The following is a 56,982-nucleotide window of genomic DNA, read 5'->3' on the forward strand; positions in this document are numbered from 1 at the left end:
AAACGTTGTATTTAAATAAGCTTCTTTTCCACTCCAGTTTTGTGGGAAAAGAGAGGGGGGGGCATTTTATGGGTATCGAAAAGCTCCAGAAAGCTTATAGGAAGGGGGAACTAAACAAATACGTCCTTCTTTATCCGTTGACCAATGAGCAGCAGTGCAAGCAGCGATACTTTTGCCAGCTCTTCGGTCACCGGCGCATAGAACAGTTTAAGCAATAGTTGTCTCTCGTTCTCCTTCGCTTTCCAGAAAAGAGCGCCGCCGATAATCCCCTCTGACAGGAGCGTTGCAATGATCTGCTATGAAAATGCCCTGCATTGGCTCGACCTTTGTCTTGCGCTATCCGATCGACGTGTTACTCTCTTTCAGGATCTCTAACCGCTCAGGCGCCCTCTACTGTGCGGCCTATGGTCTGCTCCCACTTCTTCAGGAAGTCCTTCGCTTTCGTGCGCGTCTTTGGACTGGTGCTCGCTACTTGCCCGCGAACGAACTCCAGGATCAGCTTCTTATCCTCGTCCTCTGCCGCCTCGACGTACTCGTCGAACGCCTCGATCACGTAGCTCTTTATCAATTCCCGACGCTCCGGTTCATGATGCGTATCGTCGATCCGTAAGAGCCGATCGGTGATCCGCGTTCGCAGTTCCGGCTTTGCGCGGGCGATCTTGCCGGAGTTCAGTGCGGCGTGTGCTGCGGGAATGACGCTCTTATCGTCGAGCAACTCGTAATAGGTATCGAATATCCGCTCGAACTTCTTGCTGGTATCAGCGATAGTGAGGCTCGCGATGAGGTAAATCGCCTGATATTTCAAGTAGGTGTTCTTACTGACGAGTAGCCCGGCGAAGTAGTCCCAATGCGGAAAGAGCACCTCGGGACGCGTCTCGCTGATGCGGAGCAGCGCTTTGAAACTGGGCTCCCGGATTTCTCCCTTCTTCGCGAGAAGGCCTGCCAGGAGCTCAGCAAGTGCCGCTTTATCAGTTACTGCCTTTTCTGCTCGCGGTACCGTTTCTTTCGCCTTCAATTCAGTTGACATTATCGTTAACTTACTCCTGACGAGTACTTATGATAATTTGCATTTGAGGTTTTCCCTCTTCACTTCACCCTTTTGTGTCCGCTCATTCAGATCGGCGGGTCATTGAGCACTGAGCGAGCAAATGTCGGTCAATAACGTACGGACCTACCAGTAGTGCCACGAGCACAAGAATCCAGAGATGTCCTGCGAGGAGGTTGTAATCGTGGAGCAGCCGTGACCATGGATACCTCATGACATAGTGTCCGAAGCAGAACTCGAAGGTGACGCGTGCGTCCGCGAGAAGAACACATACATCGTTGTGAGGAACAGCACAATGGCAGTCACGGTAGTTCGTAGACGGTATTCCGGACCTCGGCATTCAGGATGGCCAGAATGGGGAAGAGCGCCCATACGCCCAGGGCCTGTAGATAGATGCGTTCCATGTTCCATATATCTCTCCTTCTCAGTGCTTAAGGAGTTTTCTGACCGATTCAGGCGTACAGGGCCCGCCATGCCCGAGATAGATCCGCGTCGGCGAGCGGCTCAGCAGCGCGGAGACGCTTGCGCGCACCTGCTTCATGTCCTCGGCGAAGATGGGCCAGCCGGGCTTTTTACGATTGAAGATGGCCGTGAGCAGATCGCCAGCGATGACCTCACCGGTTGATAACAGGACCGATAGGGAGCCTGCCGTGTGACCCGGGGTAGGAATGATCGCGCCATCAATGCCAAAGTCCGTTAAGGACCGTTCACCATCGATGAGGATCTCCGGACCTTTGGTGACGAACTCAGGCACCATCGCGCCTTCCTGTCCGAAGAGGATGAACACTCTCCCCAGGATCGTTCGCGGTAGCAGCTTCATCGTACCGTTCTGAAGCGCTTCGACATCGCGTCGGTGTATCGCAACAGGCGCACCGGTGAGCGCTTTCAGGCGATCCACGCTGCCGAAATGATCGGTATGGCCGTGTGTGAGAACGATGAGTGCAATCTCTTCCGGCGTAATGCCGAGCGCATTGATGGTCCTGAGTATCTTCTGCCCGGTGCCCGGGGTGCCTGTGTCTACCAGGATCGGACGTTCACCGATAACGAGATAGGCATTGATGAACCCGTATGCTATCTGTATGACGCCCTGCTCAGGAATCTTTTCCATCTCTTCGTCTATCCTCTGTCGAGGATCTTGTGATACTCCAGTTCTGATTTTGGTATCGGCGGCTTCGTCTCTGCCGGGTAGCCAAAGGCGATGATCGATTCCACCCTGAAGTTCACCGGTAGTTCAAGCACGTCTTTGACGTACTCTTCCGCAGTTAGGGAGTCATCATGCATCCGGTTTCGTATCTGGATCCAGCATGAGCCCAGTCCCAGACTCTGCCCGGTGAGCTGTAAGATGATCGAAGCGATCGAGCAGTCCTCGATCCAGACGTCCGACTCGGTCTCGTCGGCGCAGATCACGACGCCGAGTGCGGCACCCGTCAGAAAGCTCGAGCCGCTCGGCTTGGCCCGTGAGAGTGCTTTCAGTCTGGCTTTGTCAGTCACAAAGAGAAAGCGCCAGGGCTTGAAGTTACGGGACGTGGGCGAACGCAGGGCAGCCTCCTTCAACAGCTCGATCAGCTCAGGCTCGATTTCCTTGTCCCTGTACTGCCGGACACTGCGCCGCGTTCGCACGAGTTCAAGCATGTTCGATCTTTCCCGGGTCTTCACGTACGTGTAAGAAAGGGCCTGCTACAACATAAAAGGGTGTTACGGGGTCACGCTTAACAAACCCGAGTGGGGGCGAGCTCAAAACGCAGCTTGCGGGTGTTCGATCATGCAGAAGGACCGTGAGTAGGCGAGCATTTGCTCATGACCACGGTAGCAGTCGCGAAGCGGTACGGTAGGAGATAGGTTTTTATGTGCGGCGTGTCATTTAATCGAGCGAGGAGAGGGATACTTATGGGCATCGGGTGGCTTATCGGTTTATTTATTCTTTTTATCGTGCTTTCAGTGCTACTGTTCCTCGTGAAAATATCGATTCAGATACTCAAAATTGTGATTGTTCTCGGGCTTATTGTCTTTATTGTTATCGTCATAGCCCGGCTGCTGGGGCTATAGCACGAGCGGTACTTTTTCCTTCTTTATTGTACCTTATCGGTTCAAGAGACACCTGCGCCGTGCTTCGGCTTCGGTATTGACGGCGTCTGCTCATTTCGCCACCATACGGTACAGGAGACGGTGATGGAGCGTGATCGCGCTTTCAGGACACAACTCGTGACAGCAGTAGCAGCGAATGCACGTATCATCGTCGATACGCGCATGATCGCTGGTGATCGTGATCGCACCTGCGGGACAGGAATCGCGACACGCACCGCAGGCAGTACAGTTTTCTTTGATCACACGCGGCTTCAGCGTCGCCCCGCTCCTCAGCAGTGGCCTGAACACATCCCACCGACCGAGACCCATGCCTTCCGCAACGGTGGCCGGTAGTTTATAACCCGGCACACGCAAGTCTGTCTTTTGGGCACCGATGAGCTCCACCTCGGCAAGCCGGGTGGGAACGAGCCCGCGGCGTTCTGCTTCCATCACCACCGGGTTATGCGTTCGTTCGAGCCCGATGATCTCACTCGCGACGACATCAAGAGCTAACGGATTTCGCGCGCCGATCAGTAAGCCAACGTGCCGGGGTCTTCCCCGTGTCCCGGGCCCGTCGCCTTCCAGACCCACTACGGCGTCCATAATCGAGAGCCTGGGCGCGATGTACTCAGCAAGATCGAGCAGCATCGCGGCAAAACGGGTCTTATCGTTCAGTTTCGCGTGATAGCCCGGCTTGGTCAGGCCAGGAACGACGCCGAAGAGGTTCTTCACCGCGCCCGTCATATGCATAAAGGCGTGCGTCTTCAACTTGCAGAGATTCACCAGCCCAGCTGCGTCGAGCACCGGCGTGATCACCTCAAACCGCTTGATCAACGTCCCCTGGAGATACGAAACCGCGCGATACTGCGTATCGTAATTGAGCTCGAATCCAGTGGTATTCGCGATCCGTTCCAGCCCACAGGCGCGATAAAACCATCCCAAAACTCGCGCGGTATACGGGTAGCCGGGGCCTGAACTGTCCGCAATCACCGGATATGCGCCTTCACGGTTAACCCGTTGGGCCACCGCAGCCACCACTGCAGGGTGCGTGGTCACGGCCTTCTGCGGCTCCGCCGGCAGGAGCAGATTCGGCTTGAGCACGATCTTCTCGCCCGCGGCCACAAACTCGCGCATGCCACCCATCATCGCCAGCAGGTCCGCCATCCGGTCCTCAACCTGCTCGTAATCCGGACAGCGAACGACGAAGACCTGGTTATTCATCGCGCGAATCCGCAAGAAACGGGTTTGTTCGACAGCACCGTAAGTGGCTCATCATGATCTGGTACCTCTTGGCGCACCACAGCAGCATGTTACGCCCATTTTCCTTTGTCAGTACTACGTAATACGGTTCGACGCTAGCGGTGCTCTTTTGTCGCCCAGGTTGCTATGAGATCAGCGAGAATACCGTAGACGATCCCGAATCCAATGAGTGTCAATCCACCGATTGCAGCCCCGTCGACGATCGGACTAATGCTCAAGGCCATCGTTATCACCGCTCCAAAGAGCGCACCGCGCAGCACAGGATGGAGCTTGAGGCCATCCCCGATACCCACCACGAATCCGATGAGCACGCGATTGTACACAATCGCTGCCAGAACGCCTGTGGTCACCATAAACGTCGGATCGTCCATCATAACAGTACCGTAAGCGCAGAATAGCCCGCAGAGCAGGCCGATTACCGTGGCTATGAGTACTCGTCTGCCGTTCATGCTCAGTACATCACTCTATCAACGGTTGTACGGCAGCATAGTAAAGCTATGGGATGCTTACAGTTTGTGAGTGACGCGTCAGCTTCACGGCTACGGCTCAGCGGCCAGCCGACCTCATCTATCCGGCTCTTGCGGAGAGATGCATTTTATCCGGGCGATTCGGTAATCGAATTCCGAACGCCGTGCTTCTGGCACAGCCAGGTCGCGCATTTCGCGAGCTGAGTCGCGGTGCCCGTTGCCGAAGAGTGTCAAGCAGCCAACGAGGACGAAGTCGGCACCGTATTCCTTTGCCGCGCCCGTCGCTTATGGTATCCAGCGCCTCTTCGGTGTCCGAGATAAACGGGAGAACCGATATGAAGTTAGCGCCTGATAAGAAGCCGGCTCGTCCTCAAGGGTTGCGATCGAGGTTGCGATGATAGCGCCGCTTTTTAACGGCTCCCGCAGATCTTCCGGCAGTATCGCGTCGCAACGAAATGAGTTGAACGAATACCTGAGTATTACGGTTATTTTAAGGTTATTGGCCGTTTTCTCGGGTTACCGCTGCGTGATTGTGTAGACCTCATTATTTTCACGGGCGATCTGAATGGTAGACTCAATGATGTGGTACCGCTCGGCGAGATAAGCATTGATACGCGCGAGGAGGTTTGGTAGCTCCGCGGGGTCCGTGGCAGGCTTCACCCTCAGATGCGCGGAAAAGACAAGCATTTCGGGCGTAATCGCCCAGAGATGCAGGTTAAAGAGCTCCGCAATCTCCGGGAACTGGGTCGTCAGGTCGTTCGCAATATGATCCACATTGAGTCCCGCCGGTGCGATTTCCAGTAAGATCCTGCCCGATTCGGTCAGAATCCCCCACGCCCAGTACAGGATGAGTGCGGAGATCCCGATGCTGACCAGCGGATCAAGGATGTTCCAGGTGGTGAAATAGATGATGGCCGCGGCAATGACGATCCCCACGGATGAGGCCGCATCGCCCAGCAGGTGATAAAAGACACTCCGCACGTTGAGATCGCCCGTGGCGCCGCGGAGGATCCCGATGCTGATGAGGTTGACCGCGAGGCCGAGGAGTGCGATCATGAGCATCTGGAGCCCGAGCACGTCCCGGGGATTGAGCATGCGAATTGTTGCCTTGTAGAGGATAACCGAGACCACAAGGATGAGGAAGAGCCCGTTGATAAAGGCTGCTAAGATCTCCGCGCGATAGAGGCCAAAGGTTCGGTGATGGCAGGGCGGTTTGCAGGCGATCTTAATGGCGATGAGACTTATCCCCATCGCAAATGCGTGCGTGAACATATGCCCGGCATCGCTGATCAAGGCTATGCTGTTGGTGAGAATGCCGCCAATCACTTCTATCACCATCACGGCCACCGTAATGGAGAGCGAGAGCAGGAGTTTCTTCCGTTCTACCGTCCGGTACTCAAACAGATGCTCTGAGAAGGCGTTCTTGAGCACGTGGTCTACCATTGTCCTCCCGCCCGTCGGCGTTTAGCACTCCTCCGATACTTACCCATAAGCGCGAACTCGTATATAATCGCCACCCCGGGCAGACTGACGGACTCACAGCGTCAGCGGCTTTTAAAACCTCTGTTGCCGACCATGGCGGGCACTCCAATCGGAGATGCAGCCCGATGAAGTTAAAAAGAATACAAAGGCGCATGACATTCTACTATACATACAGGCATATGGTGATGGAGCCGAACTCGCGGATATTTGAGAATAGCAGCTTCGAGATACACGAGGAGCCGTTCTATTTACCGCAGGGTAACGAGATCGCGCTTTTCGAGGCCGCTTATAAGAACAAGCTCCCCGTAATGCTCAAAGGGCCGACGGGGAGTGGGAAGACGCGGTTGGTGGAGTACATGGCCTGGAAATTGGGCCGGCCACTCTTTACAGTCGCCTGCCATGACGGCTTGAGTGGTAATGACCTTACCGGTCGCTACCTCATCAAAGGCGACGAGGTAGAGTGGATCGATGGGCCACTGCTTATGGCAATAAAAAGCGGTGGCATCGTCTATCTGGACGAGGTGGTGGAAGCGCGAAAGGATACTATGGTCGTTATTCACCCGTTGAGCGATTATCGCCGCTACTTGCTGGTCGAGAAGCTGGGGAAGATCTTCTATGCGCCTGAGGAGTTCATGCTCGTGATCAGTTACAATCCGAATTATCAGAGTGTGCTCAAGGAATTGAAGCCCAGCACACGACAGCGCTTTATCAGTATCGATCTCGGCTGGCCGCGAGAGGATCTGGAGACGGAGATCGTGCATCGCGAGACCGACCTGGACGACGAGACCACACGGCGGTTGGTGAAAGCGGCGAATAAGATCCGGAATCTCATCCATCAGGGGCTCGAAGAGGGCGTGTCCACGCGCGAGCTGGTCTATGCCGGTACGTTGCTTAAGAACGGCGTACCGATGCGTGACGCACTGTCCTCGACGTTGACCGAGCCGTTGACGCACGACGCGGATCTCAAGCGCAGCATTGAAGAGATCTTGAAAAATTACTTCACGCTGTAACTGACGAACGAACGTGAGGTGCGGATTGGACGAATGGTCCTGGATACGCTCAAGCGTGCTCGTGACGAGCGGCACGTGAAGCACCTGCTCAAGGGGCAGTACGAGGGCGAGGAGCTCGATACACTCGCGAGTACGCTCTATCCACTCCGTGACCGCATCGGCGATGAGGGCCTGGAGCAGGTTATCGGACTGAGCAGTCAGCTGACGCGTTATAGTAAGAAGAAGGCGGTTCGGTTACTCGAGCTGGCGCCGGAGATCATCGAACGGTTACTCACGTGTGGCGATGTGGAGCTTGTGCTGCTCGTATACGAGCTTGCCCGGAAGGTTGCAGGTGATACGACCTTTGTGGCTGCTCGGCTGCTCGAGGAGACTCCGGATACGCTTGAGCACGTGCTGCGGTATGGCGATCTGGAGCTGGCGAAACGAGTCGTGAAGCTCTGTCTTCAGGTCGCGGAGGCCCATGGCGGGACTGCCGTTCGGCTGCTTGAACTCAGCCCCGAGCTCATCGAGACGGTCGGGTATGCGGATCTGGAGAAGGTTGCGGATCTCTCTGCCCGTGTTGCGCGTGATAATAGCTTCGTAGCGGCTCGAATGCTCGGCATGAGCGCTGAACTGATCGATCGGCTGGGATACGGCGGCTTACAGGATGTCGTCGCGCTCAGTATGGAGAGCGCGCGTGTTAATCGCTCGATTGCGGTACGGTTGCTCGAGCAGAGTCCTGCGCTTATTGATCGGATCGGTTATGACGGTTTGCAGGCGATCGCGGAACTCAGTCGTCAAGTAGCTCGGTACAGCTGGCGCACCGCGGTAACCTTGCTGGGTATGGGTCCGGAGCTCATTGATCGTGCTGGTTATGCGGGTTTGGAGGAGCTTGCGCTGCTCTGCAGTGAGATTGCGCGTGCTGATAGTTTTGTTGCGGCACGGCTGCTGGAGATGAGTCCAGAGCTCATTGACCGGGTCGGCAGCGACTGCTTGAAGAAGCTTGCGTATCTCACCACCGAGGTGAACAAGGACGACGGCTTTATCGCTGCGAAGCTGCTCGATGAGAGCCCGGAGCTCATCGCGAAGGTGCTCGCTTACGGTGATGATGTGGTACTGACGAGCGTGTATGCGCTGTGCTGTCAGGTATCTGACACTGTCAACTGGCGTACCGCTGTTCGTGTACTCGCGGAAACGCCTGAGCTCGTCAGGCGCTTGCACTCGTACGGCAATGCAGGACTCGTGAAGGACGTTTACGCGCTCTGTAACCGGGTTGCTGCGTACAGCGGAAGTACCGCGGTCAGTTTGCTGGAACAGAGCCCGGCACTTGTGGATCGCGTGGGTTACGAAGGCTTTGCAGAAGTAGCGACCAGAGCGGCTGAACTGACGGGTATCGATGAGGGCCGGGCGACCTCGTTCGTCCGGGGCGAATCCACCGAAAGTGCGCAGTTCATGGAGACGATCGCGCGCGGCCTGGAGCTGAGGAAGATCAAGCATATCCTCGCGACGTATCTGAATGCGCTTCTGGGCTACCGAATCGAGCTCGTGGAAGCGCAGGGGGCATCGACCGACGGTAAGCGGATCTTTCTGCCCGAGTATCTGCAGGAATTCAGCGACGAAGCGCGTAATTTTACGCTCTATAAGGTCCTGGCGACGCATGAAGAGGCGCATCTGGAATACGGCAGCTTTGATTTCGAGTTCAGGGCCGTGGGTCACCTCGCGACGAGATTAAAGGCGAAGTACGGTGAGCGCGTATGGATCGTACGGAGCGACCTGGAGCGGTTCTTTGCACTTTTCCCCGATCAGGCGTTAGCGCGCGATCTCACCACGATTCTCGAGGATTACCGGATTACTGCACGTCTGCAGGCCGAATATCCGGTGCTCGGTGAGCAGATCATGGCAATGAACGGGTACCTGGTGACGAAACGACCGTTGCTTGCAGCGTTGAGCACGGACAAGCAGCGCGCTGTCGAGCTCCTGGGTCAATCCTTGACGGCCGGGTGGACAAAAGAGCCGGTGCCCGTTACAATCGCGGCGATCCTCGATCAGGCGGTATCGCGCAGTCAATTGTTAACCTCGCCAGAGGCCGATGTTCATGAAACGGCACGGGTTGCTGCAGACCTGTATGGCCTGATCGATGAGGCGATTCCAGGGCCGTATAAATCCGTGCTACCATTTTCAGCACCGCTCGATCAATCGAAGGTCGAGGAGACGATCGGCAATTTCAACCGCGCAGCGCGAAAAATAAGCGAGAAACTTGAGCGGCAGGAGCGCACCGGTGAGCAGCAGAGCAGCGTGCAAAAGCCACCCAGACAACTGCACGACGCGCCCGCAGAGCGGTCAGAGCCGCGTGCATCAGAAGAGAGTATCAAACACCTCTTACGCTCGCTCTTCAAGGAGACGGGCATCACCCCCGGGGCGGTCGAATCAGAGATTGACGCGCTTGAGCTGAACCGTCTGAGCGCGTATTTGAGCGAACTCGAGACGATCATTCGCGAGGGTACTGCGCTCCAGAAAGAGCACGGGACGTTCCTGTACCACGAATGGGGTATGGACATCGGCGATTACCGGCCAAACTGGACTCGGGTGCGGGAACGGCAGTTGACCGGAGGCTCAACCGATTTTTACCGCGCGACCGTGCAGAAGTATGGGGGTCTGATCAAGTGCATTCGGCGCGAGTTCCAGATGCTCCGGCCGGAAGGTTTAATTAAGGTGCGGGAGCAATTCGATGGCGACGATATCGACCTCGATGCCGCGGTGCAGTACTTCATTGATAAGCGGCTGCGGCTCTCGCCGTCCGAGCGGAACTACGTGCGCACAGAGGAGCGAACGCGCGATATCGCCGTTGCGTTTCTTGTGGATGTAAGCGGGAGCACCAGCGGGGCGACCCTGACGTGTGAGAAGGAGGCGCTGATCGTGATGTCAGAGGCGCTGGAGGAATTGGGCGATGCGTTCGCGATCTACTGCTTCTCCGGCTACGGGCGCGACAATTCGATCTTTTACACCGTTAAGGAGTTCAAAGACGCATATGATGAGCGAGTCCAGAGCAAGATCTCGCAGCTGCGAAGCCTGCGCTCGACCAGGATCGCACCGGCGATCAGGCATACCACGCTGAAGTTGCGGGGCCGGGAGGAGAAGACGCGGTTGCTAATACTGTTGAGTGACGGCAAGCCGCTCGACCTCGAATATCACGGCGATTATGCGATCGAGGATACGCGGATGGCGCTCCGTGAGGCCGGGCGGTACGGTATCAAATCGTTCTGCATCACGGTTGATCGCGAGGCTGCGGAGTATCTGCCGCGAATGTACGCGAGCAGCCGCTGGGTCGTGATTGATGAAGTGGCCAAGCTGCCGAACAAGATCACGCGAATCTACCGGCTGTTCACAACGTGAGTAGTACGTTGAGTACCTGCTCGCTTCTGCTTTACCCTCGGTTCAAGCGCCTTTTGTAAAGTTACCCGTAAAAGTACGGCCTAAGTTCTTCTTCAGGAATGTATCGCACGACCTGCCTGAAAATGGCTTTCAGCGTCCCTTTATCCAATTCATCATGCAACGGAATGGTTAAGGTTTGCTTCGTTCCATCCGATAGAATTCGCTCCAACTTTACGTGGCTCCCGCGTTGTGACACCGTCTCAAACCCGCGTTGAGCAAGTATCTTCACAACCTCCCTACCGCGGAGCGTCTTAAGCTTCGGCATATGCAGCAGTTGGGAGTTCAAAGTTGACCAAAATCGAATAGTTAGGGAGAATATCCCACTCTGCGATATCTTCCCCTTCGAGGTGGAGGCTGATAGCTTCCTTTACATTCTCTGCTACTTCATCCAGGGTTTTCCCCTGCGTTACGACGGGTAAATCAAGACATTCAGCAACGTAATACTTTTCACCTTTGTAAATTTTTACCTGGATAATCCGTCTCATACTTACCCGTAGGTCACGACGATATTTAAACTTGCCTTGGCTCTCCAAACCCCGACTGCTCCCTCAAATGGAGCGTAAAGTCACTTCTCTTCTCGCATTTCCAATTTTCTTGTGTATACGCTCGCTACTCAGTGACAACGTATTGGAGCGGTATCGACCTTAGCGGGAGTACCACGCACAATTCAGGTCACGCAATCGTGGGGGAAAAAAGGAGAAAGGCGGGCTTCATTAAAGCCCTCTTTTTATGATATACGCAACGGCGAGTAAGCCTGCGATTGCTAATGCCACTCCGAACCCCGGTTGCGTCGGTGTCGGCGTTGCTGTTCCGGATGGCGATGCAATTGGTGTTGGTGACGGTGCTGGTGTAGGCACGGGCGTTGGCGTCGCTTCAGGCGTTACTGCAGGGGTGACTTCAGGTGCACCGCCAGTCTCAATGGTAATAACTTGCTCTGAGAATCTCGGGATGTTACAGAGCATCTGGAATGCATTATCCTGTGCGAGCCACCAGCACTGCGGACTCTCAGTCTCGTTGTATAACCGGTCGAGGTTCATCGTTCGATTCATGAGCCGGTCATTGAGCCGAACCTGCAACCGGTCAGGGTCACCTACGTTAAATGACCTGTTATCGAAGTTAATGCCAACCAGCGTGCCGGTGGGTTCAGTGGATTGTACCCGGATCCGCAGTCTGTTCCGGTCAAAGTGATCAGCCCAGCAGGTGATGCCGGTACGGTAGTTCACGGGACTATACGTGGACTGATTGCCGATGGCGATCTCGCAGCCGAATCGACCTGTTGCGACACCGCGGGCCATTATTCTGTTTGCGGACCGCCACATCTCACGGTACGGGCCAGAGCCAATCGGGAGATTGACCGCTCCTGTTCTAACGACGACCATGCCGCCTGCGGGCATATCTGCTCGTACCGTGTCTTGCTCAATGGTGAAGGTTACAGCGGTGCCTTGATAGTAAGAACTGAGGATATACGCGGTTAGCTCCTCTGATTCGATCATGATACCGCCTTCGATTTCACCTGCCGTCACCCCGTCGGATAACTCGAATACTGCTTCTGCTGCTGTGCTGGCCATCAGGTTTATGTTACCGCTTGGATTGTCGTGGATCAGGATAGTCTTTGATGCATCGTCTCCAATGACCCGTGTTACCGTTCCGGTTGTTATGTTCTCTTCGTACTGGAAGTTTTCGAAGTAGATCCGATCAAAAACCGGGAAGCCGCTCACACTGTAGTCGATCACCGCGCCGTCAGAATCTATCTCGAAGTTCACATATTCGCCCAGCAAAAAACCGGCGCTGTGCATAAAGCCAAGACCGTGCATGCCACTGCCCTGCCGCATTTCCCGAGCGTACTGATACCGTTCCATAGGATCGATAGGCCCCATTGGGCCCCCGGGACCCATGGTACCGCCCATCTGCGCCTCTGCGGCTATCGTACACAGGACTACCAACCATAACAGAACTGCTACGGTTTTCCTCAACAACGTTTTTTCACTCCCCTTCCTTCTATCCCTCTCCGTCCTCACAAACCCACTGCCGTAAGGTGGATGGGTATACATAAGGCATTTTAAGCTAATCAAACTTCCGGCTCATCAAAATCCTGCATGCGATCGTTTTTTTAACCCACACGCGGAATGACGCGCCCGATGCGGTCTGGTATACGCTTTTCTGATGATGACACGGCCAATCAGCTCGATGGCACAGGAACCGGTGAAGATGGTAAGGTCACGTACGTTAAGATCCCCGTTCGAGATTCTTGAATATATCGAGTAGTGCAAGAAGGACGCCGGCGCCTATTAAGCGCTATCCGAGTAACCGGTTATCACCCAGAACAATTCCGGAAATGACGAGTAAAAGGTCAACCATAGCATATTTAGAAGGGTGCGGTGGTCTCTTGCTTTTTCCTGTTACCCGTGCTGCCCGGGGCAATGAGGGCTAAGACGACAAGGGTTTAGGCACTGTACAGCGGACGCAGCCATCGTGCTTCATTTCCCCCTCTCGGTTCCCAGCGTCTGATCCGTCTTCTTTCGCGGTTCGCTTTCCTTTTGTATCGGCTCATACGCCATGGCACGGTGTGCTTCGATCGTCCTCGCAACGAGTGGGTTTGCGCTCGTTGCGGGGAGCCCTAACGCGTCAAGAACCCGCGCGCATAATTCCTGGGCATTCAGGTCTGGGTTGTCTGCGGAGACCGAACTAACCGCCTTGTGGATGCGGTGCAGGTAATTTAACCCATCATCCAGTGCCTGATATGCCTGATCGCCGATTCGAGGTTCATCCCATGCGGAGAGCAAAACCTGTATTCCATCACGGGCTCGTAACCGTTGTATGGATCGCGCGGACGCGGCGGCATCATCATAGATAGGTACGTCGCCCGGGCGCGGCACCGCGTCGCCGGAGATAAGCGCGTGATCCTCGTCAAGCCAGAGCGAAATCGAGCCCTTCGAATGGCCCGGCGTGTGGAGCACTGCCAAAGTAAGTTCTTTGTCCAGATTTAGCACCTCGTTATCCTCAAGCACGTGGTCGACCGCAACGGAACCACCGACGAGAACATGAAAGTTGGGGATCGGGCGGTCCTGGAATTGCTGTTCCACATTCTCGATCCACGGCCGATCAGCGCGATGCGCCGCAACGGTACAACCGGTTACCTGTTGTATGGCTCGTGCAGCGCCGATGTGATCTGGATGGGCATGCGTGAGCACGAGCGTGGCGATCTCGTCAGGCATTCGACCCGTTTGTTTCAGGTAATCGAAAATCACCTGCTCGGAACCGGCAACGCCGCTGTCAATGAGGCAGATCGTGTCGCCATAAATAAGATAGACGTACACGAATCGTTCGATCCTTGTGCCTGCGGGAGCGGTCAACTGAAAGGGAATCTTTAGTGCATGAATATGCTCGGTGACGTGCATTTGTTACTCCATCACACGGGAGATATACTCTCTCGAATTGAAAACTTTTTGCCAAAATTAACACTCTGAGCTGTTCTATCAGTCAACTCGAACATAATTTTTCCGTATAACCTTTATTTTGTTCTGCCCACTTTGTGTGTACTCTAGCTGCTATGGCTCCAGCAGCTCGAAGCCCGTCTCCTTATCCATCAATCGTTGAGCAGTGGTATCTATCAGTTCGAAGAGGATAACCTCCAGCACGTGCCAGACCTTCACGCCGCAGCGCACGCAGCCCGTTACCGCTCGGTCGTTCCGCCCGCCAGCGATATGCATGTGCAGTACGGGCTTACCGTCTTTATCCGGGAAGATCGTGCCGACGCCCGCGATCTCGTGGACGTCCTCTAAAACATGCTCCATCGGGATGACCGGCTTGCTTCTTCCTTCTTCAGGACCGACGACTAATTTACTGCCTTCGTCGGCGCCGCCAACCGCGATAACGGCTGCTGCGGTGATTGCATGGTCAGCAGCGAAAGCTTCTATGGTCTCGTGGACGATCTCGCCGTCTTCGAGCCGGATAACGAAAACGCGGCCAAAACGGGCCTGGGAGTATTTCATGGGTGGTCAACTTTATACTGTTTACGCCAACACTTCTTTCTTCACAGGAGCATCACCTGTTCACGCAAAATCCGGTCTTTGAGGTACGTAAGCACATCCACCTGCCGCTTTACTGCGTTCGGAGATCCAGTTGCAATCCTGCGAGAATCCGCCGTAGCTTCGCCGCGTGCGAACGAGCCGAAAAGGGCAGCTTGCTTCACCTCATGCTGCTTCACTACGGCAATAAGTGTCTTCTTTAGTTCTTTGAGTTGCTCCTCGCGCATGGTTCACCATAGCACGCCGCAGGTTAAATCCTTTGCCGTTCGTTCGAGTAGCCGCTGTGGCATCGCGAGTATTTGGTACTGTTCACCACGTTGCCGTCTCTAATATGACCCGTTCAAAGACCAGTATCCGCCCCTTCGTGTGTGTATGGCTGAACCCAGAAGCTTCAACTTCCGCGATCATCTTCCCCGCAGACCCGCGGGTCTTCTCGAACGCGAGGTTACCGCCCAGCTTCAGGACGCGGTAGAGTTCTGTGAGCAGCACGTCCAGCCCACCGGCGATGTACCGCAGCCCGAAGAGGAACGCGAGATCGATGCTGCTGTCCGGCAGCCCGGTCTCAGCGGCATTTGCAAGCAGCGGCGTCACGTTCTTCACACCGTCCGCCGCGATCTTCTCCTTCACCCGCGCGATCGCGCGTGGATGCACGTCAATCGCATAGACGACGCCATCCGGCCCCAGGAGTTTGGCGGCAGGGATGGTGAAATATCCCGGGCCACAGCCGACCTCCAGCACGTGTTGACCTCGCGTCAGTCCCGCGGCCGCCAGGAGCTTGTACGGATCCCGGAAATAGTGCAGCAGCCGGTTCTCGTGCATGAGCTCGATCATCCTGTAGGAGAAATCCGACCGGTGTCCCGGGGTATGCCCCTGCTGTCTGCTGCGTCTGTTGCTCATGGGTCTGTACGGTCAGTCGTTAATCCGACCTGAAATAGTCTTTCAGCGCAAGCGCCAGCTCCTCCGGCCGTTCCAGAACAATCGCCTGCCGCAGCAATAGCGGCATGTACCACGAGTCGATATTGAGGTAGTTTGGCCGCGGATTGGGCCGTGCGAGGATCTGCAACCCGGAGAGAAAGCATGTATTTCCGCTCACCATGCGGCCGGAATAGAGGATGAAATTGAATGCGGCAAAGCCATGATCTCCGTAGTACTGCAATACCGCCGCGAGCCCGTTTGCCAGGCTCAGTACGTCCTCTGACGTGAAGGTCATGAAGCTCGGTTTCCTGACGATCGCGCGCACCTCACAGAAGCCAGCAGGCGCGAACGGCACATACCAGTACACATCGCCCGACCGCTCTATTTCCCGATCCTTATTCGCAGCCATCAAGTCCAGCCAGTAATTACCCGCTTCCTCCTTCTCGTACTGCTCTGACGCCTGAATGAGCCCTCTGACCGCTTCGAACGGATGCTGCTGCATCGAGAGCTGCATGTGGTAGTGTATCAAACTCGCGCCGGCGGGTGGCAGGTAATTGCCGCCGATCACGGGGTACACGAGCTGCTCATTCTTGCGATAGGCTTTCGTGATACAGTCGAGCGCGGCCTGGAGGAACCGGGTAAGGAGCGCAGGCTCGCACGCGTTGAGCGGGAGATGGTGCAGCTCAGGCGAGGTAATCACGGCCTCGAAATCAGTCCGCGGGTACAGGTTCGGGAAGACGCGGACGTCGTCAAGCGTGATGGTCGGTTCGTCGAGCTGCGCGGGCGAGAACGTCGCAGCTACCTGATCGATGAGCGGGCGGCAGAAGGGGCAGTTCGCCCGTGAGGCCGCAATCAGCTCCGCTAACCACGCATCATCACGAACACTGTATATTTCCGTCCATTTTTCCCGTAAATGCGGGCACAGAACAGAGAGACGCGCGGTCAGCGGATCCCAGCGATACTCGAGCTCGTGGTGCGTGATGGTGCCATCCGCGGCCTGGACCTCCACCGTTTTGCGCTCACTTCTGAACGTTATCGGCATTTTCCCTCCCCATTGTCATGAGGGCGTCTTTTTATTTATACCTCCTCATTCAGTCAGAACCATAACCTCTCGATATGCTCTCTATCCATACTTACCAGATACCACGGTGATATTCTGCCGTCATTCGCCGGTAGTAACGCGCAGCTATCCGGTCGTTTCTGAAGTCTTCCGGGATTTTGCTCTCTCTCTGCTTCATGATCACAATTCCCCTCCTGTGTATCCTTATGTGCCGTACTGATCATGGTCGTACATTCTCTGGAAGACTCGGCAGATCACCAACCCCAGCCACAACCTGAGATCCTTATCGCTTTTCGCCTTCAGTAAGTACAGGTGCCACAGGCCGCCCTCTCACTGGTTCGTCACAAACCATTCCAGTGCTTCCTGTAGCTTCGGCTCGTCCGGCCTGAACCCCAGGAGCTCACCGGCGGCCCGTGCCGCGGCTGTCGCCCGGTAGGTTTCTTGCGCGGCGAAGGATCATATGTGACGACGGTCGCGTAAGATCAGGCGCCAGGTTGCGGAAATCATCGCGGTCACGTCCAGCCGGGCACCCGCGGTTCTCAGGGGAAGCGCCCAGCTGCCGTCATCATAGTGCAGACGATCCAACCATTCTGTCATGTTCACTGCTACGTAGGAGAATGCGGGTCGGTTAGTTATAGATAGCAGAAATCGTGCATCGTCACGGGCTCCGCAGCTTCCTCTGGTTTTGTATCCGTGGTCGTGCGCGCAATTAACGCCTTTTATTTATACCCGGTTCACCCTATCCCTACGTATGAATCTCATCTCGATCTTTGACTTAACGCCTGCCGCGCTCGAAAAGATCCTCGAACGCGCGCACGTGCTGAAACGAGCGAGGAGAGCGGGCATGAAGGTAAGCACCGAGCTTACCGGGAAGACCCTGGCACTGATCTTCGAGAAGCCCTCCACGCGCACCCGCGTCTCGTTCGAGGTGGCGATGCGCGAGCTGGGTGGGCATGTGCTCTCGCTCTCGGCGAGCGAGCTCCAGTTGGGGCGAGGCGAACGGGTGCAGGAGACCGCGAAGGTGTTCTCATCATACGTGGACGCGGTGATGATCCGCGCGTACCAGCACGCTACGGTAGAAGCGTTCGCGCAGTATGCTGCTATTCCCGTGATCAATGGTCTGACCGATCTCGAGCATCCCTGTCAGATTCTCGCGGATCTCATGACGATTCAGGAGTACAAGCAGCGATTACAGGGCGTGACCGTGGCGTGGTTCGGCGACGGGAACAACGTCTGCAACTCGCTCATTGGCGGTGCGGCACTGACGGGCATGGCGGTTCGTGTTGCGTGCCCGGCGGGCTACGAACCCGCGGCGGCGCTCGTGGAACGAGCACGGAGCATAGGCTGCGATGTACAGATAACCCAGAGCCCGGAAGAAGCTGCTACGGACGCTGATGTGTTATATACCGATGTCTGGGTCTCTATGGGCGACGAGGCCGAGCGCGAGCAGCGATTACGGGATATGAAGCGCTACCAGGTGAACGAGCGGATAGTGGCGCATGCAAAGGCCGATGTGCTCGTGATGCACTGTATGCCGGTCCATATAGGCGAGGAGATGACCGAGGACGTCCTGTATTCTGCGAACTCGGTGATCTTCGAAGAGGCTGAGAACCGGCTCCACGCGCAGAAAGCGCTCTTATCACTTCTCCTTTCACCGGAGGTTTGAACGAACCGCGTGCGTGTGCTTTGTTTTGCTTTATCGACCCCCAGAATCCTCGCGCTCCCGGTGATGGTGGCTATGAATGATGTGGTCCCGTCAGTACACGCCGTGAAGAACTTGAAAGATTTTTAAAACGCTCGCGCCCTTTACAGTTACACAGCGGGAGAGAGGAATAGAAGATGGCCGAGCCAGTGATGGATGAGGGATTCCCGTTCGACATCAATCCGATGTATGAGGGCGAGCGGGTACGGAAAGCGGGCATGTTCGTTGAGCTGGGCGGACCAAGCAAGCCGAGCTTTGAGCTCGTGCTCTTCGAGCCCGAGCCCGATAAGATCACCGACGGTGAGGTGACGCTCATTGGCCCGGATCTGCGGGATATGGAAGAAGGTGGGCAGTACCCGTACGCCATGATTTACCGGGTCTACGGGGAGCAGATCGAGAAGGATCTTGAACCGGTGATCGAGCGTCGGAACCACGAGTTCCAGGGCTATTTGCAGGGTTATATGCACCTCAACCAGCGCTCGGAGGTATGGGTCAGGATCAGCAAGGATGCGGTCAAGAAGGGGTTGCAATCACTTAAGCAGATAGCAAGGGCGAGTGTGATGCTCTTCAAGGCGGAACTGCCGTTCATCGAGAAGATGGAAGCCACGTATATCACCGATGAGGGCGAGGTACTCAAGCGGCTGGAGGAGGCGAACAGGATCTACGAAGCGCGCGATCTCCGGGTACGGGACCTCCACGACGAGGATGTGGACGAATTTTATCAGTGCACGCTCTGCCAGTCGTTTGCGCCAACGAACGTCTGCGTGGTCGCTCCTGATCGAACCGCGCTCTGCGGTGCGATGAACTGGTTTGACTCGCGTGCTGCCGCGCGCGTGGATCCTGAAGGCCCGAATGCGCCCATACCCAAGGGCGACTGCATCGATCCGATAGGGGGGGAGTATACGGGCGTCAACGAAGCGGCCGTGAAGTTGTCAGGCGGCGAGTTCAATGCGATCAAGCTCCATTCGTTCCTCGAGCAGCCGCACACCAGTTGCGGGTGCTTTGAGGTCGCGGGTTTTTATATTCCCGAGGTTGATGGTATCGGCTGGGTGCATCGCGGCTCCCAGGTTGCAGATACGCCGATCGGGCTGCCGTTCTCTTCGATTGCGAGCTCAGTTGGCGGCGGCAAGCAGGTCGAAGGGTTCCTCGGCATCGGCATCCAATATTTCTACAGCCCCAAATTTATCCAGTACGACGGCGGCTGGCAGCGGGTGGTCTGGATGGCGTCCGATCTCAAGGAGCGCGTGCGGGATGCTATACCCCCGGAGCTGTGGGACAAGATCGCGACCGAGAAAGAGGTAAAGAACATCGAAGAGCTGCGTGAGTTCTTACGGACTGCTGAGCACCCGGTGATGACGGGTGTGGTGCGCGCGGCCGACGGCGTGCAAATTACGGACGGTTGGGCTGCTCCTGCAGCGGTTGCGGCCGTGGCGGATGCGGGAGTTGCGCGTGCTCCAGAAGCAGAACTATCGGCTGGGGCGCTATCGGAAGCAGGAGCGATCTCATCGGTTTCGCTCGCGCAGGTGCTGCAAGCAGGTGGCGCATCGCCGGTGACCATAGTCCTCAAAGATGCGGATATCCGGATCGGAAAGATCATCATCAAGAAGCGCGAGGCGAAGTAGCCAGGGAAGTTATTTATAGCAAACGTTATTATACAACAGGCTCGTGAATAGCAGAGGTGGGGTGAGGACAATTACAGCTGATATAACCGATCTCCTAGAACAGTACCAAGAGCAGATAAACGCACGACTCGCGTGGTTCTTCGATGCTAAGATCGAGGAAGCGTCCGGTATTTCGAGGCACACGCGCGACGTGGTTGCCAGCGCGAAAGAGTACACGCTGCGCGGTGGTAAACGGCTCAGACCAATCTTCTGTATCTACGGCTACAAATGCCTGCGTGCGGATAACGAAGAGGCCATACTCGATGCGGCCATCTCGCTCGAGCTGATGCAGAGCTATCTTCTGATTCACGATGATATTATGGATGAGGATGAGCTGCGCCGCGGCAACAGGACTTTCCATATCCTCTGCAAGGAGCTTTGTGAGCGCGAATTTGGGGTAACGAAGGCGCATAAGTTCGGTGAGAATGTCGCAATAGTAGGTGGTGATTTATTGGAATCGTACGGCGCGGAGGTCTTAGCCACCTCGTCATTTAAGAGCGAGTATGTTCAGAAGGCACTGGCAGCGTACGCGAAAATCGTGAAGAACGTCGGTTACGGCCAGATCCTGGATCTCACGGCAGAACGTAAGGGTAGCTTCAGCGAGGATGAGATCCTCACGATCCACCATTTGAAGACCGCGAGCTACACCATCGAAGGGCCGCTCCACATTGGCGCGCTCCTCGCTGGCGCGACTGAGGCGGATTTGACTGTGCTCAGCACCTATGGCATCCCGCTGGGCCTGGCGTTCCAGATTCAGGACGATATTCTCGGTCTGTTCGGTTCGGCGGGTAAAACGGGCAAGCCGGTGGGCTCTGATATCCGCGAGGGCAAGAAGACGCTTCTGATCCTGCACGCGCTGGAGCGGTGCAGCGAGGCTGATAAAGCGGTCATCTTGAACGCGTTGGGCAACGATGCGGTGACGGATGGTAAGATCGAAGCGGTTCGCGCGATCGTCAGATCGACCGGCTCGCTCGAGTATTCGAAGGCGCTGGTACGAGAGCTGATCGAAAAGGCCGTTGCGACCATCTCAGGCTCCCGGTTCAGGGCCGAGGCGCAGGCGTTCCTGGTGGCGATTGCGGATTTCATTGGAAGACGGGATTACTAACAGAGCATTCAGGAATGTCGTGGTGGGTGGTCTTATTTGAAGGTCATGCATATGTTTTTTTCCCGGGTGCCGGTAAATAGAACCCAAAGTAACTTTTGCCGTGAGGACTTATTAACACTACTATCTCTGCAGGTGGGGTGCTTCACAGATGCGGTTAGTGGTGGGGGTTACGGGCGCGAGCGGCGTCATTTACGCCAAAAGACTGCTCGAGGTATTGAACGATACGGGCGTGGAAGTCGATTTGATCGTTACCGAGCCGGCGGCCTACCTGATCGACTATGAGCTTGGGCTCTCGTGTGCGGACTTTGCGGCACTCGCAACGACGCGGTGGGATATCGCGGACTTTGCGGCGGACATTGCCAGCGGCACGCAATCTCGCGACGGGCTGATCATCATTCCCTGCACGATGAACACCGTGGCGAAGATGGCGCACGGTATCGCGGATAATCTGCTCCTGCGTTGCAGCGAGGTGATGCTGAAGGAGAACCGGAAGCTTGTTATCGTGCCCCGGGAGACGCCGCTGCACGAGACGCATCTCGAGAATCTGCTCAGGCTGAGGCGGAGGGGCGTCACGATTATTCCACCCATAACCGCGTTTTATCATCACCCGGCGACGATCCTCGAGATGGTAGATTATATCATCGCCAAGATCCTTGACCAATTCGCCATTCCCCACGAACTGATCGAGCGGTGGCAGAAGCCAGAAGGAGGTAGCGCAGATGATGACTCACGCTGACCAGCATGAGTTACTCTTTGTCAAGTGGGGCGGTTCGCTCATTACGGAAAAGAGCGCACCCTTCACCCTCAACTACGGGGCGGTCACGCGGCTCGTGAAGGAGCTTAAGGACGCGCTTGAGGCAGATGCTCAGTTGCAGGTACTGATCGGGCACGGCGGTGGCTCGTTCCCGCATCCCGTTGCGCAGAGCTACAGGACCGGGGAGGGTTTCATCCAGGATACCAGCGTACGCGGGTTCGCGTTATGCCAGAATGCCGCGTCAACCTTAAATCGGCTCATTGTGGACCTCATGACGGATTACGCGATTAATGCGGTCTCCATCCAACCGTCGGCCTGCTGCATCACCACGAATGGTACAATCGTTGAATTCTTCACCCAGCCCCTGGAGGCTGCGCTCGAGCATGGTCTTGTCCCGGTCATCTTTGGTGATTGCGTCTTTGATACCGCGCGGGGTTGTGCAATTGTAAGCACGGAGCAGCTCTTCCTGCACTTAAGTGCTCTGCTCCAACCGGCGCGCGTGCTGATCCTTAGCCTGGTGAATGGTGTTTATACTGCTGATCCGCACAAAGATACGAGCGCGCGAATCATACCGGAAATCGAGCTTGAGCAGCTCGCGGATATCGAGGGCTATCTGAGCGGCTCGTATGCTGTGGATGTAACCGGCGGCATGGCGAGCAAAGTAAAGGAGCTTGTCAGGATCGCGAAGTGCGGTATTGAATGTGAGATCATGAGCGGAGCGCCCGGCAATCTGAAGCGAGCGTTAGCAGGCCAGCGCGGTATTGGCACCTGTATTAACCCGGTACAGAGACGTGGGCGTATAGAAAAGCTATAAACGAGGAGTACCAAGAGACTTACGTGCGGAAATGGAGAAGAAGCTAACGCTGGCGGATTTTGTGCGGTTGCTGAGCGAGTACGATATTGTTGAGTTAGAGGACGTCAAGATCCGTGGCGATATCGAACTGGAATTCGAAAGTACACGGGGCGTCACCTTACCACCGGTGCTTGATCAGGCGATACGGGCGGCACTCGGCCTACCCGGTGCGGCGGTTACGGCGGAGGCGGCCAAACCGGTAGAATACCGGCCGGTGGCCTTCGAAGCACGGCGAGTCGAATGGCCGGGAAAGATAGAGGAAGTCACGCTCGGAGCTACTGCGGCAGATGGTGGTACGCGCGCCAGCACGATAACGATCGGCGGCGAGCAAGCCTTACCGTTCTATATTTTCGACATGTCCATGCCGCATGCACCCGTTATCTCTCTCGATTGTTTTGATATGCCTGTCTCGCTTGCGAAAGCAGTGCGCTCTTTTTATGCGGACGTCATGGAAGATCCTGCGGAATGGGCGCGGAAGAATGTCCAGGAGTTCGGGGCGGAGATGGTAACTATCCATCTGATCAGCACGGATCCGATGCTTCGCGATACTCCGGCACGAGCGGCGGCGAAGACCGTAGAGGAGGTTTTACAGGCGGTGAAGGTGCCGTTGATCATCGGTGGCTCGGGCAATCCTGAAAAGGACCCGGAGGTGCTCGAGGCGGCGGCTGCGGCGGCGGCGGGTGAGCGCTGTCTCATCGCCTCGGCGAACCTGAATATGGACTACGAGCGTATAGCAAAGGCGGCCGTTACGTACGGGCACGCGGTGCTCTCGTGGACGCAGCTCGATATTAACGCGCAGAAGACCTTGAACCGGTACCTCTTCAAGCTCGGGGTGCCACGGGAGGACATCGTCATTGATCCCACGACGGCAGCGCTCGGCTATGGCCTGGATTACGCGTTCACCAATATCGAGCGGATCAGAATTGCGGCGTTAAAGGGCGATACCGATCTGGCCTTTCCCATTTCCTGCGGCATCACGAACGCCTGGGGTGCGCGCGAGGCGTGGATGAAAGAATCGCCGATCAAGGCGGATTCAGACTGGGGCCCGGCAGGGTACCGTGGTCTGGCATATGAGTTCATAACGGGCTTGACGCTGGGGCTTGCTGGTGGCGAGTTGTTCATGATGATGCATCCCCAAGCTGTAGCGGGAGTCAAGAGCATGACGCAGCTGCTGTTCGGAGCGCAGGAAGCGCCAGAAGCTGCACCGGCGATCTCGCTTGAGGATTGGGTCACGTGGTCAGGAGGTGCGGGTAATCGATGAAGCTGAAGAGCCCGATGGAGATCTGGAAGTATCTCCCGGGGACAAACTGTGGTGATTGTGGCGAGAAGACCTGCTTGGCGTTCGCGTCGCTGTTGAAGGAGCGCAGCAGGGTTTTAGCGGATTGTAAACCACTCTTTGCAGATGCGCAGTACGCAGAGAAGGCAGAGCAGCTGACAGACCTGTTAGCACCGGAGATTCGCGCAGTCACGATCGGCACAGGCACGAAAGCGCTGCAGATAGGCGGTGAGGACGTGCTGCATCGGCATGAACTCACCTTCTTCAATCGAACCGCGCTGGTGTTTGACGTCTGGGATACGCTGGACGAGGCTGCCGTGAGGGAGCGCGTACGCCGTATAGCGGCCTGGCAGAAGTTTTACGTTGGCGATTTCCTCATGGTTGATGCGATCGCGATTCGCGCCGTTTCGGGTGATGCGCAAGCGTTTGCAACCTGCGTGAAGCGGGTAGCAGCGGAGACGGACTTACCGCTCGTGCTCTGCTCGCTCGACCCGGTCGTTCTGGAATCGGGTCTGAGACTGGTAGCTGATCGTGCTCCACTGCTCTATGCAGCGACGAAATCCAACTGGCAGGCTGTTCTGAACCTGGCGAAGAGCTATAGCGTTCCTGTGACGGTTTTTTCAACGAATCTCGACGAGCTCGCCAGTCTCGCAGCGACGTTCGCGTCGGCGGGTCTCGAGGATCTCGTTCTGGATCCCGGCATGTTCCCGACGGGCGAAGGGCTCGCAGCAAGCTTTTCGAGCTTCGTGCAACTTCGACGTGCGGGGATCGTGGATGGTACTGACAGCGTTGCTTATCCGTTACTGGCCGTGCCAATGACGGCCTGGCTGATCTACGAGCACGAAGACGCGCTAGCAGCATCCTACTGGGAGGCTATGCTCGCGACCATTGGCATCATCAAATACGCGGATATCATGATATTGCACTCGATCGAGCCACATTCGTTGATCGCCGTGCGCACGCTCGCGGCAAACATCTATACGGACCCACGCCGCCCGGTAAGTGTCGAGCCAGGTCTGCGCGTGATCGGTGTACCGACGCCAGATTCGCCGCTTTTCATCACGACGAATTTCGCGCTGACCTACTACACGGTCGAGAGCGATCTCTCGTCCAACAAGATCGATGCATTTTTGATGGTTGCGGATACGGATGGTATCGGCGTGGAGGCGTCAGTAGCAGGCGGGCAGCTCACAGCGGAAAAGATACGGGAGACGCTGGAGCTCTGCGAAGCGGAATCGAAGGTAACGCATCGGACCCTGGTGGTTCCCGGGCTTGCGGCGCGACTCTCGGGCGAGACCGAAGATGTTACTGGCTGGCGCGTGCTGGTCGGGCCACGGGACAGTGGTCGTATACCCGGGTGGATGGACGAGTACTGGCCGCCGGAATCGTAGTGGACAGAACATGACCTGGGCTGTGTGGTTAACGGGCCTTCCTGGTAGCGGCAAGACGGCCGTTGCGCAGCGAACACGAAGCTTGTTGGAGGCGCGCGGCATCAGCAGGGTACAGGTGCTCGAGCTCGACGAGATCAGGAAGTTCATCACGCCGAAACCGACGTATTCGGAGGACGAGCGCGAGATCGTTTATGCAGCACTGGTCTATATGGCGAAGCTCCTTGTGGACTCGGGCACGCCGGTGATCATTGATGCGACGGCGAATCGCAGACGATATCGCGACCGTGCACGGGCGGTCATCCCGAAGTTCGCGGAGGTGTACCTTACCTGCCCGCTGGAGCTCTGCAAGGCACGAGAACGGGCGAGGAAAGCGGAACATGCGCCTCCGGGTATTTACCAGAAGGCTGAGTCGGAAGCAGCGACGGTGCCTGGCGTGAACGTGCCGTATGAGGCGCCGCTGCAGCCCGCGGTGGTCGTGGACTGCGAGCGCATGAGCGTTGGTGAGAGCGCGGAGAAGGTAGCGGCGTTTATCATCGGGCGATTTATCTCGAAATGATTAACGGCTGTTCGTGTGGAGTCGCTACTTACGCCGGCCGCTCGAGTCGTGATTCGCCGCAGCCGGTTCGCGGTGCTCGATCGCGTAGCACACGTCAGCTTCTTCCGGTCAGGTACGCGTGATCCTTTGCAGGCTTCACCACGGCCGAGCGCGTTATGTATGAATCCGGATAGCGGTTCGCGACCGGCGAAGAAGATTCAGAGAGAGAGAGAGAGCGTAAATAAAGAAAGGATAAAAAGTAAAAGGATCGGTAATGGATCAATCCACTCTGCGCTCAGCGTTGAGCGCCGTGCGGAGAGACCAGATTCAGAGCGTCTTCTTAATCTCGTCGATAACCGCCTTGACCTTGTCAGTCGTCTTGTAGATCCGAATCGCTTTTCCCTTCGACTTCGGCTGCTCAGAGATCTCGTACTTGCTCGTCAGGAATTCGTGCTCCTCGAGCGTATCGAGGTGGTAGGAGACGAGCCGTCGCTCTGCGCCCATCGCTTTGCTTATCGCGTTGATGTGCAACGGGTTCTCGGAGAGTAGCTCTACAATCCTGTACCGTATGGGATGTAAGAGCACATGCGCTTCTTTCACTAATGTGTCGTCCATTTTCATCATGAGTAGGTTTTAGTGCGGCGAGTATATAAATATTCAAACAAACTACTATATAAACATAAAAAATATTATCTAGTGCGTAAATATCTCCGGGCACAGACGTCGAGGGCTACGGCACCCGGCACTCATGAAACCCGTTAAAGGAATGGGCGTGCAGTATAAAGAACTTAAGGCAGACTATGGTTTACGTTTACAGCATTCAACACGGACGCGAACGCGACAGCGGCAAGAAGCGCGAAGAACCGTATGGAAGCGTTACCATGAGCCTCACGGAATTCAAAGCGCGGCGAGATTTTCGTAAAACGAAGGAGCCGTCGGGAGCGGAAGAAGGCGGGAGAGCGGAGCTCTTTGTCATCCAGAAACACGACGCTCGCAACCTGCACTATGACTTCAGAATCAGCGTGGACGGCGTACTGGTGTCCTGGGCGGTACCCAAGGGCCCGTCAACGGATCCGCGCGAGAAACGGCTTGCGATAAGGACTGAGGACCATCCCCTGAGCTACGCCGAGTTCGAGGGCGTCATTCCTGAAGGCGAGTACGGGGCTGGCACCGTCATGGTCTGGGACCGGGGAACGTACGAGAACCTTAATGAAGACGAGCGTGTTGCCGAAGGACTCGAGAACGGTCACATCAAAATCAACCTGAAGGGTGAGAAACTGAAGGGTGGCTACGCGCTTACGGAAACGAACAGTGAAAAGAACTGGTGGATCCTGGTCAAGACCAGGGACGATGCGGCCGACGCCCGTAGCAACCCGACCAGTACGCGGCCCCGGTCCGTGTTAACCGGAAGGACGCTGAAGGAGATACAGGAGGAGGAGGGTACATAGTGTAATGTCCCTCGTCCGTTTCGCACGTCAGCGGGATGATATTCTCAAGCCATATGGTCAGATCGACGTCCTCCTGCTGTACGCCATAGTAGCGGAAAAAATCGGCCCTTACCTCGCAGGGCGGGAGATCGCGAGCAGGATCTGGCTTCCGGGTAAAGGCGGAGGCCGGCCGTACATCATAAAACGCGGCTCCAAGGACGAGCCGCTCTATGTTAATGAACTGGCGGATGCGGTAACCCCTGAGTTCCTGAAGCTCCGAGAGGAAGAGAAAAAGCTTTCCCGGGCCGAAGAGGAGTTAACACCGGTTCAGCGTAAGGTGTGGCATTATTTCGTTCCCCGCAAGCTGGTCAATTTCTTCTACGCGACCAATACGGAAGACCCTTCAGGTGATATAGACCGGGTCTTTCTTGATCTCGACCGCGGACAGGGCGTTACCGCAGCGCAAGCTCAAGCGGCCACCGTCATGTTACTGGAGCTGATTCGAAGTGACGATGAACTCATGGATTTAACGGGTGGGAAATGGCCGTTCACCTATTGGACGGGTAACTCGTTCCATGTCATACTGCGCCTCAAAGACGCACAGCCCCACAGCTTCTATGATAAGAAATTCAAATACAGTACCAGCGACCCTGAGGGCTCGTTCACCGGCCGCTGGGCGAAGCAGCTCACTAAGAACGTGGACTGTGAGGTTGCAGGCGGCCACGAGAAGAAGGAGAACCGACTGAACATCGATCCCTCACAGACACCACCCGGGAAGCTCTGCCGGGTGCCACTTGGATCTATTCACGTCAGTGACCCGGAAACCATTGACGGGTTCTCGATCCCGGTGACCAACCGCATGCTCAAGCGGAAAAATCTCACGGAGACGCTCGTCCACCTGCAAGCGAAAGATATCCTGTCGGAAATAAACAAACTGGCTGCGAGGGTCCCTGAACCGGGGTAATCTAGGTAGAGCTTGGACCGTGAAATTCCGCACTTAGCCTGATGAGCGTAGCGTGATAAAAATAGAAAAAGAGAAGAGGGAAAAAATTACCTCTTCTTTCTTACCACTGTATACGTAGCGACAATGCTCAGCAGTCCCACGAGTGCCGCGAGTCCGAATGGCGTTATTACGGGCGCCTGGACCGCACAGAGCGGGCACTGTCTCAACGGAGCGTTGTCTCTTTGCCCTGCTGTTCCCGGTATCAGGTACGGATCCTCCGGTAGTCCGGGTGCAGGCTCCCAGTAATTCCCATCCCAGTTGTTGCTCTTACCGCAGTGGTCATCAATGGCCTGAGGCGGCCCGTTGTAGAAGAAGCAGTTGCCGTGGATCTCGTTCTCATCGGAACTCGAATTGATGTACACCCCGCATCTAGCTCCGCCCGTGTTGTTCCTGATCATGTTCCGCTCGATCACGTTGTTCCAGGAGCCGAGCAATACGATACCCGCCAGGTTATCCTCGATGTAGTTATCCACGATCTCGTTGTCCCACTCGTCAAGCAGCAAAATCGCGAGCAAGTTATCGTGAATCATGTTGCCAGCGATGGTGTTATAGCACTGCGGCGGCGCAAAATCATAGGGTGATACGCCAATAGCGGTGAGAAGGAAACCGATCATGCAGTCCGTAATGTCACTGTTCTGGAACGTATTGTCCCAGGACCAGACCAGGAGCACGCCGAGATCGATCGGTGGCCCGTTGCCCGCAGAGATCATCAGCCCGTCAAAGAGGTTATCGCCACTCAGGAGCAGGAGCACACCAAATGTGGTCTCAGGACTACCGGAGTAGAGGTCTGAGATCGTACACCGGTAGAACTCATTGTAGTCCGCGAGGATAAACAGCACCACGCCGCAGGCGGCATCTGAGCCGTTAATATGCGCGACGTTGACCCTATCGTTGAAGGTGTTGTTCATGGCAATAGCGAGCTTGATACCGACCGCGATGCTCCCGTCCAGAGCTTGCTCGAATTCCTCCAGGGTCGCAGTTTCTGCGTCGAAGAAGTTTTGAGCTGTCAGAGGAGTTTCACAAAGCCCGTTGGCGAGGATATAGGAAACGTCAGTGTCATCGTTGAAGGTATTGAAGAACGATAGTAGCAGAAGTATTCCTGCAGCTTCGCCGCACTCGGCCATCACGTACGAGACCTTCGTGTGGTCATTGAACAAGTTGAAGTTTGAATCTGCCAGGAAGATACCGCAGGCCATCGCGCCATCCAGTGATACGTCATCCAACTCTAACTCGGTCGTTAACTCGGACGTAATACCATCGCCAAAAAACGCGCCGCTTGCCACACCAACCAATCCGGAGGAGTAAATGTAGGAGACCTCAGTCTTTGTATCAAAGGTATTGTTGTCCGATACTGCCAGCACGATGCCGAACGCCATGCCCTCTGCAGAAACGTTCATCACGGACGTGGCGCTGAATGAGTTGTTCATTGATGCACCCGTCACGATACCCGCGGCACCTTCGTATCCCGAGATATTGGTAACCAAATTGGTAATGAACGAGTTATTATGTGAGTTGTTCACCGCAATACCATAGGCGTCAATTCGGTCTGTGATATTCATTACCACGTTGTTCGCAATGGTGGACGTGCTAACATTATCCATAAAGATCCCGGCCACATCTGCAGTACCACCCCATGCGTCCCGTATTGTGAACCCCTCGAGCGTAACCTCCGTTGCGTCTTTTATGGTGACGACGTCCAGATTCACGCTGGCGGACTTTATGATGGTCTGAGCAGGGCCTGCATCTGATTGGATGGTCAATCGGGACTTGTTTATCAGGATGTTCTCGTTGTAGGTGCCCGGGCAGACGATAAGGGTATCGCCTGCAGACGCATTGTCTATCGCATCTTGAATGGTCAAATAGTAAGCTTCGCCGGTGGTGCAGGGCGGAGCTGATTGGTTCACCACGAGCGTCGCGGCGGACGCGACCCCGGAGAAGAGGAGCAGGGTAAAAATCAGCAGAATCGCAGGTAAGGCTACTGTGCGCACTACTGTCGTTTTTCTTCCAGTTTCACTCATCAATCTTTCACCTCCTAGTTTAATAATGAATGAGAAAACGGGGACGTACTATAAAAGCCTTTCGCTTCCCCCTCAACACGTCCCCCTCAATACCGCAATGGCGAAATTGTTTTACGATTCCTGACCTTACGCACCCGAAAAACAAGATAGAAGCGGCAGAAACAACACTTCTTCTCCTTTGTCCGCTTTCTGACGAGTGGATGAGAAGAGGATTGTTTATGCGGTCGGTTGTGCAGTGCACACCGGGTAGCGAGAACAAGAGCCTGTGCACTGCTGCCAGAATGTGCAAAAGCGGAACAAAAAAAAAAGAGAGAGGGAGCTAAAATTTTATTCCCTTTTTCTCCAAATTGCTACCGCGAGGACAACGCTTAACAGCCCGATCAAGGAGAACACACCGAGTGTACTGAACGCTGGCACCTGTATGCCACCGCACTCCGGGCATTGCTCAAAGGGGAAGAGCAACCATGGTTCAAAGTCTACATTGGCACTTACTTTGTCACCCGATCCCGGGGAATGGGATGGTCCGCTGGGATCGCCCCACCAGTTATTCTCTGCTTTGAGTACATAACATGTGTCGCTGTTTAGTATGCCATATTCGCTGTTGCCTTCAATGTTATTGCACGTGACCAGAACGCTCTCATCCACTACGGTTCCCTGGAGGACACCTTCCGCTCGAACACAGTTCTGCACCCATATACCGTATGTATGCCCTGTTATTTCGTTGTGCGAAATGAGCAGATTTGTGGGTACTCCAGCGCAGAAACCAATGGCGTGGCTAGGAGCTCCACACCACGTGCTGCCCGCGAAGTTATTCCAGACTATCCGGACATCATCGCCCGCTATACCACCACAGGCTGCTTCGCAGTCACGGAAGATATTCTCTCGTACCAGGATATGGCTGGCGCTTTCAAAATAAATACCACTCTTACAATCAGTTATTTCGTTATTTTTGATCTCCCAATGTTCGTACCCGTCGACGAAGCCAATGCCAACACCTAAATAATCTATTTTGTTATTCTGGATTATTCCCGGATCGTTCTCAGTGCCATTGGCACGGATCTGAATGCCGGTCGTACCAGCAGTTGTTGTGATGTGGAATCCTTGGATGATGACCGGTGATTTTGCTTGTATGACTTGTTGTGAACCCCACTGGACAATGGTATCAGAACTGCCGTGCCCTACCAATTTCAAATAATCTTTGCCTACAGGGATTTTAACCCGCTCCGTATAGGTACCGGCGGCCACGTAGATGGTTTCGCCTGCGCTCGCGTTATCGACCGCCGCCTGAATGGTGGTATAGCAGGGGGTATTACCATCGCAGATGCCGTCTGGGTTGACATACCGGTCTATCGCTAAACATCCCGGTACTGCCCCGAGCAGGAATATCGCTGATAGGACGACGATTATGAGAATATTCGCCTTCATATCTTCTTCTTTTCACCTCCTAAGTTCTTCCGAACCAAGAAATGTTGCTTCGGTGTACATCTTTGTGGGGTAAGGATATATAAAACTTTCGAAAATATTTTATCCATAACCTTTTCAACGTACGCTCTTTGAGCATCTGGAACGACGCTGGGACCGCGTAGCTGATCCAAAACGTACTCTACGACCGCTTCAGTGGCAGTCTCACTCGCGCTTCGCCCGTTTTTGATCGCGCAGCGGCACGAAGTACCGCTCGCCGGTTTGTAGCTCCACGCCCTCGAGCCCCTCGCCCGGCACGATCTTATCCACCGCTATTCGTTTGCCCGCAAGCTCGATAACGTCGCCCACGGTGTACCCCGGCAGACGGACGAGAAAGGTCACCCGGTAGACTTCCCGGCCACCTCTGCGGCCGTAGAGCTTCCGGCTCTCAAAGTAGTTCCCGCCCCGGTGCTTCACGATCGCCTTCGCCATCCTGCGGCCGCATTCAGCGCTGCTCACGTAGAGGTCAAGCCCCTCCTTCAAGAGCTGCTGCTTCGTGACGAACTCCTCCGTGCTCAATACTGCATATGCGAGCTCTACTGCCGCTTCCAGTTCCTCTTCGGTCGGTGTTCGCCAATCTGCGCGTATCTGCACGATCGCGGCGTAATAGCCGCCCGCGATCCGGCTACACTGCGCGCAGATCGCGCGCCGCACCGGCACGGTGAATTCGGCGCGCTCCACCACGTCCAGATCCTTTATTCGTGCCTGCACCCGCAGACACACGTGTGCGCTTCGCGCGGCTTCGTCATACGCTATTTCTGCTTCCCGGAATTCGACCGGGCATTCGGGACCATGGGTCTTGCTGATCGCTCTCCGTACAGCATCCTCGACCACAGCTTCGAGGTCGGTGCGCTCATTGCCCTTGAAGAAGCCGCCACAGTGCGGGCACACGATCACGCTCGCACGCACCTCTTCCGCGATACGATCTGGCGCCAGAAGCGTGAGTCCGGCGCGGAAGCAGGCCTCACAGAGATTCTCGAAGAAGGTATCGGTCTCGATACCGCATTTGGGGCAAAAAGACCGCCAGCGCGATCTCACGGGATTCCTCTCATACTCGGTCATTGATCTTTCGTTCAGATGCGATGAAACCCAGACGTGGCTGTAGCTGTTCGTGCACCTACCTACTAAAAGTATAAGGGCGTCACCTTTATTGTTATCACCGTGCAGGATGGGCCATGGACGAAGAGATCGAGTACGCGAACGTGGGCCTTAAAGCGGGCTTGGAGATCCACCAGCAGCTGGATACGGGGACAAAGCTCTTCTGCAACTGCCCCACGCAGCTGCGGGAGAAGAAGGACGCGACGCTCACCTTTCTGCGGTACCTCCGTGCCTCGAAGAGCGAGATGGGCGAGGTGGACGCAGCGGCACGTGAAGAGGCGAGCATCAGCCGTGCGTTCATTTACAAAGGGTATGACAGCACCTGCCTGGTGGAGAACGACGAGGAGCCGCCGCGTGAATTGAATCAGGAGGCGGTTGATATCTCGTTAGAGGTCGCGCTGCTCCTGAACATGGCGCTGGTAGATGAGATCCACACGATGCGGAAGATCGTGATCGATGGCTCGAACACCTGTGGCTTCCAGCGCACCGCGTTAATCGCGACCGATGGCTGGCTTGAGACCGCGGAAGGGACGGTGCGGGTGGATTCGCTCTGTCTGGAGGAGGATGCGGCTCAGAAGATCGAGACCGAGGGCACCGCGGTAAGCTATTCTCTCGACCGCCTGGGCATTCCGCTCGTCGAGATCGGCACCGCGCCGGACATCAAGACGCCGGAGCAGGCGGTGCACGTTGCTGAGCAACTGGGCATGATCCTCCGGTCCACGGGCAAGGTGAAACGCGGTTTGGGGACGATCCGTCAGGATATCAATATCTCCATCGCAGCGGGCGCGCGCGTGGAGATCAAGGGCGTGCAGGAGTTGCGCTTGATCGGCGAGATCGTGCGTCATGAAATACAACGGCAGCAGAAGCTGCTCGAGCTACGCGAGGAGTTGAAACGGCGTGGTGCCCGGATCGAGCACCGTGTTCTTGATCTATCCGGCATATTCACGGACACGGAGTCGCGGGTGATCAGGACCGCAGGCGGACAGGTCTTTGGCGTCTGTCTGCGCGGCTTTGCGGGCGTGCTGGGCACGGAGCTCCAACCGGGTCGGCGGTTTGGCACGGAACTGGCGGATTTCGCGCGGAAGTATGGCGCGGGCCTGATGCATACCGATGAGCTGCCCGCGTATGGTATTACTGACGCGGAAGTAGCGGCACTGCGGCAGGTGTTCGACGCGGCCGATGCGGACTGTGTTGTGCTCGTTGCGGCGCCTGAGACGCGTGCGGAACAGGCGTTGCAGGCGGTGTTGCAGCGGGCCGAGGTCGCGCTGCGGGCGATACCGCTGGAGACGAGGCGGGCACTGCCGAACGGTACCAGCGCGTATATGCGACCGCTTCCGGGCGCGGCGCGTATGTACCCGGAGACGGACGTGCCGCCGGTTCTGCTCGCTCCTGAGCGGCTGCGCTTCATCGCCGCGCATCTGCCTGAGACCTTTGAGCATCGCACGGCCCGCTATATGGCGACCTTTGGCTTGAACGATGAGCTCGCCGATAAGATCGCCCGGAGCATGCAGTTCCAGCTCTTCGAGCAGATCATGAACGCATACCCGCAGGTGCCCGTGACCCTCGTGGTGAGAACGCTTACGGATACCCTTATCGAGCTGACGCAGGCGGGTGTGGACGTGTCGTCGCTGGCTGATCAGCAGTTCATGGCTATCTTCAAATCGCTGTCTGAGGACGCATTTGCAAAGGAGGCGGTGCCCGAGCTGGTGAAATTCATCGCGGGCGAGCCGGGTGTGGGTATTGAGCAGGCGATCGAAGCGCTTGGACTGAGCACCAGCACCGCGGAGGTCGAACAGGTGATCGGGGTGATCGTGACCGAGAAGCGGGCGTTCATCTTGGAGAAGGGCGAGCGAGCGGTCGGGCCGCTGATGGGTGTGGTGATGCAGGAGCTCAGGGGCAAGGTGGACGGCCGGACGCTGAACAGGCTGTTGACGGCGAAGGTGAAAGAGGTCCTGGAGCGTGGTTGACCGTGCGGTCTGCGCTTCTCGTATTCCGCATGCAGGTGGTTTGCGCTCGCGCGCTGCAGCCTGACGGATACGGAAGGATACTTACTTAAGAGCGCACCGATATTGAGAATGGTGCTTTGATCCCTGGTATTCAGGGACTTCGAGCTAAAAGGTGTGCGTGTGATGAGCGAAGAGGTACCAGTCGAACGTAGAGAGTTGTACCGGGGCAAGGTGGTACACTTGCAGCTGACGACCGTCCTGTTACCGGACGGACGCCGGAGGACGCGCGAGATACTCGTGCATCCCGGTGCCGCAGCAGTGGTCCCCCTGATGGATGACCGGATCATGCTGATAGAGCAGTACCGGGCGGCTGTCGGCCGGAAGACGCTGGAGATACCCGCGGGCACGCTTGAGCCGGGCGAATCGCCGGAGGATTGCGCTCAGCGTGAGCTTCTTGAGGAGACCGGCTTTCAGGCTGAGTCCTGGTCGCACGTGACTGCGTACTACCCCTCGGTGGGCTACACGACCGAGGTCATTCACCTCTTCCGGGCGAGCGGCTTGCGGAACGTGCGTGAGCTCGCGCCCGAATTCCCGGTACGGTTCCTGACAGTGAACGAGGTGCGGGAGCGGATCCGAACGGGCGCGATCATGGATAGCAAGACGATAATAGGTGTACTGTTGGCGACATGACCCCGAAGATCTGCGTTTTGCGCATAGAAGGCACGAACTGTGAGTATGAGACGTATCTCGCGTTTACTCGACTCGGCGCGGCCGCGGAGATCGTGCATCTGAAGCAGCTGATCGGCGCGGTGCAGCCGGGTGACCAGCGTCAGTTATCTGATTATGGTGCGTTGGTAATTCCCGGTGGGTTCTCGTCCGGCGATTACATCCGTGCGGGTGCGATCCTAGCGGCGCGCATACAGGGCGCGTTAGGCGCGGAGATCCAGGAGTTCATCGGAGCGGGAAAGCCGATTCTGGGCATCTGTAACGGTTTCCAGGTGCTGGTGGAGCTGGGGCTGCTGCCGGGGTTCGGCGCGCCCGGAGGAGTGGCGGTGCAGCAGGCCGCACTGACGACCAACGATTCCGGACGGTTCGAGTGCCGGCCGACCCTGATCAAGCATGAGAACCGTGGTAGCTGCGTCTTCACGCAGGGCATAGAACGGGGCAGTATCCTGAAGATCCCGAGCGCGCATGCGGAGGGCAAATTCTTCATTGATGAGCACCGGCGTGCGGACTATCTGCAACGTCTGGAAGAGAACGACCAGATAGTCTTCCGTTATGTGGATCCAGCGGGAGACTACGCGGGCTATCCCTGGAACCCGAACGGCTCGCTCGCGAATATCGCGGGAATCTGTAACCCGTCAGGCACGATCATGGGCTTGATGCCACATCCTGAACGGGTCTTTCATCCCTTTATGGATTCGGAATGGCCGCGCGCCGCCGCGCAGGCACGAACTACCCTCGGGATCGCGGAAGGCGCGGCGCAGGCCTACGGCGACGGTCAGCAGCTCTTTGCTTCGGTCTTGCAATACCTCCGGAGCAGATAGTGGTTAGTTAGCGTGATGATAAGGGGGAGGTTTTTATTTTTGTAACTACTACTATAAGCGACGATACAGGTAAGGAGCGTGAGCAGAACTGGCGAAGAAAAGAGTTAAAGATAAGTGGAAAGCGAAGGAGTGGTACTCGGTGCTCGCACCGAAGATGTTCGGCGACGTTAAGGCAGGGGATACGATCGCGGACGAGCCGACGAAGCTGATCGGCCGCCGGATCGAGATGACGGTCGACGAGCTCACGGGGCGGCTGATAAAGAACTCTAACTTGAAATTACAGCTCGAGGTCGATGAGGTAGATCATTCTAACGCGTATACGCGGTTCATCGGTCATCAAATCGATAATGATTATCTCCGCAGTTTAGCGCGTAAGCGCAGCTCAAAGATCGATTCGAACATCGAGGTGGTGACCAAGGATGGTGAGAACCTGCGGGTCAAGTCCTCCTGCTTCACCTTGAAGAAGGCGAGTGAAGCGCAGACGAAGGAGATCCGGAAGATCATGGAGGACGTGATCAAGAACAGAGCGGCGAGTTTGGAGCTCAACAAGTATCTGCAGGAGATCATTCTGGGGAAACTCTCCTCGGACATCTATAAAGTGGCCAAGAAGATCTATCCCGTGCGACGGGTAGAGATAACAAAGACCGAGAGGGAACTAGCTCCGCTTCGCGCCACAGAGTCGTAGGCGTACAATGAAGCTGAAATTCCTCGGCGGGTGTAACGAGATCGGACGATCTGCCATCCTGGTGGATGACAAGATCCTGATAGATTACGGGTTGCGGCCCTCAGACCCGCCGGAGATACCGCTCTTGAGCAGCGCTATCACACCCCGTACGGTCCTTCTCTCTCATGCGCATCTCGACCATTCGGGTATGGTGGCCAGCTTGATGAACCGCGGGCGGCGCCCTGAGGTCTACATGACGCCCGTAACCCGTGATCTGACCCAGCTCATGGCTCGGGATACCATAAAGGTGGGAAAGGAGCAGGGCTTTGTCTTCTTCGGTGAAGCGGATATCCAGCAGCTGGACGAGCACACGCATATCGTGGCCTATGGCGCGCGTCGTCCGTTAAACGGCTCTGATTATGCGTTTGAGCTGTACAATGCCGGGCACATACCCGGGAGCTCGGCCGTGTACCTGCAGAAAGAGAGCGAGGACATCAGCCTCTTTTACACGGGTGATATAAAAACGGGGCCCAGCCGGTTGATGGAGTGCGCGTATCCCGCGACCTTCCCGCGTGCTGATATCCTGCTGATCGAGAGCACCTATTACGACCGTGATCATCGTGACCGTCAGGAACTCGAGCGTGCATTCATCGATTCGATCCGTGATACGTTGAACGCAGGTGGTAACGCGATAGTGCCCTGCTTCGCGGTCGGCCGTACCCAGGAGATCGTGATGATCCTGCATTCCTACGGCCTGACGCCCTATATTGATGGGATGGGTCTGAGCGTCTTCAAGCTCTTCAAGAACCATCCGTCGTTCGTGAAGGACCCGGACGCGCTGAATAACGCGTTTGCCGATGCGGAGTTCGTGAACACGCGCAGGCGTAAGAAAGTGCTCGCCGAGCCCTCGATCATCGTGACGACGGCGGGCATGCTCAACGGCGGACCCGTGCTCTACTATCTGAAGAAGATCCACGATGATCCCCGGAGCAAGGTGCTGCTCACCGGCTATCAGATCGAGGGCACCAACGGGCGGCGCTTGCTGGATGAAGGCTGCGTCGAGGCTGATGGCGAGCTGGTCAAGGTGACCGCGGGGGTCGAGCAGTACGATTTCTCCGCACATGCCGGCGATACTGATCTGAAGAAGTTGGTCTCACGCTTCTGCAGGAACGGCACGGAAGTGGTCTTCACGGTACACGGTGAGCAGACCAATGAGTTCGCGGCGTGGGCACGCGAGAACTACAACTGCGAGGCGATCTCACCGCAGAACGGAGAAGAATTTATCATTGAGTGAGGTACAGAATAGTAACGTGAAAAGGAACGAGCGCCGGTAGTGTAGCTTGGTATCACATAGGCTTGCCAAGCCTATAACCCGGGTCCAAATCCCGGTCGGCGCATTCAATATTTTTCCATTATGAGCCCTTCGTAAAAAGCTACCCCTCTGAAGGGAGCATGGGTGATCTGATCCCCCTTGCCCAGAGCCATCGTGGTTGATCTGGGTCAGGCGTGGTTAAGGTTGGTGAACGGGTTTTGCCTGTTTTCGTGGTTCCTGCCCGGTAAGAACTCGACCTCAATCTCGTTTCTCATTCGCGGTGTTCGGAACTCACCCCATTTCGGAGCTACTGGCAAAAGGCAAAAGAAAAAACTTTAAATAACCGAAGGGCTTGATTACCTTGAGCCATGAGTGAGACAGGACAGATCATACTGGGTGGCGTGGGATTGTTGGCGCTCTGGTTAGCGCTCTACTTCTTGATCTCCATGTAACGCTCGACTCACAGAGACGGCGGCACGCAGCAAGACCTCCCCACGCAATTATATAAACCGTATCGTGTACGCATCGGTTCGGCACGTTATTCTGCTCGGAATTTGGAACACGCGATTCTCGTGCCCGTTTATCACGGTGAGGGGCCGCACCTTTTTAAGCCGCGACATCTGATCGGTTGGTATGGAACTCGCGGATTTCCGGATATCGGGATATGGAACTGCATCCTGTGCACCGTCACCGGTCAATCGCATGATGGCGGCATTTGCCGCGGATTTCCGGCCAGCCAAAGACGTTAACCTGGGCGTTGGCTACGTCAACGAACGGACGATCCCGCACGAGCTCATGGTGGAGGCAATGCAGGCGGTGCTCACCGAGCCGGAGAAGTATAAGGTGCCGTTCAATTACGGTGGTTCTCAGGGCTCGCAGAACCTGATCGAGTCACTTAAGCAGTTCCAGATCGAGCACGGCCTCGGGGGGCTCACGCAGGAGATCGTCGATCGCACAGAGGTTATTATAGGTCCGAACGGCGCGACAAGCCTGCTCGAAGGTATTGCGCACGTCGTTGCACCCGGCATGGTCATCACCTCAGACCCGATGTACTATATCTACTGTAACTATCTCGAACGGCAGGGGTTCGAGGTACTCACGGTGCCCGAAGACGATTACGGTATACGAACCGATCTCCTCCGCGCGAAACTCGACCACCTGGGCGACCGCAAAGGCGAGATCGCGTTCTTTTATATCGTTACCATTAACAATCCCACGAGCACCATCCTCTCGAACGAGCGACGAGCAGAGCTGGTGCAAATTGTTACTGACCTCTCGCATCAGTTCGGCAGGAAGATCCCGCTCTTCTTCGATACGGCTTACGAGCTTTTGGTGCACGATCCAACCGTTCCACTGCTCGATTCAGGCTTACTGTACGATTCAGCGGGCCTGGTTTACGAGGTCGGCACGCTCTCGAAGATCCTCGCGCCCGCGTTACGGATCGGCTATATGATGGGCCCCCCAGGGCGGTTCATGAGCGCAATGATCCAGAAGACAAGCGATGTCGGATTCAGCGCGCCGCTCATCAACCAGGAGATCGCAAGCTATCTCCTCGATCACCACGGGCAGCAGCAGATCGAAGCGGTTCAAGCGGGCTACCGTAAGAAAGCGCGCGCGGTCGGGGGCTGGCTCAACGAACAGCTCGGCGATCTCGTAGAGAACTGTAGCGGCGGTAAAGCCAGCTTCTATTACTATCTGACCATGAAGGGCATCCAGACCACCGAGACGTCCGCATTCTTCACGTACCTTGCACGAACCACCGGAGACATCGGGATCGATGGCCCTGCAGCCGATAAGAAGCCGCGGGTAATCTACGTTCCGGGCGAGCACTGCGTGCATCCCTGTGGCGATCTCGTTGCGGTGGGCAAGCGGCAGTTGCGACTGTCTTACGGGTTCGAAGAGCTCGACCGGATAGAAGGAGCGATCAAACTGATGCGGGAAGCAGCGGAGTATGCGCGCGGCCGAGGCTAATTATCATACGCCGCATAGTACAGGATGAAGAGAGAACGCTGACCTTCTTCACTCTGAATGGGGCGAGTGCTCGATGAGATGAGCAGGAACAGAGCGAAACGGGCGAAGCAGCAAGCTCATAAGAGTGATCAGCAGAAGAAGCTGGCGCGAGAGCAAGAACTGAAAGCGCTTTTGGCGTCTGCCGACGACGCGTTACGAGCGCAGATAGCGGCGATCTTAGCAGAGGAGGAGCTGGTAGAGATACGTCCTGAAGGTCTGGTAACAAAGGGCGAGGATGGCAAAACGCACGTGCATTTCTGGCGGTGATTTATGGTAGAAAGAGCAATCACGGCTTTTTATGCCGCTGCTGATAGTACTCTGTATGCTCGGCACGTATGTCAACACCGCTGCGGTCATCGTCGGGAGCCTTATCGGCATAGCGCTCCACCAGCGGTTTCCTGAAAACCTCAAGAAGATCGGGTTCCAGGCGATCGGGCTCTGCGTGCTCGTGCTCGGCATCAGCATGGCGCTCAAGACCGAGCGGTTCATTGTCCTTATCTTCAGTATGCTGCTTGGCGCGCTCGTCGGCGAAGCACTGCATCTTGACCAACATATCGATCGTCTTGGCGCGTTCTTGAAGACGCGCATCGGCGGCTCAGCCAAAGATCAATTCTCGGAAGGCCTGGTCACCGCGTTCCTCATCTACTGCATGGGCGCGCTGACCATCATCGGCGCCATTGAGGACGGCCTCAACGGTGATCCGTCGATCTTGTTCGCCAAGTCGTTGCTGGACGGCTGCGCATCCATTGCACTCGCGTCAACCTTCGGGATCGGTGTGCTCTTCTCTGCTCTTCCGCTTTTCGTCTTCCAGGGCGGAATCACGCTCCTCGCCGCGTCATCACAGGCGTTCTTCACCGAGCCGCTCGTTACCGAGCTGAGCGCGGTCGGCGGCGTCATTCTCATCGGCCTCGGCATACAGCTGCTCGAGCTGAAAAAGCTCAAAGTAATCAATTTATTGCCCGCGCTCATGGTGGTGATCCTACTCGTGCGCGTCTTCGCATGAAGCACCTGAAACGGCACGGGCTTCGATCGCTCGAACGAGGGCAATAGGTGATAAAAAAATGGCGCTGGAACTGTACCGGTACCTGATCGTCATCGGCCTTTGCGCGATTATCTGGTTCGACAACGGACGCTGGCTGCTCCACGATGCGCGTGAACGCGTCATCAGCGAGATCTACATGCATACCGGGCTCGGGCTCTTCTTCACGCTGCTCACGCTCGAACTGGCGCTCGTGCTCGCTGGCGCGTGGCCGCATTATGGACTCTGGTGGCTCGAAGTCCTCGGTCTGCTGCTCTACCTTCCCGCAGGCATGCTCGTCTTCGGCTCCGTGCTCGAGTTGAAGCGTAAAGGCCGGCCGGACGTGAAGACGGGCGACTTCACCGCGACCACCGCACTGATTGACACCGGGCTCTATGGCGTCATTCGCGAGCCCATGACGCTGGGTATGGCCATCTGGTCGGTTGCGCTCGTGCTCGCCTTTCAATCGGTGATCGCACTCCTGATGGGTGCCCTTGCCTTCGGCTGCTTCTGGATGGCCGCACGCACTGAGGACGAGTACAACATCCGCAAGTTCGGCGACGCGTACAGAGCATATCGCCAGCGGATACCGCTCTGGAACGTCTTTCGCAGGCGCGGGAAAAGGTGACGTGCGTGAGGCGCATTCATTCGTCATTCTTCATCTTCGAAGAGGAAGAGCTCATCGATCGTCGTCTGCAGCACCTTCGCGATGTTGTGCGCGAGCTTGAGCGAAGGGTTGTATTTACCCTTCTCCAGGAAGACGATCGTCTCCCGCCGGACGCCGACCAGCTTCGCGAGCTCGTCCTGCGTCAGATCGTACCGTGCCCGGAACTCCTTGATCCTCGTTCTCATTCCCCATTCCCGCTAAGCTCACTGCACGCCTTTTCGGCTGTAATACGTGTAGAACCCGATATGCAAGAGGAGCAGCACGCAGACCGCGAACGCCAGTGTAAGGCCGATCTCTCGTAACACCGGCGATCCTCTTATACTCAGCGCCATGAACACGGCACCAAGTACTGCCATTGGCAAGAGCGAGACCCGCAAGGTCATATAGGACGCCTTTTCACTGAGCCGATGGACCAACTCATCCTCCATCACTTCGGTAACCCTGCTCTTGCAGAGCTGCATCAGGACCAATCCGATAGCCACGACAGCTATCGGCACGAGGAACTGACCCACAGCTGCTGACCAGCCAATCAAAACCCCCATACCCATGCTTACAAACATCATGCACAGCCTGAATTGCTTTCGGTTCATCTCATCCACCACCTTTTCTATTCCACATCGCCCCGCCTGAGAAAGTGCCAGCGGAAGAGGTTCTGCGAGAGCACCATCACGATTAACGTCACGCCCAGCACCTGCATCACGGTCAGTTTGACCACCGCGAGGTAGTCAACCCAGAAGAGTGCCGCAATGAGCACGAGCGTCAGTAGCCACGAATAGGTCGCCGCATACGCGCCCAGTTTCTTCGTCCGCTCGTCGCGATCCGGCAGCTCGCCCATTCGCCTCCACCGCACAAACCATGCGACGAGCACGGCGATGATCATGGTGATCACCATGGACGCGCTGATCGAATTCACACCGCGCCAGACCGCGGCGAGCACGATAACCGCCAGCAGTGCCAGTCGCACCATCAGCCATAGTATACGTTTGTCTTGTGGCATCGCCTCTTTTCAGCTCCGTTTTCTTCGCCCATAAGTAACTATTTCTAACAATATGTTAGATATAAATAACCAAGTATATAAAGGGCGGCCCTTAGACCCACTGCAGGTGACTGCCAAATGCTACTCACTCGTAGCACAACCGCAAGCCCACACCAACCTCCTGGAGCATGGCGACCTGTGCCAGCGCAAGCTTCGAGTGCAGATCCGTGCAGTGGCAGGCGTGGACCGCCGCAGGTTGCCGTGATGCGAAGTAGGCGAGCGTGCGCTTCAACTGCCGTTCTGGAGGATTGAGCAGGTGAAAACCGCCAATGACGTCGGCAACTCGATCCTCACCGCAAACCTCACGTGCATACTCGATCGTATTGCAGATGCCCGCGTGCGCGCAGGCGGTGATGACCACCAGGCCCTGTGATGACTGATAGGCCAGGGCGGAATCATCCAGCGAATAATCGGCCTCCGCTTCCTTCTCTGCGGTCACGACCGTACCGATAGGGGTTTGCGCTTCAAATTCGTTCCGACGCGGGATCTCGCCGAGGTATACCAGCCGCTCGGTGAGCCACACGGGCTCCCTGCTCTGGTGTAGCGTGAAGTAGTTCGCCGCTCGTCTCTCCGTTACGAGCGATCCGATCTGCCCGACCCCTTCGAGCAGCTTCGTCTGGAAGGCCGAAGGATGCGCGACCAGCGTGGGCTTCTTCGACTCGAATCGCTCGAACTTCGACTCGAGGTACAACCTGATAAGCGGATCCAGGCCCCACGTATGGTCAAGATGGCCGTGCGAAAGCACCACGAAATCGACCGTGCAGAGATCTATCGCCATCTTCTGCGCGTTTATGAGAAACGCATCAGAATACCCAACGTCGAATAAGATTCGCGTGCCCGCGTCGTCGATGAAATAGGAGACGGCAGGCTCACCTAAGAAATAGCGATCGATCAGGGTATTGTTGTCCACGAGAACCGTCAGCTGCATCGGTAATCCCGATGTAACCAAACAACGTGCGAAAGATAAAAAAGCCGCAGGTAGTATCGGTGACTTACGGTGGTGTGAAGTACGTAAAGGGTACGCTTTACAGACAGGCGAGAACCGTAACGCGTCACGTATGGTGATTAGTGAAGGTAGAACAGCAGGCGGTGATCGTTATTTCGTCTCAAATCACCGGCCAACAAAAAGGAATAAATAACCGCTTGCAAAACTACAAACTAAGAGCCATGACCCCACCACACTTCCTCTACGACGACATTGGCAGCTATCCCTTGCCCGTGGGCGTGACGAAAGCAGCGATAAAAGCGGCCTTCGCCGACCATGAATCACACCAGGATACGCTATACGAGATCTTACGCGATGCGTTGCGCCAGAAGCTCGACGCGGGCGTCGAACTACCAACGTATCCGCAGTTCCAGGATATGATCACGCAGTTCACCGAGCCGATCATGGATGCTGCGCGAACGGAAGAGCCGTTGTTGATCAAGGAGGAAGCGGCGAGGATCTACGAGCTTGCCGCTCTGGAAGCGGTGGCTGCTGCGTTTGAAGCGCAGCACGGGCGGCGAATGAAGCTCCGCATCTGCGTCACCGGGCCCATCGAGCTCTATTACAAACTCTTTCCGCCACCGGTGTATCTAGACCTCCTATCGAATATCGCAACCTCGGTCGGACGGTTCATTAAACATGCAGTCGACGAGTCCAGGAATTTCGACGTGGTCTGCGCATCGCTGGACGAGCCGAGCATGGGCCTGGACCCCAGGATCGAGTCAGAAGGCGTGATCGAAGCGCTTGAACTCGCTTCGGGCTTTGCACATCGCGCTGGGATCGACACGCAGATACACCTCCACTCACCTATCTTTTACGAGACCGTCTGTCAGGTGCCGGGCTTGAACGTCATCGGCATGGAATCCGCGTCGCAGCCATCGCTCCTCGAGATCGTGGATAAACAGTTACTTGACGAGCACGACAAATTCCTCCGTATCGGGCTCACGCGCACTGACATCTTCAGCATGGCCGCAGAGTACGATGAGCGGCACCACACGAACGCATTTAAAGAAGTGGGCGTGCTTGAGGCTGTCGTTGCTGAGTATAACCGCCCTGAACTCGTAACGAAACGATTGGAGAAAGCGTACGCGCGTTTCGGGGATCGTATCATCTATGTTGGCCCGGATTGCGGCCTCGGGGCCTTCCCCACGCAGAAGCTCGCATATACGCTCTTAAAAAATACGGCTGAGGGTATAACGGCATTTTACCAGGGGTTTCAATGACTCAGACACTAATCCTCAAACTCGGTGGCAGCTTACTGACTACCGGGCGCGATCTCATGCAGTTCCTCAGCGAGTACGCGTTCGTGAAGCGTACTACACGCCAGATGGTGATCGTACCGGGCGGCGGTCCCTTTGCGGAGTCCGTCAGAGCATTGCAGAGACGCCTGGAAATCTCGGACGATACCGCGCACTGGATGGCCGTGCTCACCATGCACCAGTACGGGCTCTTTCTCGCCAGTGGCGCACCCGAGACACCGGTGCTCGAGCGGCTCGAAGACGTACGCGCCACGAGAACCGGCCTCTGCATCCTCCTCCCCTACCGCGTTCTGCGAGCCGACGATGCATTACCGCACACGTGGCATGTCACGTCAGACACGATCGCCGCCTTCATCGCGCATAAGCTCGGTGAGAACACCCTCATCAAATTAACTGATGTTGACGGGCTCCTGGACGAGAACGGTGCACTAATCGACCACCTGCAGGCACAGGAGCTGCTGGGGATCGAGCATACCGGCTGTATAGACGCGCAGCTTCCACGGTTCCTGCTGGAGCACGGCATGAGCTGCGTGATCGTCAATGGCCGCCATCCCGAACGCGTCATCGCGGTCATCGAGGGTAGAGCGACCATCTGTACCAGGATCGAGTAACCTGCCCTCCAGGTTGTTCGTCCTCCTGGCCGTGGCTTGATCCTTACCTATTCCCCTATGATCTGCAGAATCACCCGCCGCGACCGTCTCCGGACATCGAGCTCAACAAAGATCACCTGCTGCCAGATCCCTAACAGCATGCGCTGGTCTTTGAACGGCACGGTCAGCGAGGGGCCCAGAAACGCCGCGCGAATATGCGAATGCCCGTTACCATCATGCCAGCGCAGCTCATGCTGATACTCGATCGCACGGGGGAATAAGCGCTCCAGAGCGTCCGGCAAATCCTGAATTAAGCCCGGCTCGTACTCGATCGTCGTCACCGCTCCAGTCGCACCCGGCACGAAGATCGTCACGATGCCCGCACGGAGCACGGTCGCCCGGAGTGCGTCGTTAATCTGCGCGGTGAGATCGACCAGCTCCACCTCGCCGCGGGTCTCAAACGTCAGCTCCTTCGTCACTACACTCATTTTTCACGCCTCTAAGCTTGAAATAGCCAGAAAAAAGAGGCTGATTCTTTATACGTTCTCGTTCTATAATATAGGTGGTGCGTTTAGGGCTCGACCATGGCAACGACCTATCAACTCGTCCTGCTTGACATGGACGGAACGTTCCTCGACTCGCATGGGAAGGGGCGAATACCGAACGAATGGGCGTATGAAGCGTTCAAGAAGAGCCTGGGCCATTTCGGGCTCGCGCTATCGATCCCTGAGATCAATGCCCAGTTCCTTCAGCCGCTCCGTGCCGAGGGTGCGGACGGTGTCCGTGCGTTCTGCGCGCGGTTCAGACTCGTCTGTGATGAGTTCTGGGCACGCCGTGAGACTGACGTGATCGAGGCAAAGATCGATGCGATCCGAAACGGGAAGATCATGCTCTGTGCGAGCGCCGAAGAGATCATCCGGTACCTGAGTGAGCGATACTCGCTCGCCGTGGTGAGTGACGCACAACAGGCAAGTGTGGACTTCACACTCGAATACTTCAATTTGAAATCATACTTCACGGTCTGGTTTGGTCGTAAGAGTTCACTGGGTGATCTGGACATTCGCAAGCCGAATCCGTACTATATCAATCGAGTGCTGCAGAAATTGGCAATCCCGCAAGAGGCTGCGATACTGGCGGATGACAGTCCGGTTGGGGTGCTTGCGGCCAAGCGTGCCGGCATCGATTCCGTGCTCATCACACACGACGATGATGAAAAGCGCAAGCAATGCGAATCAGAGCCGACAGCGGTGGTGAACAATATCGGGGAGTTGCGTAAGGTGCTGTGAGCGCTATCGATCTCGTGAGGCACCGCAGGTAGGTAGATATTAATAAAGCGCCTTCTTGATACCTGTAGGGGTGAAGTGAAATGCTAAAAGTGGAAACACCGGTCATTGTCCTCAACGAGAAGGCCTATAACGAATCTGCAGGTGCGCAGGGCCTGCGGCTCGCGCAGATATGCGCGCGCGTCGCTGCCGAGCAGGAAGTCAGCATTGTGATCTGTCCACAGCAGGTGGAACTTGCCAAGATAGTCGCAGCGGTGAGCATCCCCTGTTTCGCGCAACATGTGGACGCTGTGGAGCCTGGCAGCCATACGGGATTCGTCACGCCGGAATCCGTGAAGCAGGCCGGCGCGGCAGGCACACTGGTGAACCATTCTGAGCATCGGCTCACGATCGCGGACATCGCGTTTATCGTCTCCAAAGCGGCGAGCCTCGACCTCCTGACTATCGTCTGCACGAACACTATCGCGGTGAGCGCAGCGATTGCGGAACTGAAGCCGTACGCAGTCGCTGTTGAGCCGCCGGAGCTGATCGGCACCGGGCGATCGGTCTCGAAGGTAGATCCGGCGATCGTCGAGGACACCGTGAAGGCGGTCAAGCGAATTGATGAGCGTTGTGTGGTGCTCTGCGGTGCCGGCGTGACCAACGGCGAGGACGTGCGCGCAGCGATCGATTTGGGCGCTGACGGCGTCCTCCTGGCCTCCGGCGTGGTGAAAGCGCAGGATCCACAAGCGGTCTTGATCGATCTCGCTTCTGGCGTGAAGTAACTGAGAGACGCGTGTGACGATTCGGCCTGTTTGTTCTGCTATGCCGCGGTGAGCCTCGAAGCTCGTCTAAGTGTGGCTAGGCGATTTTCTGCTCCAGATAGTTCTTGAACGCTTCCAGCTCTTCCTTAAGCAGCTCTACCTTCTCGTAATCGTCCTCAATCTCCATGCCTTTCTTATATTCTAAGAATGACCGAACGAGCGTGATAACATCGCGCGTATCCAGATCCGAGATGTCAAGATCCTCATCAATGCAGCAGAGCGAGGTCCAGTAGGTCCAGGCCTCGTTATCAAAGCCGTATGGGTTGAGCATACAGTGCACCATGAACCCGATCTGCCCGGTATTCCAGGTCGAGAGTGGTATCTTCTCCTCCAGGCTCAGTCGGCAGTGAGTCGCGATCGCAATGATCTCACAATTGTCTTGATCTTCGCGGCCGAGCCCAATCACCAGCTCCGGATACTCGTCCTTCAACGCCGCTTCGACCTGCGCCTCGATCACTCGCCCGAGCTCGGCCTTGACGCCGAACATCACGCTCTCGGACCGCACGAGTACCGTGAACCAGTGATATGGTTCAGCGAGCTGCTTCAGCTCCGCTTCCACCTTCAGACGAGCAGCATTGAGCTCCTCGTAGCTAATCTGTGCCCCTCTCCCGCACGGATAGAGCTTATAAACGAACCAGCGTTGAGCCATTATTCCGCCTGAAGGTCACTCGTCATCGATCCCAGTAGCTGTCGCAATTCCGTTTCGAGGCGCTCCAGCTCTGCAGCCGTTTCGTCACGTCGCTTCTTCAATTCCACCCATTCCCCGAATCGCTCGTGCCTCAGCACCGTCATCAGTTGCCGCTCTTCATACTCGAGCGCGTTGAGCCGCTTGGTCATTTCGCTCTGCCGCTGCTTCAACTCCGCCCGTTTGTTGGTCACCCGCGCGATGCCGCGTTCCATCATCAGCTCATACTCGGGATTCAATTCAGGATCTCTCTGCTCCTCCCGTGAGATGACCATCTGCTCTTTCTGAGCTTCGAGCTTCTTGATCTCCGTGGTCAGCGCATGCAGCCGTCTCTCGAGCTTCTCTCGCTCTTGCCTCATTGTTGCTACGTTCTGCTCGACCCAGACCTCCAACCCTTCACGACCACCAGTGCTCATAAGTGTAGGAATAGATTGTCGCGCATAAATAACGCGCTCACGCGCTGCGCTTCAGCGCGCAAAAAACTCACGAGCACCGAGCATCGCCATCACCGCATGGAGCAGCAGCTCGTTCTCTCCTTCCTTCTTTACGGAGAACCGGATATGGCGGGGTAGCCCAAAGGAGGTGCAATTCCTGATCAAGAACCCATCTTCCAGGAGCGCTGCTTCGCCACCACTGCGGTCGCAACCTCCAGGAGATAGTAATTGGCATCCGAATGAACCGCCAGCACGGCTGCTATACGCTCTTTACTCCGCGCGATGCGCGCTCGCGAGTCTGCCAGGAACGCATCACCCTCAGCACCAAGCACCGCCGCACCGACCTTCTGCGCGATCACGCTCACGCTCTAGGGTGCCTTCACGCGTTCCATCGCGGTAACAAGCTCGTTCGAGGAGATCGCATAACCGATTCGGATTCCCGGAATCGCGAACGATTTCGTTAATGAGCGCACAATGATGAGATTCTGCCGGGCCAGCCTCTGCGCCGGGAACGCATCCGTGACAAAATCAACGTAGGCCTCGTCCAGCACCACGAGCGCATTGACCCGCTCTGCAGCCTCCACGAGCCCGTTTAACGCTTCCTCACCAAGATACTGACCGGTTGGATTCTTCGGGTTGCAGAGAAAGACCACGTCATCTGGTTGTAAAGCATCCATGATCAGCTCGGGCACAATCCGCAGCCCGGGCATCGCGACAGGCATGAGCTGAGCCCCAATGATCCGCGCCGCAGGCGCATATTCGCCATAGGTGTGCACCGGAATGAGCACACGGTCCTTGACAAAGCTGAGCGCGACGAGTTGGATGAGTTCCGAAACACCTGCGCCCACTAAAAGCTCGTTCGCCGCACAGCCATTCTTGTGGGCAAGCTGCTCGCGCATTGCCGCGCAACCGGTATCGGGATAGCGGTCGATCTCTGCGGTCGCGGCCCGGATCTCGTCCAGAACAAAACCAGGCGGCCCATAGGGGTTTAAATTCACACTGAAATTGAGGACCCGCCCCGTTCCCCCGCTCAACGGTTTCCCCCCTGTGCTCACGAGTCCGCAGCCCAGACAACGCTGCCCGTGGCGTTATCACCCCGCTTCACCCTCAGAACCGTCGTATTCCGCACTCACCACCGTGCGAATATGCTTGGCCGTCTTCTCACCCACCTTCTCGACCGCCATCAGCTCCTCCTTCGACGCTGTTACCACGTTCTCGACCGTTTTGAAGTGCCGCAGCAAATTGCGCGAGGTCACGAGCCCGATATTCGAGATCGCGGAGATGAAGTATTCCTGCTGCTCTTTCAGCGATGCTGCAGGCTTCTTACCATGCGGGCAGATCTCCTTCTTGCTCGACCGCTGCTGCTCGCGCTTCGCGATCACGTAGAGCAAGGACGCGGTATCCGCCTCGTCCTTCGTCTGGATGATGGGTACACAGAGATCAAGGGAGATAGCGGCGATGACCGCCCGTACAACGTTCGGATGCACGTTTCGCTGCCCGTACAGCGCTTCGCCCTCGAGCACGAGCACCGGTTTCTCGTACTCCTTCAGCATCCTCAAGATCTGTGCCAGCAAATTCCTGCGCTTGTTGATCAGGGAATCCAAAAAATCGGTCGTACTCTTCCGCTCGATGCAGACCCGATCGGAGACAATATAGTCGCCCACACCCAGATTCCGCAACCGCAACTCCACACCCGCTTTCTCCAGGAACCGCGCCACACCCGACTTCGTCTCCCGCGGATCCACGAAGATAGTCAGGCGCACTTCTTCAGGCTCGAAATCGGTTATCTGCTTCTGATCCTCCCGCTGCTTTTGCTGCTGCTCCACCGCCCCTTTCGCCGGGCTCTCATAGTATGAGATCGGCCCCTCTCCCGACTCCAGCTCCGGATCATTTGATAACATACCCAGCTCGCTGATCCGCCGCCGCATCTGACGTTCCTTCGTCCGACTGAGCCAGTAATACCCCTCATCTTTCGTGCCCTTCGCAATCAGGACAATCACCTTTCCCACTTTCTTCCGCGCTGTCCTGCCCTTCCGCTGGATGCTCCGGATCGCTGACGGTATTGGCTCATAGAAAAGCACAAGGTCGGTCGCGGGAATATCGAGCCCCTCCTCCGCCACCGAAGTCGCAACGAGGACGTTGTAAACGCCCTCTTTGAACTGCTGGATGATCTCCACCTGCTCCTTCTGCTTCAGGCCTTTATCCTCCTCCTTCGTGGCCTGCCCGATGAACTTCACGGCACGTATGCCTTCCTTTTCCGCATGCCGATCGTGTAACGCGCTCACGATCATCTCCGCTGTATCCCGGTAGTTGGTGAAGACAATGATACGCGTCCCCGGATTGCTCTGGATCTCCTCCCGCAGAATGCTGATCAGCGCGTCTAGCTTGGGATGCTCACCCTCGTACGCAGCGAGCGCGTTCATCGCCGCTACAAATTGTTTATCCTGCATCAAGCGCTTTGCGGCCTTGCTGCCCTCCTTTGAGCTCGCTTCGCTCCGCAAACGCTCAAAATAGCGTCTCACCGCGAAAATACCCTGCGTCTCGATCAGATCGATCGCGTGCTTGATCTTCATGATCTCAGCCAGCACTGAGAGCGCTTGATACAGATCCGCGTGCTTCTGTGTCTGCAATTGGACCGAGATCGCGGACCGTAACGCCAGTATTTCTGATTTGGAGAGTTCCCTGGTTTGTTTCTTCCGGATGAACCCGAGTTTCCGCAGAGCTTCGAGCCGCTCGGCAAGCACACCATCCAGAACGCGTTTCTGCTTCTTGAGCTCGACTGGAACGTCAATACCACGCCACTCAAAGCCCTTCTTGAAGATATACGGCGCGACATCATGATCATACTCAGTCCGGCTCTCGACCTTTGTCACGCCCAGCGCGCTGCAGATCTCCTGGATCTTCTCGCGATCACTGCCCGGTGACGCGGTCATGCCGAGGATCAGCGGCTCCACCGCCTGCTCCCGGTACTTCTCCGCAATATACACGTACGAGTAGTTACCCACTGCGCGATGGCATTCGTCGAAGATCACGAGCGCGACATCGCGGAGCGAGCCGCGGTTACTTAACAGATCGTTCTCGATGATCTGCGGCGTGGAGACGATGATGCGCGCAGACTCCCAGAGCGTCCCCCGCTTCTCTGCGAGGATCGAGCCGGTAAACATCTGGATCTGTGCTTCGTCAATTTCGAGAACCGCTTTGAGGAACGCAGTATGCTGCTCCACCAGCGGTCGTGTCGGCGCCAGGAACAGAACCTTACCCCGCCTGATACGGTCGGCTAGGACGAGGAGCGCGATGGTCGTCTTCCCGAGACCGGTTGGTAAAACCACCATCAACGACTGCTGTTTCGCCGTATCCGCGATGCTGACCTGGTATTCTCTGCGCTCTACGGTGTTTGCCCTGATAAAGGGATGCACAATGAACTTCGTTGCGCTCCTGGACGCGGAATTGTCCATGAAAAGAGGTTGAAGAGCGTGGTAAATAAAGCTCGACACCAAGGAGCGGACGTTGCCGTGCTTCCTCGTGTTCATACACTGCAGCGGGGTAATGAAAGCGTCGTGAACCGCACGGTAAGCTCAGGATTCGCTTTTCCTGAACATTACGGTGACGTTCTTTGTTGTATCGATGATCTTCTCGATTTCGCCTCTTATCCGCGGCTTTACCAGCTCCAGATTGCTCACCCAGGGTATGAACTCGGCTACCAGCTCGCCGTCGTCGAAGAGCCGCACGATCCCCTCGCTCTCCGAGACCACAACCGCAACAGCGTCCGTTTCTTTTGAGATCGATGCCGCGGCCATGTGCCGGCTGCCGAAGCCCAGTGGCAGATCCACGTACCGGGCGATCGTCTCGATGTACCGGGTTGCGGAGAGCACGTAGCCGTCGCCACTGACAATGAACGCGCCGTCCATCTTCGCCAGCTCTTTGATCGTGCCCTGCACATTCCCATTGCGTATGTCCTTCTGCTCAGGGGGGTAGCCCTCGAGCGGGTCGAGGATCAGTGGCTTTGAGCGCCGCAAGACCGCTTCAGCATCGCCAATGACGAAGAGCGCACCGATGCTCTTGCCCTCGCTCCCGCGTCGCGCCAGTGTAAGCGCGATCTCGAGCACGGTTTCGAGCACCACCGGCTCGCAGTTCTCGCACCGCCCTTTTATTGCTCGCAGCATTTTTATTTTTGCGCCCTCAAACCTAATTTTGCGACGCTCACCTTATAAAACCGCGAATGGCGGGCCTACTGCACGTGCACGAGCAACAAACGGGGGAACGGACTGTGATAACTGACGAAGCTCCTACAAGAAGGCGATCCGCCAGGGCCTTTGCGCCCGCGAGTATCACCGGCTTCTTCACGATTCATGAGCATCGCGATCCGTTGCAGAAGGGCTCGTTCGGTTGTGGGCTCGTCCTCGAGTCCGGGTGCGTGACTGAGGTTGCCCACTGCCCTACCCGAGATGCAAAATCGCAGCTACTGATCAATGGCCGTGCAGAAGAGGCCTTGACCACGCGCTACGTGCTCGACCGCATGGCAGCCGCCGCGCCCGTGAAGGTCAGCACGAGCTTTGAGGTACCCATCGGCTGCGGCTTTGGCGCGAGTGCCGCCGGCGCGCTCAGCACCGCGCTCGCGCTGAACGAGCTGCTCGCGCTGAACATGACGCTCAACGGACTTGCACAGATCGCACACTGCGCGGAAGTGGCGAACAACACGGGCCTCGGTGATGTTATTGCTGAAACCTGCGGCGGTGTCGTTATCAGGAAAAAGCCCGGAGCGCCGGGTATCGGCGTGATCGATCGGATACCGCACCGGAGCGAGCAGGTGAACTCGGTGACCTTCGGCGAGAAACTGACGAGATCGATACTGGCCGAAGGCGGCGAGGATACAAAACGGCGGATCAACGATGCGGGTAAGGTAGCCTTACAGGCTGTGCTCCACAAGCCAACGCTGGAGACGCTCATGCACGCCTCGCGCGAATTCGCACTACAAATCGAGCTGATCAGCACTACCTGCAGGGACGCGATCGAGGCTGTGGCTGCGGAAGGAAAGGTCGCGAGCGTCGCAATGCTGGGCGAGACGGTGTTCGTGATCGGTGAGAGCGACGCATTACATGAGTTCGGCACAGTAAAAACGAGCCGACTGTCTCACGCCGGGGCACATCTGCTCTGAGTTACGGCACGCAATCCACGAGCTGCCGCTCCTTATTCACCCTCATCACAATCCCGGACTCGTCCAATTCAAAGGCAACCAGAATGCGATCACGCTTGTACGATTTCGGGTTCCACGTCCGCCCGCACGAGCAGCACTCGACGTCGCTGCCCAGCACCATGACGTACCAGCTCGCATCCGCGTAGGGCGCGCCACAATAGGGGCAGAGACTGACCGTCACGTCCAGAAACGCTTTATTACGCTCCATTTGCTCTCTCCTGCTCGCTACACGTTTAGCTTATTATTATGTCGCGAGAATCAAATCCAGCAAGGTCTTCCGGTCCACTTCCGCACGCGTCCGCCAGCCGATATACAGCACGTTGTTATCCTCGCCGAGATAACCCTGCTTGATGAACCGCTCGAGCGCGAAGAAGATCCGCTGCTTCGGGAATTTTGCGCTCAGAAACTCCTCAACAGCCTTTCGCGACGCCTTGCCCTGCTTCGAGATGAGGTACGCAAGGGTGGCCGAGAGTATGGCGATCGTATCGATCCGCTCGCCCGAGGCCTTCTCAACCGCCGGGCTCTTGAGCACCACCACGAACCGATCACGTTCCGCCTTTTCTTCGTGTTCCGCGCCCTCAGCCCCCTCCTCGCTGATCCGCTTGACCTCCATGCCCAGATTATCGAGCGCGGCGTTGAGCACCGCAAGCACCTCCAGATACTCATCGCCCAGCGCACGCTTCAGCTCCCAGCCCTTTACGCCCGGTAATCGATGCTGACGGAAGAGCAGTAATTGAGCGGCCTTCTTCAGCTTCCGCTCTGCTCGTGCCCGGGATTCCTCTTCTCTTGCTGCTGCTTCTTCCATGTCCGCCAATCCTCATAGCTCACCGAGACGGGGATCGACCGAGTCCGCCCGAAATCGGCCTCGATACGCTCGTTCACTGCACGCGGTGAGATAATAACCTCCTCTTCCAGAGGGTTGAGCTCAAGGTCCGCTCTCCCTTCGCTCACCAGATAGCTCGTCAGGTACGCCTTCTGCACGCTCGTCTCAAATGAGTCCGTATAGATGAACGCGCGATAGTCCATTCTCCCGCGCGCCTCAAGCTCGATCGATAGCTCCCGGAGCCCCGCATCAAACTCCTGTTTTGAGAAGAGGCGTGATTTGATGAGATCTTCCAGCTCGAGGGGTGCCTCGCTCACCGAGGGGAACGGGAAGTCCTCGGCACGCTCGTCAAAGGGCAGGAGCGTATGCCAGTAGTCCAGCCCTTCCTGCAGCCGCTGGGGCGTCAGGCGATCCTGTGCGATGATGGGCCGCCAGGCAGCAAGGAACGCGGTGGCCAACTGCTGCGGCTCCAGCAGTCGCAATTTCAGGTCCAGTAGCGCAGGATCAACGTAAAAGGACGACGACCGATCCTTGATCCATTGCTCCTGCAACGCAATGATCTTCGCCAGCTCGGCAAGGGCTCCGGCGTCCAGCAGCAGCTCGTCCAGCGACCGCCACTTCTTCTGGTACTGCTTCAGCGTGCGCAGGAACCGCTTAACGTCTACATCAAACGGATCAGTCCCCTCAGCCTCCACCGTCTGGCAGAACTGGAGCAGCCGGAAGAGTTCGTCGAACTTCATCTGCTTGCCCTGGCCCTGCTGCTGCATTGGTGTGCTCATTTCCTCTTTTTTATTACGTTTGACTTCACACGTTAAGTAATCCTCAAGCGCCATACTACGGGTTATTCGAGGAGCAACTAGATCCGTACGCATGGGCAGTACTTCCGAAAACCGGGAGTTCTGAACGACACCGGGTAACTATTTAGAAGATCTTTCATGGTAACGATGGTGAGCTAATTGTGGGGGAAAAAAACGGTATATTCTTTCATAATGTGGTGGAGGGGTCATTCACCCTATAAATAGCTTGCGGAAGTGGGGCCGCTCGGAATCACTGACGATAGAGGGGGTTATAAGGTTAATGGGTGCTACAGCAAATTCGACTCGAAGATTATGCCGCAGAGTGCAAAATACCGTTTGTTGTGGTTGATTTAGATCCTCAACCTCCAACTTGTTGACAGCTTCATGATAGAGATAGTTTTAAATACTTACGTTACCCTTCCTTCCAGCATGATAACCAATAAGCGGGTACTTATGGGGATGGTTGGTGTGCTGTGTCTTCTTCTTGTTATGGTTTCACTCGTTCAGCCACAAGAAACGAGCTTGATAACCATAGGGGTTCCGACCGAGGTCAACCAGTGTGAGCCTTATCCTTATAATGTCACTATAACCGCCGAGGCTAAATACCCGCTGAACCTGACGGTCACTATTCCAAACGGTTTTATTTACAACGCTAATTCCTCACAGGTTAATTTCTCCGGGAGCATGCAGAATATAGAGCCCACGCAAACCGCAAACGGTACAAATTTGACATGGGACTTTTCTAATCTAGCCAGTGGCGTTAACGTTACGCACGTAAGCTTCAATCTCACACCCGGCTGTGGCGCGGAGAGTGGAAGGCGGCTCCGCGCTTTAGTTTATTATAATAATAGCAAAACAGATAGTGTAAATTCAGCCTCGATATTGGTGAACGAACCGTTTGTT

Annotated in this window: 59 protein-coding genes and 1 tRNA gene (1 of these 60 only partly in view); 28 read left to right on the forward strand and 32 right to left on the reverse strand. The window is 56.3% G+C overall.

The window, feature by feature from the left end:
- Positions 1-379: 379 nt before the first annotated feature.
- From ENN68_02280 to ENN68_02305, 6 genes are all read right to left on the reverse strand, one after another.
- On the reverse strand, positions 380-1,027 hold the full coding sequence (locus ENN68_02280; GenBank protein HDS44918.1) for a hypothetical protein: 648 nt from the start codon (positions 1,025-1,027) through the stop codon (positions 380-382).
- Between the two features lie 442 nt (positions 1,028-1,469).
- On the reverse strand, positions 1,470-2,153 hold the full coding sequence (locus ENN68_02285) for an MBL fold metallo-hydrolase (protein ID HDS44919.1): 684 nt from the start codon (positions 2,151-2,153) through the stop codon (positions 1,470-1,472).
- Positions 2,154-2,161: 8 nt separating this feature from the next.
- Positions 2,162-2,677: an NAD(P)H-dependent dehydrogenase/reductase gene (locus tag ENN68_02290; protein HDS44920.1), complete on the reverse strand. Its 516-nt coding sequence runs from the start codon at positions 2,675-2,677 to the stop codon at positions 2,162-2,164.
- A 504-nt stretch (positions 2,678-3,181) separates the two neighbouring features.
- A complete protein-coding gene (locus ENN68_02295) occupies positions 3,182-4,330 on the reverse strand; it encodes a DUF362 domain-containing protein (GenBank protein ID HDS44921.1) in 1,149 nt (382 codons plus the stop codon).
- Positions 4,331-4,464: 134 nt separating this feature from the next.
- Complete coding sequence (locus ENN68_02300) at positions 4,465-4,818, reverse strand: hypothetical protein (protein ID HDS44922.1); 354 nt, start codon at positions 4,816-4,818, stop codon at positions 4,465-4,467.
- Between the two features lie 534 nt (positions 4,819-5,352).
- On the reverse strand, positions 5,353-6,279 hold the full coding sequence (locus ENN68_02305) for a cation transporter (GenBank protein HDS44923.1): 927 nt from the start codon (positions 6,277-6,279) through the stop codon (positions 5,353-5,355).
- 218 nt (positions 6,280-6,497) lie between these two features.
- Between ENN68_02305 and ENN68_02310 the strand changes: the two genes are divergently transcribed.
- Together ENN68_02310 and ENN68_02315 are read left to right on the forward strand one after the other, a co-directional pair.
- On the forward strand, positions 6,498-7,328 hold the full coding sequence (locus tag ENN68_02310) for a CbbQ/NirQ/NorQ/GpvN family protein (protein ID HDS44924.1): 831 nt from the start codon (positions 6,498-6,500) through the stop codon (positions 7,326-7,328).
- Between the two features lie 33 nt (positions 7,329-7,361).
- Complete coding sequence (locus ENN68_02315; GenBank protein HDS44925.1) at positions 7,362-10,700, forward strand: VWA domain-containing protein; 3,339 nt, start codon at positions 7,362-7,364, stop codon at positions 10,698-10,700.
- Between the two features lie 61 nt (positions 10,701-10,761).
- On the opposite strand, the gene ENN68_02320 is transcribed toward ENN68_02315, so the two are convergent.
- From ENN68_02320 to ENN68_02355, 8 genes are all read right to left on the reverse strand, one after another.
- Complete coding sequence (locus ENN68_02320; protein HDS44926.1) at positions 10,762-11,004, reverse strand: type II toxin-antitoxin system HicA family toxin; 243 nt, start codon at positions 11,002-11,004, stop codon at positions 10,762-10,764.
- On the reverse strand, positions 10,991-11,224 hold the full coding sequence (locus ENN68_02325) for a type II toxin-antitoxin system HicB family antitoxin (protein ID HDS44927.1): 234 nt from the start codon (positions 11,222-11,224) through the stop codon (positions 10,991-10,993). The genes ENN68_02320 and ENN68_02325 overlap by 14 nt, the downstream gene beginning before the upstream one ends.
- Positions 11,225-11,452: 228 nt before the next feature.
- The gene (locus ENN68_02330; protein ID HDS44928.1) at positions 11,453-12,133 is read right to left on the reverse strand and encodes a PGF-CTERM sorting domain-containing protein; all 681 of its coding nucleotides are present in this window, start codon (positions 12,131-12,133) and stop codon (positions 11,453-11,455) included.
- A gap of 1,083 nt (positions 12,134-13,216) precedes the next feature.
- Positions 13,217-14,137: an MBL fold metallo-hydrolase gene (locus ENN68_02335; protein HDS44929.1), complete on the reverse strand. Its 921-nt coding sequence runs from the start codon at positions 14,135-14,137 to the stop codon at positions 13,217-13,219.
- A gap of 150 nt (positions 14,138-14,287) precedes the next feature.
- On the reverse strand, positions 14,288-14,731 hold the full coding sequence (locus ENN68_02340; protein ID HDS44930.1) for a DNA-binding protein: 444 nt from the start codon (positions 14,729-14,731) through the stop codon (positions 14,288-14,290).
- A gap of 41 nt (positions 14,732-14,772) precedes the next feature.
- Positions 14,773-14,994 (reverse strand): nucleotidyltransferase domain-containing protein, encoded by a 222-nt coding sequence (locus ENN68_02345; GenBank protein ID HDS44931.1) that lies wholly within the window; start codon positions 14,992-14,994, stop codon positions 14,773-14,775.
- A gap of 82 nt (positions 14,995-15,076) precedes the next feature.
- On the reverse strand, positions 15,077-15,664 hold the full coding sequence (locus ENN68_02350; protein ID HDS44932.1) for a class I SAM-dependent methyltransferase: 588 nt from the start codon (positions 15,662-15,664) through the stop codon (positions 15,077-15,079).
- A gap of 19 nt (positions 15,665-15,683) precedes the next feature.
- Positions 15,684-16,724, reverse strand: coding sequence for a hypothetical protein (locus ENN68_02355; protein HDS44933.1), 1,041 nt, complete (start codon positions 16,722-16,724; stop codon positions 15,684-15,686).
- A gap of 769 nt (positions 16,725-17,493) precedes the next feature.
- Between ENN68_02355 and argF the strand changes: the two genes are divergently transcribed.
- The 8 genes from argF (at position 17,494) to ENN68_02395 (ending at position 26,040) form a co-directional block, all read left to right on the forward strand.
- Positions 17,494-18,408: an ornithine carbamoyltransferase gene (gene argF / locus ENN68_02360; GenBank protein ID HDS44934.1), complete on the forward strand. Its 915-nt coding sequence runs from the start codon at positions 17,494-17,496 to the stop codon at positions 18,406-18,408.
- A 188-nt stretch (positions 18,409-18,596) separates the two neighbouring features.
- The gene (cdhC, locus tag ENN68_02365; GenBank protein HDS44935.1) at positions 18,597-20,066 is read left to right on the forward strand and encodes a CO dehydrogenase/CO-methylating acetyl-CoA synthase complex subunit beta; all 1,470 of its coding nucleotides are present in this window, start codon (positions 18,597-18,599) and stop codon (positions 20,064-20,066) included.
- Positions 20,067-20,109: 43 nt separating this feature from the next.
- Positions 20,110-21,210 carry a polyprenyl synthetase family protein gene (locus ENN68_02370; protein HDS44936.1) on the forward strand — a complete coding sequence of 367 codons (1,101 nt, stop codon included), beginning with the start codon at positions 20,110-20,112 and terminating at the stop codon, positions 21,208-21,210.
- A gap of 148 nt (positions 21,211-21,358) precedes the next feature.
- Positions 21,359-21,946, forward strand: coding sequence for a UbiX family flavin prenyltransferase (locus tag ENN68_02375; GenBank protein ID HDS44937.1), 588 nt, complete (start codon positions 21,359-21,361; stop codon positions 21,944-21,946).
- Positions 21,930-22,778, forward strand: a complete 849-nt coding sequence (locus tag ENN68_02380; protein ID HDS44938.1) for an isopentenyl phosphate kinase family protein — start codon at positions 21,930-21,932, stop codon at positions 22,776-22,778. The genes ENN68_02375 and ENN68_02380 overlap by 17 nt, the downstream gene beginning before the upstream one ends.
- 31 nt (positions 22,779-22,809) lie before the next feature.
- On the forward strand, positions 22,810-24,078 hold the full coding sequence (gene cdhD / locus ENN68_02385) for a CO dehydrogenase/acetyl-CoA synthase subunit delta (GenBank protein ID HDS44939.1): 1,269 nt from the start codon (positions 22,810-22,812) through the stop codon (positions 24,076-24,078).
- A complete protein-coding gene (locus ENN68_02390) occupies positions 24,075-25,484 on the forward strand; it encodes an acetyl-CoA decarbonylase/synthase complex subunit gamma (GenBank protein HDS44940.1) in 1,410 nt (469 codons plus the stop codon). The genes cdhD and ENN68_02390 overlap by 4 nt, the downstream gene beginning before the upstream one ends.
- Before the next feature lie 10 nt (positions 25,485-25,494).
- Positions 25,495-26,040: an adenylyl-sulfate kinase gene (locus tag ENN68_02395; protein ID HDS44941.1), complete on the forward strand. Its 546-nt coding sequence runs from the start codon at positions 25,495-25,497 to the stop codon at positions 26,038-26,040.
- Positions 26,041-26,346: 306 nt separating this feature from the next.
- Here ENN68_02395 and ENN68_02400 read toward each other — a convergent pair whose 3' ends face one another.
- Positions 26,347-26,643 carry an ArsR family transcriptional regulator gene (locus ENN68_02400; protein ID HDS44942.1) on the reverse strand — a complete coding sequence of 99 codons (297 nt, stop codon included), beginning with the start codon at positions 26,641-26,643 and terminating at the stop codon, positions 26,347-26,349.
- A gap of 257 nt (positions 26,644-26,900) precedes the next feature.
- On the opposite strand from ENN68_02400, the gene ENN68_02405 reads away from it, so the two are divergent.
- Complete coding sequence (locus ENN68_02405) at positions 26,901-27,467, forward strand: DNA ligase (protein HDS44943.1); 567 nt, start codon at positions 26,901-26,903, stop codon at positions 27,465-27,467.
- A 4-nt stretch (positions 27,468-27,471) separates the two neighbouring features.
- Positions 27,472-28,410, forward strand: a complete 939-nt coding sequence (locus ENN68_02410) for a hypothetical protein (GenBank protein HDS44944.1) — start codon at positions 27,472-27,474, stop codon at positions 28,408-28,410.
- A gap of 86 nt (positions 28,411-28,496) precedes the next feature.
- Here the strand turns inward: ENN68_02410 and ENN68_02415 are convergent, their stop codons facing one another.
- The 3 genes from ENN68_02415 to ENN68_02425 form a co-directional block, all read right to left on the reverse strand.
- Positions 28,497-30,467 (reverse strand): hypothetical protein, encoded by a 1,971-nt coding sequence (locus tag ENN68_02415; GenBank protein ID HDS44945.1) that lies wholly within the window; start codon positions 30,465-30,467, stop codon positions 28,497-28,499.
- 327 nt (positions 30,468-30,794) lie between these two features.
- Entirely contained in the window at positions 30,795-31,892 is a 1,098-nt protein-coding gene (locus ENN68_02420) for a hypothetical protein (protein ID HDS44946.1), read from the reverse strand.
- A gap of 201 nt (positions 31,893-32,093) precedes the next feature.
- On the reverse strand, positions 32,094-32,990 hold the full coding sequence (locus ENN68_02425; protein HDS44947.1) for a hypothetical protein: 897 nt from the start codon (positions 32,988-32,990) through the stop codon (positions 32,094-32,096).
- A gap of 113 nt (positions 32,991-33,103) precedes the next feature.
- On the opposite strand from ENN68_02425, the gene gatE reads away from it, so the two are divergent.
- The 10 genes from gatE (at position 33,104) to ENN68_02475 (ending at position 42,151) form a co-directional block, all read left to right on the forward strand.
- Positions 33,104-34,993 carry a Glu-tRNA(Gln) amidotransferase subunit GatE gene (gene gatE / locus ENN68_02430; GenBank protein HDS44948.1) on the forward strand — a complete coding sequence of 630 codons (1,890 nt, stop codon included), beginning with the start codon at positions 33,104-33,106 and terminating at the stop codon, positions 34,991-34,993.
- A 162-nt stretch (positions 34,994-35,155) separates the two neighbouring features.
- Entirely contained in the window at positions 35,156-35,662 is a 507-nt protein-coding gene (locus ENN68_02435; protein HDS44949.1) for an NUDIX hydrolase, read from the forward strand.
- Positions 35,659-36,519: a phosphoribosylformylglycinamidine synthase subunit PurQ gene (purQ, locus tag ENN68_02440; GenBank protein HDS44950.1), complete on the forward strand. Its 861-nt coding sequence runs from the start codon at positions 35,659-35,661 to the stop codon at positions 36,517-36,519. The genes ENN68_02435 and purQ overlap by 4 nt, the downstream gene beginning before the upstream one ends.
- 88 nt (positions 36,520-36,607) lie before the next feature.
- The gene (locus ENN68_02445) at positions 36,608-37,204 is read left to right on the forward strand and encodes a 30S ribosomal protein S3ae (protein ID HDS44951.1); all 597 of its coding nucleotides are present in this window, start codon (positions 36,608-36,610) and stop codon (positions 37,202-37,204) included.
- Between the two features lie 7 nt (positions 37,205-37,211).
- Positions 37,212-38,477 carry an MBL fold metallo-hydrolase gene (locus ENN68_02450; protein ID HDS44952.1) on the forward strand — a complete coding sequence of 422 codons (1,266 nt, stop codon included), beginning with the start codon at positions 37,212-37,214 and terminating at the stop codon, positions 38,475-38,477.
- A 30-nt stretch (positions 38,478-38,507) separates the two neighbouring features.
- A tRNA-Gly gene (locus ENN68_02455) sits at positions 38,508-38,580 on the forward strand.
- A gap of 548 nt (positions 38,581-39,128) precedes the next feature.
- On the forward strand, positions 39,129-40,466 hold the full coding sequence (locus ENN68_02460; GenBank protein ID HDS44953.1) for a pyridoxal phosphate-dependent aminotransferase: 1,338 nt from the start codon (positions 39,129-39,131) through the stop codon (positions 40,464-40,466).
- A gap of 78 nt (positions 40,467-40,544) precedes the next feature.
- Positions 40,545-40,772, forward strand: coding sequence for a hypothetical protein (locus ENN68_02465; protein ID HDS44954.1), 228 nt, complete (start codon positions 40,545-40,547; stop codon positions 40,770-40,772).
- 31 nt (positions 40,773-40,803) lie between these two features.
- Entirely contained in the window at positions 40,804-41,508 is a 705-nt protein-coding gene (locus tag ENN68_02470) for a DUF554 domain-containing protein (protein HDS44955.1), read from the forward strand.
- A gap of 58 nt (positions 41,509-41,566) precedes the next feature.
- Positions 41,567-42,151, forward strand: a complete 585-nt coding sequence (locus ENN68_02475; protein ID HDS44956.1) for a hypothetical protein — start codon at positions 41,567-41,569, stop codon at positions 42,149-42,151.
- A gap of 23 nt (positions 42,152-42,174) precedes the next feature.
- Here the strand turns inward: ENN68_02475 and ENN68_02480 are convergent, their stop codons facing one another.
- The 4 genes from ENN68_02480 to ENN68_02495 form a co-directional block, all read right to left on the reverse strand.
- Positions 42,175-42,375 carry a transcriptional regulator gene (locus ENN68_02480; protein HDS44957.1) on the reverse strand — a complete coding sequence of 67 codons (201 nt, stop codon included), beginning with the start codon at positions 42,373-42,375 and terminating at the stop codon, positions 42,175-42,177.
- Between the two features lie 18 nt (positions 42,376-42,393).
- A complete protein-coding gene (locus ENN68_02485) occupies positions 42,394-42,780 on the reverse strand; it encodes a DUF2178 domain-containing protein (protein HDS44958.1) in 387 nt (128 codons plus the stop codon).
- A gap of 17 nt (positions 42,781-42,797) precedes the next feature.
- Entirely contained in the window at positions 42,798-43,187 is a 390-nt protein-coding gene (locus tag ENN68_02490) for a hypothetical protein (GenBank protein ID HDS44959.1), read from the reverse strand.
- Between the two features lie 124 nt (positions 43,188-43,311).
- Positions 43,312-44,154 (reverse strand): MBL fold metallo-hydrolase, encoded by an 843-nt coding sequence (locus ENN68_02495; protein ID HDS44960.1) that lies wholly within the window; start codon positions 44,152-44,154, stop codon positions 43,312-43,314.
- A 239-nt stretch (positions 44,155-44,393) separates the two neighbouring features.
- Here ENN68_02495 and ENN68_02500 point away from each other — a divergent pair, with 239 nt between their 5' ends.
- Positions 44,394-45,434, forward strand: coding sequence for a methionine synthase (locus ENN68_02500; GenBank protein ID HDS44961.1), 1,041 nt, complete (start codon positions 44,394-44,396; stop codon positions 45,432-45,434).
- A complete protein-coding gene (locus ENN68_02505; GenBank protein ID HDS44962.1) occupies positions 45,431-46,081 on the forward strand; it encodes an amino acid kinase in 651 nt (216 codons plus the stop codon). The genes ENN68_02500 and ENN68_02505 overlap by 4 nt, the downstream gene beginning before the upstream one ends.
- A 47-nt stretch (positions 46,082-46,128) precedes the next feature.
- Here ENN68_02505 and ENN68_02510 read toward each other — a convergent pair whose 3' ends face one another.
- Entirely contained in the window at positions 46,129-46,548 is a 420-nt protein-coding gene (locus ENN68_02510; protein ID HDS44963.1) for a YjbQ family protein, read from the reverse strand.
- A 96-nt stretch (positions 46,549-46,644) separates the two neighbouring features.
- Between ENN68_02510 and ENN68_02515 the strand changes: the two genes are divergently transcribed.
- Positions 46,645-47,346, forward strand: coding sequence for an HAD family hydrolase (locus ENN68_02515; protein ID HDS44964.1), 702 nt, complete (start codon positions 46,645-46,647; stop codon positions 47,344-47,346).
- An 80-nt stretch (positions 47,347-47,426) separates the two neighbouring features.
- Positions 47,427-48,107, forward strand: coding sequence for a triose-phosphate isomerase (gene tpiA / locus ENN68_02520; protein HDS44965.1), 681 nt, complete (start codon positions 47,427-47,429; stop codon positions 48,105-48,107).
- 76 nt (positions 48,108-48,183) lie between these two features.
- Here the strand turns inward: tpiA and ENN68_02525 are convergent, their stop codons facing one another.
- The 6 genes from ENN68_02525 to ENN68_02550 all read right to left on the reverse strand — a co-directional run bounded on the left by ENN68_02525 (position 48,184) and on the right by ENN68_02550 (position 53,428).
- Positions 48,184-48,795, reverse strand: a complete 612-nt coding sequence (locus ENN68_02525; GenBank protein HDS44966.1) for a hypothetical protein — start codon at positions 48,793-48,795, stop codon at positions 48,184-48,186.
- Positions 48,795-49,247, reverse strand: a complete 453-nt coding sequence (locus ENN68_02530; protein ID HDS44967.1) for a hypothetical protein — start codon at positions 49,245-49,247, stop codon at positions 48,795-48,797. Before ENN68_02530 ends, ENN68_02525 begins: the two co-directional genes overlap by 1 nt.
- Positions 49,248-49,426: 179 nt before the next feature.
- Positions 49,427-49,630, reverse strand: a complete 204-nt coding sequence (locus ENN68_02535) for a hypothetical protein (protein HDS44968.1) — start codon at positions 49,628-49,630, stop codon at positions 49,427-49,429.
- 3 nt (positions 49,631-49,633) lie between these two features.
- Positions 49,634-50,335, reverse strand: coding sequence for a histidinol-phosphate aminotransferase family protein (locus ENN68_02540; protein ID HDS44969.1), 702 nt, complete (start codon positions 50,333-50,335; stop codon positions 49,634-49,636).
- A 21-nt stretch (positions 50,336-50,356) separates the two neighbouring features.
- Positions 50,357-52,720, reverse strand: coding sequence for a DEAD/DEAH box helicase (locus tag ENN68_02545; GenBank protein ID HDS44970.1), 2,364 nt, complete (start codon positions 52,718-52,720; stop codon positions 50,357-50,359).
- A 120-nt stretch (positions 52,721-52,840) separates the two neighbouring features.
- Positions 52,841-53,428: a hypothetical protein gene (locus ENN68_02550; GenBank protein ID HDS44971.1), complete on the reverse strand. Its 588-nt coding sequence runs from the start codon at positions 53,426-53,428 to the stop codon at positions 52,841-52,843.
- Positions 53,429-53,484: 56 nt separating this feature from the next.
- On the opposite strand from ENN68_02550, the gene ENN68_02555 reads away from it, so the two are divergent.
- Positions 53,485-54,420 carry a hypothetical protein gene (locus tag ENN68_02555; GenBank protein HDS44972.1) on the forward strand — a complete coding sequence of 312 codons (936 nt, stop codon included), beginning with the start codon at positions 53,485-53,487 and terminating at the stop codon, positions 54,418-54,420.
- Position 54,421: 1 nt separating this feature from the next.
- On the opposite strand, the gene ENN68_02560 is transcribed toward ENN68_02555, so the two are convergent.
- The 3 genes from ENN68_02560 to ENN68_02570 are packed head-to-tail and all read right to left on the reverse strand — an operon-like array spanning position 54,422 to position 56,154.
- Positions 54,422-54,667 (reverse strand): hypothetical protein, encoded by a 246-nt coding sequence (locus ENN68_02560; GenBank protein ID HDS44973.1) that lies wholly within the window; start codon positions 54,665-54,667, stop codon positions 54,422-54,424.
- Between the two features lie 36 nt (positions 54,668-54,703).
- On the reverse strand, positions 54,704-55,264 hold the full coding sequence (locus ENN68_02565; GenBank protein ID HDS44974.1) for a hypothetical protein: 561 nt from the start codon (positions 55,262-55,264) through the stop codon (positions 54,704-54,706).
- Positions 55,207-56,154: a hypothetical protein gene (locus ENN68_02570; protein HDS44975.1), complete on the reverse strand. Its 948-nt coding sequence runs from the start codon at positions 56,152-56,154 to the stop codon at positions 55,207-55,209. The genes ENN68_02565 and ENN68_02570 overlap by 58 nt, the downstream gene beginning before the upstream one ends.
- Positions 56,155-56,463: 309 nt before the next feature.
- On the opposite strand from ENN68_02570, the gene ENN68_02575 reads away from it, so the two are divergent.
- Positions 56,464-56,982, forward strand: part of the annotated coding region (locus ENN68_02575) for a DUF11 domain-containing protein (GenBank protein HDS44976.1) (this coding region is incomplete at its 3' end). The annotated region continues 5,568 nt past the right edge of the window; 519 of its 6,087 annotated nt are in view.

Source organism: Methanomicrobia archaeon (genome assembly GCA_011049045.1).
Classification (GTDB): Archaea; Halobacteriota; Syntropharchaeia; order Alkanophagales; family Methanospirareceae; genus JACGMN01.

Coding starts and splice junctions, on each gene's coding strand:
- ENN68_02280 (HDS44918.1), bottom strand. CDS start 1,027: ATGTCAACTGAATTGAAGGCGAAAGAAACGGTACCGCGAGCAGAAAAG.
- ENN68_02285 (HDS44919.1), bottom strand. CDS start 2,153: ATGGAAAAGATTCCTGAGCAGGGCGTCATACAGATAGCATACGGGTTC.
- ENN68_02290 (HDS44920.1), bottom strand. CDS start 2,677: ATGCTTGAACTCGTGCGAACGCGGCGCAGTGTCCGGCAGTACAGGGAC.
- ENN68_02295 (HDS44921.1), bottom strand. CDS start 4,330: ATGAATAACCAGGTCTTCGTCGTTCGCTGTCCGGATTACGAGCAGGTT.
- ENN68_02300 (HDS44922.1), bottom strand. CDS start 4,818: ATGAACGGCAGACGAGTACTCATAGCCACGGTAATCGGCCTGCTCTGC.
- ENN68_02305 (HDS44923.1), bottom strand. CDS start 6,279: ATGGTAGACCACGTGCTCAAGAACGCCTTCTCAGAGCATCTGTTTGAG.
- ENN68_02310 (HDS44924.1), top strand. CDS start 6,498: ATGGTGATGGAGCCGAACTCGCGGATATTTGAGAATAGCAGCTTCGAG.
- ENN68_02315 (HDS44925.1), top strand. CDS start 7,362: ATGGTCCTGGATACGCTCAAGCGTGCTCGTGACGAGCGGCACGTGAAG.
- ENN68_02320 (HDS44926.1), bottom strand. CDS start 11,004: ATGCCGAAGCTTAAGACGCTCCGCGGTAGGGAGGTTGTGAAGATACTT.
- ENN68_02325 (HDS44927.1), bottom strand. CDS start 11,224: ATGAGACGGATTATCCAGGTAAAAATTTACAAAGGTGAAAAGTATTAC.
- ENN68_02330 (HDS44928.1), bottom strand. CDS start 12,133: ATGCCCGCAGGCGGCATGGTCGTCGTTAGAACAGGAGCGGTCAATCTC.
- ENN68_02335 (HDS44929.1), bottom strand. CDS start 14,137: ATGCACGTCACCGAGCATATTCATGCACTAAAGATTCCCTTTCAGTTG.
- ENN68_02340 (HDS44930.1), bottom strand. CDS start 14,731: ATGAAATACTCCCAGGCCCGTTTTGGCCGCGTTTTCGTTATCCGGCTC.
- ENN68_02345 (HDS44931.1), bottom strand. CDS start 14,994: ATGCGCGAGGAGCAACTCAAAGAACTAAAGAAGACACTTATTGCCGTA.
- ENN68_02350 (HDS44932.1), bottom strand. CDS start 15,664: ATGAGCAACAGACGCAGCAGACAGCAGGGGCATACCCCGGGACACCGG.
- ENN68_02355 (HDS44933.1), bottom strand. CDS start 16,724: ATGCCGATAACGTTCAGAAGTGAGCGCAAAACGGTGGAGGTCCAGGCC.
- argF (HDS44934.1), top strand. CDS start 17,494: ATGAATCTCATCTCGATCTTTGACTTAACGCCTGCCGCGCTCGAAAAG.
- cdhC (HDS44935.1), top strand. CDS start 18,597: ATGGATGAGGGATTCCCGTTCGACATCAATCCGATGTATGAGGGCGAG.
- ENN68_02375 (HDS44937.1), top strand. CDS start 21,359: ATGCGGTTAGTGGTGGGGGTTACGGGCGCGAGCGGCGTCATTTACGCC.
- ENN68_02380 (HDS44938.1), top strand. CDS start 21,930: ATGATGACTCACGCTGACCAGCATGAGTTACTCTTTGTCAAGTGGGGC.
- cdhD (HDS44939.1), top strand. CDS start 22,810: ATGGAGAAGAAGCTAACGCTGGCGGATTTTGTGCGGTTGCTGAGCGAG.
- ENN68_02390 (HDS44940.1), top strand. CDS start 24,075: ATGAAGCTGAAGAGCCCGATGGAGATCTGGAAGTATCTCCCGGGGACA.
- ENN68_02395 (HDS44941.1), top strand. CDS start 25,495: ATGACCTGGGCTGTGTGGTTAACGGGCCTTCCTGGTAGCGGCAAGACG.
- ENN68_02400 (HDS44942.1), bottom strand. CDS start 26,643: ATGATGAAAATGGACGACACATTAGTGAAAGAAGCGCATGTGCTCTTA.
- ENN68_02405 (HDS44943.1), top strand. CDS start 26,901: ATGAGCCTCACGGAATTCAAAGCGCGGCGAGATTTTCGTAAAACGAAG.
- ENN68_02410 (HDS44944.1), top strand. CDS start 27,472: ATGTCCCTCGTCCGTTTCGCACGTCAGCGGGATGATATTCTCAAGCCA.
- ENN68_02415 (HDS44945.1), bottom strand. CDS start 30,467: ATGAGTGAAACTGGAAGAAAAACGACAGTAGTGCGCACAGTAGCCTTA.
- ENN68_02420 (HDS44946.1), bottom strand. CDS start 31,892: ATGAAGGCGAATATTCTCATAATCGTCGTCCTATCAGCGATATTCCTG.
- ENN68_02425 (HDS44947.1), bottom strand. CDS start 32,990: ATGACCGAGTATGAGAGGAATCCCGTGAGATCGCGCTGGCGGTCTTTT.
- gatE (HDS44948.1), top strand. CDS start 33,104: ATGGACGAAGAGATCGAGTACGCGAACGTGGGCCTTAAAGCGGGCTTG.
- ENN68_02435 (HDS44949.1), top strand. CDS start 35,156: ATGAGCGAAGAGGTACCAGTCGAACGTAGAGAGTTGTACCGGGGCAAG.
- purQ (HDS44950.1), top strand. CDS start 35,659: ATGACCCCGAAGATCTGCGTTTTGCGCATAGAAGGCACGAACTGTGAG.
- ENN68_02450 (HDS44952.1), top strand. CDS start 37,212: ATGAAGCTGAAATTCCTCGGCGGGTGTAACGAGATCGGACGATCTGCC.
- ENN68_02460 (HDS44953.1), top strand. CDS start 39,129: ATGGAACTCGCGGATTTCCGGATATCGGGATATGGAACTGCATCCTGT.
- ENN68_02465 (HDS44954.1), top strand. CDS start 40,545: ATGAGCAGGAACAGAGCGAAACGGGCGAAGCAGCAAGCTCATAAGAGT.
- ENN68_02470 (HDS44955.1), top strand. CDS start 40,804: ATGCCGCTGCTGATAGTACTCTGTATGCTCGGCACGTATGTCAACACC.
- ENN68_02475 (HDS44956.1), top strand. CDS start 41,567: ATGGCGCTGGAACTGTACCGGTACCTGATCGTCATCGGCCTTTGCGCG.
- ENN68_02480 (HDS44957.1), bottom strand. CDS start 42,375: ATGAGAACGAGGATCAAGGAGTTCCGGGCACGGTACGATCTGACGCAG.
- ENN68_02485 (HDS44958.1), bottom strand. CDS start 42,780: ATGAACCGAAAGCAATTCAGGCTGTGCATGATGTTTGTAAGCATGGGT.
- ENN68_02490 (HDS44959.1), bottom strand. CDS start 43,187: ATGCCACAAGACAAACGTATACTATGGCTGATGGTGCGACTGGCACTG.
- ENN68_02495 (HDS44960.1), bottom strand. CDS start 44,154: ATGCAGCTGACGGTTCTCGTGGACAACAATACCCTGATCGATCGCTAT.
- ENN68_02500 (HDS44961.1), top strand. CDS start 44,394: ATGACCCCACCACACTTCCTCTACGACGACATTGGCAGCTATCCCTTG.
- ENN68_02505 (HDS44962.1), top strand. CDS start 45,431: ATGACTCAGACACTAATCCTCAAACTCGGTGGCAGCTTACTGACTACC.
- ENN68_02510 (HDS44963.1), bottom strand. CDS start 46,548: ATGAGTGTAGTGACGAAGGAGCTGACGTTTGAGACCCGCGGCGAGGTG.
- ENN68_02515 (HDS44964.1), top strand. CDS start 46,645: ATGGCAACGACCTATCAACTCGTCCTGCTTGACATGGACGGAACGTTC.
- tpiA (HDS44965.1), top strand. CDS start 47,427: ATGCTAAAAGTGGAAACACCGGTCATTGTCCTCAACGAGAAGGCCTAT.
- ENN68_02525 (HDS44966.1), bottom strand. CDS start 48,795: ATGGCTCAACGCTGGTTCGTTTATAAGCTCTATCCGTGCGGGAGAGGG.
- ENN68_02530 (HDS44967.1), bottom strand. CDS start 49,247: ATGAGCACTGGTGGTCGTGAAGGGTTGGAGGTCTGGGTCGAGCAGAAC.
- ENN68_02545 (HDS44970.1), bottom strand. CDS start 52,720: ATGGACAATTCCGCGTCCAGGAGCGCAACGAAGTTCATTGTGCATCCC.
- ENN68_02550 (HDS44971.1), bottom strand. CDS start 53,428: ATGCTGCGAGCAATAAAAGGGCGGTGCGAGAACTGCGAGCCGGTGGTG.
- ENN68_02555 (HDS44972.1), top strand. CDS start 53,485: ATGGCGGGCCTACTGCACGTGCACGAGCAACAAACGGGGGAACGGACT.
- ENN68_02560 (HDS44973.1), bottom strand. CDS start 54,667: ATGGAGCGTAATAAAGCGTTTCTGGACGTGACGGTCAGTCTCTGCCCC.
- ENN68_02565 (HDS44974.1), bottom strand. CDS start 55,264: ATGGAAGAAGCAGCAGCAAGAGAAGAGGAATCCCGGGCACGAGCAGAG.
- ENN68_02570 (HDS44975.1), bottom strand. CDS start 56,154: ATGCGTACGGATCTAGTTGCTCCTCGAATAACCCGTAGTATGGCGCTT.